Source organism: Devosia epidermidihirudinis (assembly GCF_000971295.1).
GTDB classification, from domain to species: Bacteria; Pseudomonadota; Alphaproteobacteria; order Rhizobiales; family Devosiaceae; genus Devosia; species Devosia epidermidihirudinis.
Genome location: NZ_LANJ01000016.1, coordinates 114,264 through 170,562 on the forward strand (window position 1 = coordinate 114,264; position 56,299 = coordinate 170,562).

The following is a 56,299-nucleotide window of genomic DNA, read 5'->3' on the forward strand; positions in this document are numbered from 1 at the left end:
TTGACATTCTTGTCCATAGCGCCGGGATATCTGGTCCGACCATGCCGACGGCCGACTATCCGCGCGAGGAATGGCGGCGCGTGCTCGACATCAATCTCTATGGCGCGTTTCTGGTCAATCAGGTCGTGGTGCGCCGCATGATCGCCAACAACTATGGCCGGATCGTCAACATCGCCTCCATCGCGGGCAAGGAAGGCAACCCCAATGCCTCGGCCTATTCGGCAGCCAAGGCGGGCCTGATCGGACTGACCAAAAGTCTCGGCAAGGAAACTGCCGCGCTCGACATTTCGGTCAATGTCATCACCCCAGCTGCTGCCAAGACGCGCATCCTTGAGCAGGTGAGCCAGCAGCATATCGACTATATGCTGTCCAAGATTCCGCGTGGTCGGTTCCTGCTGGTCGAGGAAGTCGCCTCTATGGTCTCCTGGCTGGTGTCGGCGGAAAACTCCTTCACCACTGGTGCAGTGTTCGACCTCTCCGGCGGCCGCGCCACTTATTGAGGCTGGTTTTTTGTGGTGTAAGCATTGTGTGTTTGAAGCAGCGGGCCTGCACCACCACCAGTGGCGGTTCGACGCGTTGCCATACCATGAGCGCAGGGAAACGCTGCCGTGTAGATAGCCGCACCCATTCTACAAACCCGGCGTCAACCATAACCTGAGTCACGATAATGATCTCGGTGGAGGCATCAGGCTTTGTCGGAACCTTTTCCCACACCCCGTTGTGAATGTGGTGCGAGCGGACCCGAAAAGCTCAGAGGACGTGTATTTGTAGCACGTCTTCACGATAAAGCATCGCCAGTAGCCCAACCCGGCGCCCCGTGAGATAGCCAGGCGCCGGCAAGAGCATCGCTCAAAATTCCCGTAGCGATGCCCTCACGCCTGCGCGACACCCGCCATAAGCAGAGCCTGCTTGCGGGTGTGCGTTGTGCTGCACCTATGGGAATACGGATCCTTGAGTCGAATCCGGAGTCAAATCGACCGGCACACGGATCTGGAAGGTCCAGGTCGAGCCTTTGCGAACCAGATACTTGGCGCACATGAGGGAGTACTTTCGGGAGTACAACCGCGCATGCCAAAGTCAGCAAAGCCAAGGATATCAAGGGTTTGAATTTATGGCGGAGAGAAAGGGATTCGAACCCTTGAGACGGTTCCCCGCCTACACACTTTCCAGGCGTGCGCCTTCGACCACTCGGCCATCTCTCCGCATCGCCTGTCCTCGGGCTGGAAAACGCCGGAGGGGTCAGCTGGTTGGCCGACGCGAGCGAGGCGCAATATACTTATCGGCGGGGTTAGCGCAAGTGATCACGTCAATGAGATGACGATTGTTTTGCGTTCGTGCCATTCCCATCTTGTGAGCGAGGCCGCGGGCATGGCAAAAAGACTTATGCACGGGGTGAATAGCTGGATCAGCCTTAACTTATCCCCGCCTGGCGCCGGGAAATGGAATGCGGTTGGTCTTTAGAATATTGGGCACCTGGTTGATTGGCCTGGCGGTGGTGTTGATTGTCGTCGACGGGACGAAGTCGCTTGGTGCCAACGCATTGGTCCTGACCACGCTGGATGATTACTGGTCGCAACTTCACGAACCCAGTCTGGCGGCTGTGGAAGATTTTTTCGCCACACGGTTTTTTGCCGACCTGCTGGATGCGGCCTTCAGGGCCGTACTGAATTATCCCGCCTTTGCCGTGATCGGCGTGCCGGGAATTGTGCTAGCCCTGCTGGGACGCGCGCGCCGCCGCGATCGATTCCTGCAGCAGGACCAGATCTGAGGCGCACGCCAAGCGTGCCGCCGCGCCTGAAAGGAAACGTCATGTTCTTCAAAACCAAGCCGACGAATCTGCCGAGTGCCGCCGAGGCCCTGCCGGGTCGCGACACCGAAATGAGCATTGTTGCCAGTCACTTCGTCAACGGCCAGCCGATCAAGGGACCCTATCCCGAGGGTGCAGAGACGATCTATCTGGGCCTTGGGTGCTTCTGGGGCGCGGAGCGCCTGTTCTGGGAGCTGCCCGGCGTGATCGTGACGGCTGTGGGCTATCAGGGCGGCATCACCCCCAACCCGACCTATGAAGAGGCCTGCACGGGCCTCACCGGCCATACCGAGGCGGTCAAGGTTGTGTTCGATCCCAAGATCATCAGCCTCGAGACGGTGCTGAAGAGCTTCTGGGAAGAGCATGACCCCACCCAGGGCATGCGCCAGGGCAATGACGTGGGCACGCAATATCGCTCGGCCATCTACACGACAACGCCGGAGCAGGCCGAGATCGTGGCCAAGAGCCGGGCGTCCTATCAGGCGGCCCTCAGCGCCAAGGGGCTGGGCACCATCACCACCGAGATTTCCCCGGCTGGCCCGTTCTACTATGCCGAGACCTATCACCAGCAATATCTGGCCAAGAACCCGAACGGCTATTGCGGTCTGGCAGGGACGGGCGTGTCGTGCCCGATCGGTCTTGGCGTGACGGCTGCGGCCGAATAATCCCAGACGCTATCCCCGCTTACCGGGGGCATCGAATCAGCTCAAATTGCGCCGATCCGGGTTAACCGGGTCGGCTTTTTGTTCACAGACTGTTAGCAAAACGAGACGGCATGGGTGAACATTATCGGCCGATAATGCGGCGAATTGAATTCGAGCGCTTCGTGCTGACCCTTCAGGGCGCCACGCTGGTGCGGCAATGGCGCGATGACTCGGTCGCCAAGGTCGGCGGCAAGATCTTTGCGCTACTCGACGATGATCCCGGTGAGCTCTGCTTCAAGGCGTCAGACATGGCCTTTGACCTGCTCTGCGACCTTGATGGTATCCGCCCCGCGCCCTATTTCGCCCGTGCGCGCTGGGTGGCAGTTTCAGAGGCCAGCCAGCTCAGCGATGACGAGATCCGGGCCTATATCACCGAAGCCCATCGCCTGATCGCGACCAAACTGACGCGCAAACTGCGCGCCGATCTCGATCTTGAAGATCTTATTGCGGCAGCACCGCAAAGACCTTGAGCGCAGCATCCGGCAGGCTCACGTCTTCGAGCCAGGCGGGCAGGGCGTCCCGGGCATAGAGATTGACGAAGCTGTCTTCGGCGCGGTCGGGCAGACCCTGCATCTCGGCCATACCGGGGCAGATGACGACGAGGCCGATGCCGCGCTCGTCCAGAATGGTGCGGGCTTCGGCAATCGGGTCATTGAAGAAGCGGAAGGCGTCACGCACGCCCTGCTGATTGCGATGATAGGGCGCAGCGACGACCGCGTGCGGCGTATAGAGCAGCATATGGGCGCCCAGATCGATTGGCGTCATCATTCGCTCGGCTGGAATGGCCGCCAGGTCTTCGAAGGCCGACGGCATCATGCAGGGGGACTTGCTGGTGCGCGCCTCGGCCACTTCCTGGGTCCGCGCCGGCAGGGCATAGCCGATGACCAGCGTGAGCAGGGTGCCGGCAAAGATGACCCAGCTGCCCACCAGAGCCAGGGCGGACCAGACACTGGCCTTGGCGAGATAGCGTTGGCGCACCACGACGATCAGCCAGGCGGCGGCCGGCATGGCGGGCATGAGGGCCAGTCGGGCGCCGCGCACCTGCGCGAACATGACCAGCGCTGACAACAGCAGGAACACCAGCAGTGCCGCCCATTCGGCGCGCTCCTCTTGGACGCGCACCAGACGATAGACGATGACGCCCAGCCCGATCAGTGTCGGCAGGCCGACGGCCAGAACCGCGGGTTGCTGCAGCACGACGGTAGTCCACGGCATGGCCTCGTTGATCGAGGCGATCCAATTGGCCTGCAGCCACGGATCGAGCGCGGCATAGGGACCCTTGAGGCATTCCGGATAGAGGGCAACGACGACGGCAAGGCCAGCCAGCGCCAGCGCGCCCAGCCAGAGCAGACGCTGCCAGGCCTGACGCGGCGCAGGCAGGAGCGTCACGATGGTGAAGGCGGCGGCCACAACCAGGGCGACACCAACATAAACCGGCGAGAGCACGTCACAGGCGGCCTCAAACCAGCGGCTGGGCGGGCGATAGAGGGCCAGATGCACAATGGAGCCAATGGCAAAGGTCAGGCCGAACAGGCGGGCAGTGCGGCCACGCGTGGGATCCAAAACCCAGATAAAGCCGAACACCAGCGCGGCGGCAGCAATGGTGGGGATGGATTCGGTGGCGATAGCGATGGCGGTGGCCGAAAGCAGGCCCGCCGCAATGGCATAGCGCGGGCGCTGGATGGCTTCGATGGTCACCCAGGCGATGGCGAGCGTCAGCACAATGATGACATTGTGGTGGTCGACGCGCCCCGGGACGAACTCGCTGATGATGGATGGCGCCAGCAGCGGCAGGATCAGCGCGGGAAAGACACCGGCCGGGCCGACCAGGCGGAGCGCCAGCCGGGCGCTCAGCCACAGCAGCACGGCCAGCAGCGCCAGTGGCCAGACATAGCCGACAGCGATATCGGCACCAGCCAAGCCAAAGAACGGGCGGAACAACAGGGTCAGCGCCGCCAGCGGCAGATCGACCAGCCGCGACCAATGGATTTCGGCGCCCCAGGGTGTGTTGAGGCGCTGCTGGATCAGATCGTACCAACCCTGGCCGTTGATGAAGTCGTGCACCACCACCATTCGCATGGCGTCATCGGTATCGTTGAAGAATGCATCATCATGGGCGCCAATGGCGTTCCGCATGATCAGGATGAACAGGGCCAGAAGAAAAGCGCCGGCGACATACCGCAGATCGGGTTTGGTGGTGGATTGACCGGTCACGGCGAGGTCCTGTGTGCAATGGTGGCCGACAGTGATCCAGCGCGAGTTAATATCGGGTGCAGGCGCCGGGCGCCCGCATAATTAAACAAGCAATTGCTTTTTTAATTATGCGGGTCTATGACGGCTGCAGATTTCTTTTCCGAAAGTACCTTTCATGTCCGCCAATTCTAGCTCTGGCAGCTGGGCCGAAATCTTTGTGCCGCGCTACGCGACCGTCACGCTGATCCTCTGCCTCGGTGTGGCGCTGCTGGCCTTCAACTCCTTCCTTGCCACCATTGCCCTGCCCACCGCCGTCGGCGAGATGGGGGGCGTCGCGCTGATTTCCTGGGCGCTGACGCTGTTTCTTGTGTTCGCCATTGTCGGCGGCTCGGGCGCTGCCCTGTTCAAACAGCGGCTCGGTTCGCGCAACGCCCTGCTCATTTCCTCCAGCGTCTTTCTGATCGGCACCCTGATTGCTGGCACCGCCGGTTCGATGGAACAGGTGCTGGTGGGCCGCGCCTTGCAGGGTCTGGGCGAAGGCATTGTTGCGGCGATCTGCTTTGCGCTGATCCCGGAACTGTTTCCCTCCCGCCTCGTGCCCAAGGTGTTTGGCCTGCAGGCCATGATCTGGGCCATTGCCGCCTTTGGTGGTCCCGCTGTGGCGGGCCTTCTGACCGAGATGGTGTCCTGGCGCGCGGCCTTCCTCGTCAGCGTGCCGCTGGTGTTGATCTTTGCCGTCATGGTGATGTTCGTCGTGCCGGTGAAAAACGCCACCAATGTCGCCAATGCCGGAACCTTCCCCGGCCTGCGTCTGCTGTTTATCGGCGTGGGCATCATGCTGGTCGCGCTGGCCGCGCTGGCTCCACCCCTGCCGGCAACAGCCCTGCTGATTGCTGCTGGCGCGCTACTGGTGGCGGCGGTCTGGCTTGATGGCCGCAGCCGTGACCGGCTGATGCCGCCCGACGCATTCCGTCCGATCTCGGTGGTGGGCACCGGGCTCTGGATGGTGCTGCTGATCAATGTGGCGGCGGCCGGTTCGGCGGTCTACCTCGTGCTGGTGCTGCAGGAAATGTGGCACTACGGCCCGACCCTGGCCGGGGCGATGGCGGCAGTGCTGGCGGTGGCCTGGAGCGCCTCCTCGATCACGGTGGCCAATGTGCGCCAGAAGGAAACCCGCAAGATCCTGATCAAGGCCGGTCCAACCCTGATCGGCACGGGTCTGGCGCTGGTGCTGGTCGGTCTGCAGCTTGATCAGGCGGCCATCGTCGTCATCGGTCAGCTGACCATCGGTTCGGGCTTTGGTATCTGCAACGGCTATCTGAACCTGACCATGATGGAAGCGGCCAGCGACGCCGAGCGCGATCGCACCTCGGCCCTGTTGCCGACGACCCAATCGGCCGGCAATGCCATCGGTGCAGCGCTGGCGGGTGTGGCCGCCAATGCGGCGGGGCTGGCAACGGCGGTGACCGCCGCCGACTACAAGATCGCCGTGGTGCCGATCTATGTGCTGGGCGTGGCAGTGGCCATTGTCGCGGTGCTGGCAGCCTGGCGCATGGTGAGCCTTGTGCGTCCGCAGGACGTCAATTCCAGCTTCGCCGTCGGCTAGGCACAAAAAAGGGCGGCAGGAGTGCTGCCGCCCAGATCGTCAGGGGAGAAACCGCAGTCGCGGCATTAGCCGCGGGGCTGTGGCACAATGCGCAGGTATGGCTTCAGTTCCGTCCAGCCTTCGGGATACTTCACCTTGGCGGCCTCGTTGGACACAGCTGGAACGATGATCACGTCATCGCCATTGTTCCAGTTCACCGGGGTCGCGACCTGATGCTTTGCCGTCAGCTGCAGGCTGTCGATAACGCGGATCACTTCATCGAAGTTACGGCCCGTCGAGGCTGGGTATTCGATCTTGAGCTTGACCTTCTTGTCCGGCCCGATGACGAACACCGACCGCACGGTCAGGGTGTTGTCGGCATTGGGATGGATCATGTCGTACTTGCGGGCGACTTCGCCCTCGGTATCGGCCAGCAGCGGGAAGTTCAGCGCCGTGCCCTGGGTTTCGGCAATATCGGCAGCCCAGCCAGCATGGTCTTCCAGCTTGTCGACCGACAGGCCCAGCACCTTGACGCCGCGCTTCTCAAATTCGGGCTTCAGCTTGGCGGTATAGCCCAGCTCGGTGGTGCAGACCGGGGTGAAATTCTTGGGATGGCTGAACAGCACTGCCCATGACCCATCGATATAGTCATGGAAATGAATCTGACCTTCGGTGGACTCAAGGGTGAAATCGGGGGCGATATCGCCGATCAGAATAGACATGCTCTTGCTTTCCTCGCGCGTCCCTGTGGGGACGGGTAACCTTCGCTCTAGAATATCGTACTGCGGGCACCGCATAGAAGCGCCACCCCGCGAAATCTTTTTATGTTCTAAGGGTCTAGCGCGCCATGTTTTTCCATGGCGTGCCGGATTTTGAGAATGACGGGATTCCAGCCAGAAAAATCGTGCCAAACGGGCCTATTTTGGGCGGGCCGGCGCACCATTGGTCCAGGTCACCTGCTCGGTGTTGAGCGGGATGACGGAAAGGCTCATCTTGGCGCTGCCCTGCTGCAGTTCGCGCGAATGGGCGAGATAGACCAGCGCATTGTTGGCCGCGTCATACATGCGCGTGACGCGCAACGACTTCCAGATCAGCGAACGGCCTTCCTTGAAGATCTCCTCGCCGCCTGAGCGGGTGGAGATATTGCCGATGGTGATGGGGCCGACCACCGAGCAATCCAGTGCCGAATAGGACGGGTCTTCAAACCAGTTGCCCTGGCTCAGCCGATCGAGGAAGGAGCGGTTGAAATAGGCCAGGTGGCAGACAACGCCCTGCACCTGGGGGTCGGCGACGGCGTCGATGGCAATATCATTGCCGGTCCAGTCGACCCCCACTGTGCCAACACCGCGGCTGTCGCCGCAGGCTGCAAGGGTCACGGCGACGACGGCAGTCATGGCGAGGGCGGCGAAGCGGTTCATCGGCGGGCTCTCCTGTGGTTGAGCGATAGATGGGTATCTTTGGCGCTATGGCTAGTGGCGGTGGTCATTGCGCAGACGCTTTTCCAGCAGACGCACCAGCAGCGAGAGCGTGATGGTCATGGTGAGATAGAGGAACGCCACGACATTATAGGTCTCAAAGAACTGGAACGTGCCGGAGGAATAGACCTTGCCCAGCTGGGTGATGTCCTGCACCCCCAGCGCCGAGACCAGCGCGGAATCCTTGATCATCGACACGAAATCATTGGCCAGAGGCGGCAGGATGGTGCGCAGCGCCTGGGGGAAAATGATCAGCCGGAAACACTTCCAGCGGGTGAACCCCAGGGCCCGCGCCGCCTCGATCTGCCCACGATCCACCGACTCGATGCCGGCGCGGAAAATTTCGGCGATGAAGGCCGAGTAGCAGATGGTCAGCGCCAGAATGGCCCGCCAGACGAAGTCGAAGTCGCGAATGGTGATGGCGCTGCCAAAGGGGCCGAGCAGCCAATTGACCCCCGATACCGCCCAGGGCGCACCGACAAAGGCGACGTAAAACAGAAACACCAGCACCGGAATGCCGCGAATGATCTCGACATAAAACGCCGCGATCTCGCGCAAGACCCGATTGCCCGACGTGCGCGCCAACGCGACCAGAAGGCCAATAAAGGTTGCGGCGGCAAAGGCGACGGCGGTGACCCAGAGCGTGGTGACAATGCCGCCCGAGAGCACGCGGAAAATCTGCGCATAGCTGTCGCTGCTGGCAATGCCCCAGACGCCGAGCACGAACAGCAGCCCGATGGCGAGCAGCCACCACGGCATGCGGGACAGAATGGAAGGCGGACGCGGTCTATAGGTCATGGCTGGTTATAAGGGTCCGCAGGCTCGTCGTCGGCACTGGAGGCCGCCTCCCGCTGAGGGGAGATCAGGAGGGATGGGCGCAGATCAGGGTCAATCGACCCACACCCTTGATCCCTCCCCACAAGGGGGAGGGCGATGACTGCAGGGCCCGATTACTGCGCGGAATTGTACTCGTAGAACCACTTCTGCTGCAGCGCATCGATGGTGCCGTCGGCCTTGATCTGGGCGAGGGCGGCGTTGATGGGCTCGACCAGGTCCGAGCCGGGCGTCAGGATGAAGCCGAAATCTTCCGAACCGAGCGGCTCGCCGACGACTTTGAACGCACCGGGATTGGCGCCGATATAGCCATTGGCCGAAGTCTGATCCATCAGCACGGTATCGACGTCGCCCGACTGCAGCGCCTGCACCGAAGCGCCGAAGGTGTCGAACAGCTTGATGCGCGGATTGGCTTCATCGCCGTCGAGCACGTCATAGACAGCGACGTAGAAATTGGTGGTGCCGGCCTGGGCACCCACCAGCAACTTGTCGTCCGGGGCAAAGCTTGCCGCATCCGTGAAGCGGGTTTCGTCAGCGCGCACCAGCATCAGCTGCTGGCTGGTGAGGTAGCTGTCGGAGAACTCGATGAGGTCGGCGCGGTCTTCATTGATGGTGATGCCATCCATGCCGACTTCAAACTGACCGTCGCGCACGGCCTGGATCATCACGTCCCAGCTCGAGAGCTGCCAATCAACCTTGGCGTTGAGGCGCTTGGCGATCTCGTTGAACAGGTCATATTCAAAGCCGACGCTCTCGCCGGTCTTGGGGTCGACGAAGTTCAGCGGCACATAGGCATTTTCGGTGACGGCGACGATGGTGCGGCCCGCCAGATCGGGCAGCGCGACCATGTCGAGAGCCTGAGCAGAACCGAGGCCGAGCGTAACGGTGGCCGCTGCGGCGGCAAGAGTCTTGGCGAAAGGCAACATGAGGCGGCAGTCTCCCGATAAGGTTTTGCCGGGAGACTAAACCAGACCTGTCACGCTTGGAACCAGAATTCCCAAGAGCCGGGCAAGATCAGGATTCGTCGACCACTTCAGCGCCCGGGCCGTTCTTCTTGACCGATTCAATCGCGTTCACCGCGCTGGCCTTGGCCTTGTAGGTCTCGGAGCGAACCATGGTTTCGCCATTGGAAGCCACGAAGCGCACAAAGAATTGGCCATCCTTGGAGCCGGCGATTTCGAAGCGATAGCCGGTGCCGGTCTCGTCCTTGGTCAGGTCCACCGTCTTGGCGTCGGGCGCGTTCTTCTTGAGCGATTCGATGGCGCCCTTGGCGCTCGCCTTGGCCTTGTAGTTCTCGGACCAGACAATGGATTCAGCGTTGTAAACAAAGGCGAATTTGAACTGTTCATTCGCTGCGGCAGTGATCTTGAACTTATGCGCCATTGACGCCGTGCCTCCTCAAAGGAGCGACCGCGACCCGGCCGCTCATCGCAAGTACAGTATCGCTATGACAAAGAAAGAAAAGACCCCTGCCTTTGCTTGCACGGGCGAGCCGGCTATTGCGGGCTGTGTCGATCGATATGGCCAAGACTGCGCTCGGGATCGATATGGTCGCGCACCATCTGCTTGAGCTGTTTGACATCGGGAAAGCCGCCGTTGCGCTTGCGCTCCCAGATCAGCTGTCCATCAAGCGTAATCTCGAAAATCCCGCCCGTTCCCGGCACCAGCGTCACCGCGCCCATTTCCAGACTGAAGGTGGAGAGCACTTCCTGCGCCATCCAGGCCGAGCGCAGCAACCAGTTGCACTGGGTGCAATAGGTGATGGCGAGGCTTGGTTTGGTGTCGGACACGATGGTTGTTCCTAATCGAGTTCAGCCAATGCATTGGCGGTCTGGCGGGCGACGCGCAGGGCGTTGTCCTGTTTGGGGCAGGTGGCGCAGAGCTTGTCGGGATCAATGCGATAATCAAGGCAACAGCCCTTGCGCGCAACGATCAGGATTTCCCGCCCACCTGGCAGAAACACCGATTCCAGATCGCCTTGGCCCGTGAGGCCCAGAACCGCGAGCCACTGATCGGAATAAGCGCGAATGGTGGCGGGGGGCAGATGGCGCTGCCATTGGCCCAGCCGCACCATCAGGCTCAGCATCCGGTCGGCCAGCAGCCGCCGTGCGGGCAAGGGCTTGAGGCGGGCGAAGGCGTTGACCTCCTCTAGCATAGCGGCGGTGATGGTCCCAAGCTCGCTCCCGGCACGCTCGATCATCTCCTCAACGCTCCCCGACCATTGCGCGGCATTGGGCAGGCGGTAGCCATCGACATAGAGCCCGCGCGCCGATTGGGAGAGCCCAGAAAGCGGCGGCACGGCGGCGTGCGCATGAACTGATATCACTGCCAGATAGGCCGGCTGCCAGATCAGATTGGTCCACAGCCGCACTGCCCAAAATGCCGGACCAGCCTTGGGATAGGTGAGACGGAGGTGATCGTAGAGCCCACCCAGAAGCTGGCTATTGTCGGCCCCCGGCACATGCCAGCCGGGTAGCGGCCCGCCGGGCGCTCCCTTCATGAAACCGGTGAGGCTCGCCGCCGTGGCGATCAGGCGGGTGGTGGCGCTGGCCTCGTCATTGGGCGCAAAAAGATAGGAACGAGTGGTCAAGAGCGCGTCCGGAGCCTGCAAAATCGGGTGTTCGAGCGCCAGTTTACCCCGTTGCCCCGCCAGCGGAAACGACAAATCGGGGCCGGACGCAATGGACTATCGCAGGCCGCGACGCCAATAAATCGCATTGCGGCCCGGTGACACTGGGCCGACCATCCCCCATATTCGACCAGGACGAAACAAGCGCAAGGGTGGCCGATGAGCCAAAAGGTCAATCTGAATGCCTATTTCGAGCGAATCGGCTTTGCCGGTTCCATCGCCCCGACCTTGGCGACGCTCGAGCAGCTGCATGCCCTGCATCCAGCTGCCATCGCTTTCGAAGATCTCGACCCGGTCATGGGCCGCCCGGTGCGGCTGGATCAGGCCAGTCTCGAACAGAAGCTGCTGCACAATCAGCGCGGCGGTTATTGCTTCGAACAGAACACGCTGTTCATGAATATCCTGCGCGATCTGGACTTTACGGTACGGGCCTATGGCGCGCGCACGCTTTGGGGCCACCCCGAAGGCGCCGAGCGCATGATCAGCCATATGGTGCTGGTCGTCGATATCGCTGGCACCAGCTATCTCTGCGATGTCGGCTTTGGCACCTTCACCCTGCTGGCGCCGCTCAAGCTGCGCGCCGACAGCGAGCAGACCATCGGCCAGGAAACCTACCGCATCACACGGAATGGCGAGGGTTTCCGGCTCGACGTCAAGCTCAACGAGACCTGGCACGCTGTCTATCAGTTCGATCTCATCGAGCATGATGCGGCAGCGATCGCCGCGCTCAGCACCTATGTCGAAACCGTCTATCACGAGCGCGCCCTGCTGTTCGTGTCGCGTGGCGACAAGGAGGGGCGCTACAATCTCAGCGGCAACCGGTTGACCATTCATCGCCCCGGTGTCGAGCGTGAGCGGCGCTATGCCACCTCGGTCGAGGAGCTCAAGGCGATCCTGAGCGAGACCTTTCGCATTGCCCTGCCACCGGCACAGGAGCTGGACCCGGCTCTGCAGCGGGTGCTGGACGCTCAGCCGGTCGAAGCGAGCTAAGCCATGGCGCCGGTTGTCGTCGATCCCGCCAAGGTCATGGAGTTTGCCACCCAGGCCGCGTTTTACGAGTGGCTGGCGCGCAACCACGACGTGGCCGACGAAATCTGGATCCGCATCTTCAAAAAGGCTTCCGGCACCCAGTCGATCAATGCCGTAGAAGCCATTGACGTGGTGCTGTGCTGGGGCTGGATCGACGCCATCAAGAAGAGCTGGGACGAGGTCTCCTTCGTGCAGCGCTATACGCGCCGCAAGGGTAAGTCCGCGTGGAGCCAGATCAATCGCGACAATGTCGCCAGGCTGATCGCGGACGGGCGAATGACCGAGCATGGCCTGCGCCATGTCGAGGCGGCCAAGGCTGACGGGCGCTGGGACGCTGCCTATTCGACCACCATGGACGCGCCCGAGGACCTGGCATCGGCCATTGCCGCAAACCCGGCTGCCGCCAGGACCTATGCCGGGCTCAGCGCGCAGAACCGCTTCGCGCTGATCTTCCGCACCATCGCGCTCAAGACCCCGACCGGCCGGGCGAAAAAGATCGCCGGCTTTGTCGAGATGCTCGAGCGCGGCGAAACCATCTATCCGCAAAAGTCCAAGCCATGACGCGCTATCTGGCGCTATTGCGCGGCGTTAATCTGGGCAAAAGGCAGGTCAAGAGCGCCGATCTCAAGGCGGCCTTTGAGGCCATGGGCTTTGCCAATGTCAAAACCCTGTTGGCCAGCGGCAATGTCTTGTTCGATGCCGACAAGGCTGATCGCGCCGCGATCGAAGCGGCGCTGGAAGCCCGTTTTGGCTTTGATATCGGCACCGTGCTGCGCACCACAGACGCGCTGCGCGATCTGATTGCGCTCGACCCGTTCAAGGGCCGCGCCGAAGACAGCGACACCAAGCTCTATGTGACGTTTCTTGATGCCGATGCCGCCCACACGCTGCCCATGCCCTGCGCGGTGGAGGGGGATTTCGAAGTGGTGCATGTCACCAGCCGCGAAATCTGCATTCTGGCCTTCCGCATGCCAAATGGCCGTTTCGGAGAAGGCATGGACCAGATATGGAAACATTTCGGCAAGCGGGTGCTCTGGACCTCGCGCAATTTCAACACCGTGCTAAAAGCCGCAGCATAAGCGGCAAGGAGACCCCAGCATGATTACCGTTTTCGGCTCGACCAATCTCGATCAGGTCGGCACTGTCAGCCGCCTGCCCAAGCCGGGCGAGACCGTTGCTGGCGGCACCTTCTCGATGGCTGCAGGCGGCAAGGGCGCCAATCAGGCCCTGGCCGCGCGCCGTGCCGGCGCCGATGTGCGCCATATCTCGGCGGTGGGCGACGACGCCTTTGCCGATCTGGCGCTGGAGCTGCTCAAGGCCGACGGCGTTGATCTCTCCGAGGTCAAGACCACGCCAAACCCCACCGGCATTGCCATGATCTTTGTCGATACCCACGGCGAGAACGTCATTGCCATCCTGCCCGGCGCCAATGGCACGGTGTCGGCCGATCAGGCCGAAGTGGCGCTCAAAAGCCTGAGCAAGGGCTCGGTGTTGTTGCTGCAGCAGGAAGTGCCGCAGGCGGCCACCGTGCGCGCGCTCGATCTGGCCAAGGCGCAGGGCGTGACCTCGATCCTCAATACCGCGCCCTTCATCGAAACGACCAAGGAAGTGGCCCCCAAGGCCGCCATCCTGATCGCCAATGAAACCGAATTTGAACTGCTGACCGGTCGTGGCATTGCCGAGCTGGACGCTGCCATGGCCGACTGGGCCAAGGCGCATAACCAGACCGTTATCGTGACGCTGGGTGCCGATGGCGCCAAGGGTGTCACCAAGGACGGCGAAAAGATTGCCGTGCCCGCCATGAAGGTGAAGCCCGTCGATACCGTTGGCGCGGGCGACACGTTCTGCGGCTATCTGGCCGCCGGGCTCGACCAGGGCCTGAACCTTGAAACCGCCATGCGCCGCGCCGTGGTTGCGGCCAGCCTTGCCTGCCTCAAGGCCGGCGCGCAGCCTGCGATCCCCTATGTTGCCGAAGTTGAAGCCGCGCTGGCATAGTCGTCGCAAAACCCTTCAGCGACCGCATCGATAAACGCACTCACCCGTTTCGGCACCAGATGCCGGGACGGGTAGGTTACCCCCACCTAGCCTCCCCCTGAAAAGGGGGAGGGACCGATCGGGACAAACAAAAAAGGGCAGACCCGCGGGTCTGCCCTTTTTTGATGTCTGCGGTCAGGCGCTTATTTGGGCGCGAGAACCATGACCATCTGGCGGCCTTCCGAGCGCGGCTGGCTTTCCACCTTGGCGATGGCTTCAGTCTGCTCACGAACCTTGAGCAGGAGCTGCATGCCGATATCCTGGTGGGCCATTTCGCGGCCACGGAAACGCATGGTCACCTTGACGCGGTCGCCATCGTCGAGAAAGCGCTGCACGGCCTTCATCTTGGTCTCGTAGTCATGCGTGTCGATATTCGGACGCAGCTGGACTTCCTTGACCTCGATGACCTTCTGCTTCTTGCGCGCCTCGGCAGCTTTTTTCTGCGCGGCGTATTTGAAGCGGCCGAGATCGAGCATCTTGGCAACAGGAGGGACGGCGTTTGGCGATATCAGAACAAGGTCGAGACCCTGTTCCTGTGCCTCTGTGAGAGCCTCACGGGTACGGACGACCCCCCGGTTCTCACCTTCAGCATCGATGAGCTGAACATCGGCGCTGGTGATATCTTCGTTCGAGAGCGGCCCATCTTTCTGGGGCGCGACTGGTCTCATGGGACGGCGAATGGCAAGCGTTCCTTATGCTGTTTAAGCGTGGGGGTGAATTCGTCCACAAAATCGTGTTAGCGGGGGCATAAGTCAACAGGCAAACATGCGGAAAATCCGATGTGTTGCGCCTCAGAAACGCCCTGAATTGCACAAAGCGCTCCTCTGCGCCCATGTCGCCACCATAGCACCGAAAGGCCCAAAGGAACATGCCCAACATCGAGTCGCATCGCCTCGTCGTCGGAACCGGTACGCAAGCCCGCGAAATCGCTATCGAAACCCGCCCGGGCAGTGCCCCCGGCATCTTCTGGCTGGGTGGCTTCCGCTCCGATATGGCGGGCAGCAAGGCGCTGGCGCTCGACGCACTGGGGGCCGAAACCGGGCGGGCCGTCACGCGCTTTGATTATTCCGGTCACGGCATTTCGGGCGGCGATTTCAATGAGGGCACGATCAGCCGCTGGCTCGAAGAGTCGCTGGCGGTGTTTGCAACGACCAAAGGTCCGCAGATCATCGTCGGCTCGTCGATGGGCGGCTGGCTGGCGCTGCTGCTGGTGAAGGCGCTGGCGGCGAAGGGCGAAAAGCGCGCCCATGGCCTGGTGCTGATCGCGCCGGCGGTGGATTTCACCCATGATCTGATGCTGCCCAGCTTCAGCGCCGAGGAAAAGGCTGCGCTGGAGAACCAGGGCTTTTTCGATCAGCCCAGCCAATATTCCGACCAGCCCTACCGCATCAATCAGGCACTGATCGCCGATGGTGAAAACCATCGCCTGTTCGGCGGGGTGATCGAGGCGGGGTGCCCGATCATCATTCTGCAGGGCGGTCAGGACCCCGATGTGCCGCAGGCTCATGCCATCAAGCTGGTGACCCATCTGCTGCATGACCCGGTGACGCTGACGCTGATCCCGGACGGCGATCACCGACTGAGCCGCGACGAAGATCTGGTGAGGTTGCGCGACGCCGTGTTGCGGCTGGCTGAGGGATAGGGACAACGCGCGCTGCGTTTGCGGAGCCATACCCCCACCCTGCTCGATGGACGGACTTAGCGCGCTAAGTCCTATCTCGCTTCCCTCCCCACAAGGGGGAGGGAAAGGCGGAGGGCGGGCAAATTCTGCGTCATTTCAGCCAACTGGCGTTACGCCGCGACCTTCTCCACTTGCCCGCGGGGCGCCAGCACGCCCGCCATGAGGCCGCCCAGGGCCAGGAGCGGCAGCAGCATGCCGAAGGCGACGCGGATGCCGAAGTTTTGCGCGACGGCGCCGATCAACAGGGGCGCGCCAAGGCTGATGATCTGAACGACCAGGGTCATGGCGGCGACGTTTTCGGCGGCGGGGCGGTCACCAGTGCCGGCAGCCGCCGACAGCATCATCGGATAGAGCACGCAGATGCCCAGGCCCACGAGGCCAAAGCCCACAAGGGCCATGCCGGCATTGAGCGAGAACACCACGGCACAGAGCCCGACAAAGGCCATCGCCGACATCACCTGCGCCACCAGCACCGGGCCAAAGCGGTCGATCTGCCGATCCGCCAGCAGCCGTCCGATCGCCATCATGGCCAGCAGGGCGGGCAGCGCCAGCGATTCCAGCCAGGCCGGAATGGAGAAGCTGTCGCGCAGGAAAATGATCGACCAGGAGCGTGATGCGCCCTCGAGCAGTTCACCGCCCAGACCAAAGGCAACCAGCGCCAGCGTCATCAGCGTTGGCCAGGCCAGACGCCGCTTGGCGCTGACTTCGCCGCGGTGGGCGCGCTCGGGCGCGTCCGTCATCGGCAGGACGACAGCCAGAGTCGCCAGAAGGATCAGCGGCGTGACGACGCCAAGATGCAGGAGCGGCGAAATATGGAGGCCGCGAATGGGGGAACCCAACAGCGCCACGGCGAGAAAGCCAATGCTCCAGGCGCCGTGGCAAGTGTTCATGATGCGCCGCCCGCTGGCTGCTTCGATGCGGTCAGCCTCGACATTCATGGCGATATTGGTGACAGCGGCGCCCACACCCATGACCAGCAACAGGAAGAACAGCGTCCAGAAATTGGGGGCGACGGCGATGGCGAGCGCCGCCAGCGTCTGAATGGGCAAAAAGCACAGCACCGTACGGCGGGGCCCGAACAGCTCGATGATGCGGCTGGAAAACAGGAACACCGCCAGCGCCCCGGTAGGCAGGCCCATCAGGGCAAAGCCGAGCTGCGCGTCGTTGAGACCAATCGCCAGCTGCACATCGGGAACGCGGGTCTGGATGGCGCCGATACCGAGCGCCTGCAGCACGAAGACGGCGATGATGCGCCAGCGATTGGAAGGGTTCATTTCGGGCCTGGGTCCATGAGAACGTGAATGCGATCGGCGCCGAGCCGCGCCAGCTTGAGCATCAGCGCCTTGCGGCGCGCGCCGGGCAGAGGCGTATCGGGGCTGTCGCGCAGGATGGCGCCGTCATGCCCGTCCGCCACGATCAGCCCCTCGCTTTCGGGAAAGATCTCGGCATCCAGTTCGGGCGGCTTGGCAAAGAAGAACTTGTCGGAAAACTCGCGATATTCCGGCCATTTCCGATCAACCTGAAAGTCGATCAGGCTGGATTTGATCTCGATGATCCAGATCTCGCCCTTGGGGCCAACGGCGAGCACATCGGCCCGCCGTCCATTGCGCAGGGGCACCTCGGCATAGCAGGCCATGTCGTGCCGCTCGCGCAGCATCCGCATCACACCCCGCTGCACGCGCAGCGCGGTGGCCGATTGGCGGAGATCAACGATGGGCGGCAGATCGCTCATGATCTAGCCGTGCGGGGTGGCCGGTTCGGGCGGCAGGCCGGCAGGCGTCGGGGCCTTGCGCGTGCCCAGCGCCTGACAGGCGATGAGCCCGACAACCATGATGGGCAACACCACCAGATAGGAGGTGCGGATATCCAGGTGTTCGGCGACAAAGCCGAGCAGCGGTGGCGCGAGGAAGAACACTACGAACGTCACCTGCCCGAGCGCGGCGACATTGACCGCCGAGGGACGGTCAGTGCGCTGCGCAGCAGCCGACACGGCCAGCGGATAAACCGCCGAACAACCAATGCCGAGCAGGGCAAAGCCGGTGAGCGCCACCCAGGGGGCGGGAGCAAAGGATACGGCCAACGCGCCAAGGGCGGCGAGAGCCAGCAGGCTCGTGGCGGTGGTGCGAGGGCCGAAGCGGTCAACGATCGGATCGGCAAGAAGGCGCGTCGCGGCCATGCAGCCCGAGAACAGCGTCAGCGCCAGCCCGCCCACGAACGGCTCGACCGGCGTGGTAAAGGCGTCGCGCATATAGATGGTGGACCAATCGATGCCTGCACCCTCGACGAGGAATGCGGCAATACCGATCAGGCACAGCGGCAACAGGCCTATAGTGGGGAACGCAATGCGCGGGGTTTCGCCCTGATGCAGGTTGGCCCGCTTGGGCGCGTTGGTCAGGCCCCACATCATGAAAATGCCGAGCACGAAAACGATGGTGACGACCATGGCCAGGTGCATCTCCATCGAGATGCCGGTCTGGCGCACCGACGCACCCAAAAGAGCCGTGATGAAAAAGCCAAGGCTCCAGCTGCCATGGGCCCGGTTCATGAAGCTCTTGCCGAACTGGCCTTCCAGGCGGTCGGTTTCGACATTGAGATTGATCTCAAGCGCACCAGCCAGCAGCCCGGCAAAGAAGAAGGCGACGAACACCGCTGGCGCCGACGGCAGCCAGGGAATGATGGCATAGAACACGGCGGTGCCCAGCACGGTGACGAAGGCCGTGGTGCGGGCGCCGAGACGGTCGATCAGGGGCGCCGAGAAGGTCAGCGACAGGAGCGAGCCGACGGACATGCCGATAATGGTCATGCCGAGCTGGCCCTCGGTGACCTGCAGATGGGTCTGCAGATCCGGCATGCGGGACAGCAGCGCCCCCAGAGCGAAGGCGAAGAGGAAGAAGCAGGCATAGATACGGTGTTGGGGAGCAATATTCACGGCGTGACAACCTTGGCGCTACGGCGCGGAGCGAGGACCTGTGCAGTGGCGATCCCCAGAATGACGAGCGGCAAGCCAATACCAAAGGTCCACTGAATGCCAAAGTGTTCGGCGACGTAACCGAGCAGCGGCGGTCCCAGCAGGAAGGCGGTGAAGGAGAACTGCGCCAGTGCCGCCACGTTAATGGCTGCAGGGCGATCGGTCTGCTGCGCCGCCGCCGACATGGCCAGCGGGAACAGGGCGCTGGAGCCAACCCCGATCATGGCAAAGCCGAGATAGGCCGACCAGGCAAACGGCGCAAAGAACACCAGCACGACGCCAAGCCCCAGAATGGTGAGGAGGCTGCGCGCCACCAGAACCGGGCTATAGCGATCGACGAACCCGTCGGCAAAGAAGCGGGCAAAGGCCTGCGAGCCGGCAACGGTTGCCACGGCAAGACCGGCCCAGAAGGGTTCGGCGCCAAAGACGTTGCGCATGTAAATGGCCGACCAGTCGATCCCCGCGCCTTCCATCAGCATGGCCGACAGGCACACCGCCACCAGCATCATGATGGTGCGGGTGGGGCGCGCGAAATGCGGCGTCTCATCGGTGCTCGACCCAATGCGGTGCGCGGCGGGCTCGAAACGGCCCAGCAGGACCAGCGTGGCGACCAGGATCAGCGGCACCATCAGCATGAGGTGGATCTGGGGCGGCAGGCCGGTGCGGGCGATGAACGATCCCAGAATGCCGGTGGAGAAAAAGCCAAGGCTCCAGAAGGCATGGGCGCGGCTCATGATGCGGCGGCCAATGGCGTGCTCGACCCGGTCGGCCTCGATATTGATGATGACTTCGATGCAACCAATGGTCAGGCCCACGGGCACCAGCAGCAGGAAGAACGCCAGGGGGTTCTGCGCCAGCAGCGCCACCGCGTAGAGCGCCGAGAGCAGCGGAATGGCCACCAGCAGCACCCGGCGATAGCCGATAGCCTCAATGAAGCGCCCGGCAAAGGTCAGCGAAATCAGCGTGCCCACGGCCGAGCCGATCAGCGCCAGACCGAGCTGGCCCTCGCCAACGCCCATGGCCTGCTGGATTTCGGGCAGGCGGGGAAACATGGAGCCCATGCAGAACGAGTAAATGAAAAATGCCCCGAACACTCTGAATTGGGGGGGCAGGTCTAGGCCGAACTTCATGGGAACTTCACTCGCGGAGTCGAATATTGCGGGCGAGGCTATGCGAAATAGTGAATCGGGGAAATAGGGGGTTGAAACGTTTTCTGAACTTTATTGCAACGTTGCAATTGCGTCACGCCGAGCTTAGCCCTGCTGCTGCACATAGGGTTCGTCGCGCAGCACATTGACCCCATGGGTGGTGTCGCGAACGATCTCGAGACGGCGGAACTGACCGCCCAGCCGCGTCTCGGCCGCACGGGTTGGCGCGGTGACCCGATCGCGTCGATCCGGGCCGAAATAGCTCGCGGTCTCGTAATACAGCAGCGACCTGCCGATCTGGCGCTCGATGCGGCTCGCCACGCGTGCCTCGGTGAAGGGCCGGGTAATGACGTCATCAAAGCCCATATTGATACAGCGGTTGATGGTGACGCGCTGTGGGCTCTCGGAAAAGTAGATCAGCGGGCAAAAGCGGATGCGCCGGCCGGGGCTGAAGCGGATGGCATCGGCAATACCCTGCAGGCTCGCGGGATCGGACACGGGGGCAAACAGGAAAAAGCAGAGCGGGGTGACGCTGGCTTGGAGCTCGGCCTGCGCAATGCCGGCATAGGGCAGCACTTCCACGAATTCGAGCCGCCGCGCCAACTCCATCAAGGCGGCGCCAGCCCCGTCCATCGGCCCAACAATATAGGCGGTGGCGTTCATCCATGCCTCCTGCGTTCCCAAGGGGGAGCCTAGAGGCTGGGTGCTAAAGGATGGCTAAGAAACTGAAGTCTTTGTTGCCAGAGCATCGCGCATTTGTACGGAGCCCTTAACAGAACGGGCCGCCAGATGGTCAGGCGGCCCCGGTCAAAAACGAGTTTGGTACAGCTCAGAGCTGCTCGATGCACACCGATGTGGTGCCGCGATTGCGGAAGCCGAGCTTGGTTGCAGCGGCCTTGCTCAAATCGATGATGCGGCTGCCATGGAACGGCCCGCGATCATTGATGGTCACCTGGATCTGATTGCCAGTGCGCTGGTCGGTCACCATCAGTTTGGTGCCGAAGGGAAGGGAACGATGCGCCGCCGTCATGGCGTTCTCGTTGAAGGTTTCTCCGGATGCGGCTTTCTTCCCGTTAAAGCCGGGACCGTACCAGGAGGCGCCGCCGCATTGGGCATAGGCTGCAGTGGAAAAGGTGAGGAGGGCTGCAGCAATTGCGGCGACTGAAACGGCTTTTCTAATCAAGCTAAGAACTCACAATAGTTAACGTGAGTGGTGCTCTAAATGTCTGGACGGGCCAGAATGTGGGCATATTGGGCGCAACTGGCCTCAGTCGGGCCTGTGTTGCAGCCAAGTCGCAGTTTTGCGTCAGTGCTGCTGACGATACTGGACGTGACTCTGCCCCAATTGGAGGAAATGAATCCGGGATTCGCCGAGTCCCTAGAACGACTCCGAGCCATAAGCGGAAAACCCGGATTCAACTTCCGCACTGTGGCCCATGCGCCACGGTTCCCGCTGAAGTGCCGGAAAACCGGGCTTTTCAGGAATCTGACCCTGTGAATTACGGTCAAAACTCCCCGTCGCCGTCAGATCTGGGCGCAAATGTGGCGGCGATTGTGGCCTTTTGCTTGACGTCGGGACGGCCCAGGCGGAGTTTGGCGCGTCAAACACAGGTGTTCGCCGTGACCACGTCGCTCGTTCTCATCGCTATCGGTCGGGTTTTGATCGGGGCGCTGTTCGTCATTGCTGCCATCCAGAACCTGATCAACCTCAAGCAGCGCGTGACCATTCCCACCAATTACGGGTTTGTGCTGCCCCCGCCGGTAACGGTGCTGGGCTTTGCCGTGCAATTGCTGGGCGGCTTGTCGGTGGTGCTGGGGATTTATCCGGCCTGGGGCGCGGCAGCGCTGATCGTCTTCCTCGTTCTGGCGACGGGCCTGTTCCACAACGCGCTGCTGTTCAAAAAGCCCGAGCGCGACAACCACGTCTATCTGGTCACCGTCAACACGGCGCTGGCCGGTGCCATGCTCCTCATTATCGCCCTGGGCTGAATTCAAAACATCCATGACTGATACGTCCAACCAGCGCCTTCTGGCGCATCTGGCCATGCTGGCCTTCGCCCTGATGATCGCGGGCTCCTTCACTTTCGGCGCCATGGTGGTCGACGATATTGGCCCGGTGCCGCTCAATGCGATCCGCTTTGTCATTGGCGCGGCCATGATGGGGGCCTTTGCCTTTGGGCCGATGCGGCAGAAATTCGTATTCCCGGCCGCGCCGTGGCGCTTTGCCATTCTGGGCCTGCTGATGGCGGTCTATTTCGTCTCGATGTTCATCGCGTTGCAGTTCACCGCGCCGATTGCCACCAGCGCGGTGTTTACTCTGATCCCGCTGATGGCAGCCGGGTTTGGGCTGGTGCTGCTGGGTCAGCGCACCGGGCCGGTGGGGCTGCTCAGCCTGTTGCTGGCCGCGCTTGGGTCGGTCTGGGTGATTTTCCGGGGTGATCTGGCGGTGCTGGCGGCTTTCGATATCGGCAAGGGCGAGCTGATCTATTTCGTCGGCTGCCTGTGCTACGCGATCTATACCCCGCTGCTGCGCAAGTTCAGTCGCGGCGAGCCGGCCGTTGTGGCGAGCTTTTTCACCCTCAGCTGCACCGCGCTCTGGGTCTGCCTTTATGGCGTCCCCTCCATTGCGGCAACCAACTGGCTGGCGCTGCCCAGCCATGTCTGGTGGGTGATCCTCTATCTCGCCATCTTCCCTACGGCGCTGAGCTTTTTCTGCGTGCAGTTTGCCTCCCTGCGCCTGCCCGCCGCAAAGGTCATTGCCTATGGCTATCTGACGCCGGTGTTTGTCATCGGCTTTGAGGGCCTTGTCGGACACGGCTGGGCGAGCCTGTCAGTGCTGGCCGGGGCGGCTGTGGTGGTGCTGGGACTGTTGGTTTTGGCATTGGTGCCGGAGCGAAGCGCGCGCTAGCATCTATACATTTATGAATGGATCGCATCCAGATTTCGCCAATTCGCATCATCAGTGAATGCGTCTAGCTTTGCTCGCAACAGATGAGGATCGCGCCATGACGACAATTGAGCAAACCAGAAATCCCAGCCTATTGGGCAATGTCGTGCTGTTGCAGCGGCTGGAGGGGCTGGCGGCGCTGGGTCTTGGCGTTGCTGCCTATGTCTGGCTCGGCCAGTCCTGGCTGGTGTTCGCGCTGCTGTTCTTCGTGCCCGATCTTTTCATGCTGGGCTATCTGCGTTCGCCGCGCATCGGGGCGATCAGCTATAATCTGGTGCACACTTATACAGCGCCTGCGCTTGTTGCCCTGTCGGGGCTGATGCTGGGCCCGATTGCCTATGGCATCGCCGCCATCTGGACCGCCCATATCGGCGCCGACCGGATGCTGGGTTATGGCCTCAAATTCGAAACCGGGTTCGAGCACACCCATATGGGGCGCATCGGCAAGGCGCGCCGCAAGAGCTAGGCTGGCTTGCCGGGCTGCTTGCGTGGCGTCAGGCCAAACAGGAACAGCTGTTCGAGATAGCGCGCCGCATCTTCAAAGCGCCCTTCGCCGCCCCGTGCTGGTCCCAGCACGGCGCGCACCTGCACGTCGAAATCGGCATAGTGCTGGGTGGTCGCCCAGATCGAGAAGATCAGGTGATAGGGGTCGGTCCGGGCCAGCTTGCCCTCGTCCATCCAGCCCAGCAGCACCTGCGCCTTTTCATCGACGAGATTTTTGAGATCGACCTCGATCATTTCGATGATGCGGGGCGCGCCTTGCAGCATTTCATTGGCGAAGAGGCGACTTTCGCGCGGGAAGTCGCGCGCCATTTCCAGCTTGCGGCGAATATAGGAGCGGATCTCGGGGAAGGGATCGCCCTTGGCGTCCATCTCGCGCAGCGGCGCCAGCCAGGTGACGAGCAGCTCGCTCATCAGGCGGCGATGGATCTCTTCCTTGCGCGGAAAATAGTACAAGAGATTGGGTTTGCTCATCCCCGCAACCTCGGCGATCTGGTCGATCGTCGAGCCGCGAAACCCGTGGACGGAAAACACTTCCAGCGCTGCTTCGAGGATTATGTCCTGCTTCTCCCGCTGAATACGGGTGAGCGGTCGCGCTTTGACGGGCACACCGCTGCCTGCCTTGGCGTCAGCATCTTGCTGGCGCCGCGGCGGAACCGGGGCTTCGTTACTTTTCAGCTTTGAGGGCGGCATTTTCGCCTTGCTAGAAAGTTTGGGAGTGCTAACATTTTTCCAACTGGTCAAAATTCTTGGCAATGGCGTTCCACGTCAAGTGCCAAAAACAGATCCAGCACGAATTCAACGGGAGTGAGGGTTTCGTGTCCAATTCAAGCAGTGTGGTGCCGAACGATCTAAGCGCATTCTGGATGCCCTTCACGGCGAACCGGCAGTTCAAGAAATCCCCGCGCATGTTCGTGGCTGCCAAGGACATGCATTACACCACATCCGATGGCCGCCAGGTGCTCGATGGCACGGCGGGCCTGTGGTGCGTCAATGCGGGCCATGCCCGCCCCAAGATTACCGAAGCGATTGCCAAGCAGGCCGCCGAGCTCGATTACGCCCCGGCCTTCCAGATGGGCCACCCCAAGGCGTTCGAGCTGGCCAATCGGCTGGTCGATATTGCCCCCGAAGGGCTCGACCACGTGCTGTTCACCAATTCGGGCTCTGAATCGGTCGAGACGGCGCTGAAGGTCGCTCTGGCCTATCACCGCGTCAAAGGCGACGGCAGCCGTACCCGCCTGATCGGCCGCGAACGCGCCTATCACGGCGTCAATTTCGGCGGCATCTCGGTGGGTGGCATTGTCACCAACCGCAAGATGTTCGGCACCCTGCTGACCGGCGTCGATCACATGCCGCACACCCATAACCTCGCCAAAAACGCCTTCTCTAAGGGCCTGCCGGAATATGGCGTGGAGCTGGCCGACGAGCTCGAACGCATCGTCACCCTGCACGATGCATCGACCATTGCCGCTGTCATCGTTGAGCCCGTTGCTGGCTCGACCGGTGTGCTGATCCCGCCAGCGGGCTATCTCAAGCGCCTGCGCGAAATCACCAAAAAGCACGGCATTCTCTTGATTTTCGACGAGGTCATCACCGGCTTTGGTCGTCTTGGTACCCCGTTTGGTGCCGACTATTTCGGCGTCGTCCCTGATATCATGGTGACGGCAAAGGGCCTGACCAACGGCATCATCCCGATGGGTGCGGTCATGGTCTCTGCTGAAATCCACGACGCCTTCATGGGCGGGCCGGAACACGTTATCGAATTCTTCCACGGCTATACCTATTCGGGTAACCCCGTGGCCTCGGCGGCGGCTCTTGCCACCCTCGAAACCTATAAGGACGAAGACCTGCTGACGCGCGGCACCGAAATGGGCGTCCATTTCGCCGAGGCGCTGCACTCGCTTCGGGGTGAGCCCCATGTGATTGATATCCGCAATATCGGCATGGTTGGCGCCATCGAGCTTGAGCCGATCGCGGGGTCCCCCACCAAGCGCGCCTTCTCGGCATTCCTCGCTGCCTACGAAGCCGGTTTCCTGATCCGCACCACGGGCGACATCATCGCACTGTCGCCGCCGCTGATCATTTCCAAGGCGCAGATTGCAGAACTGATCGACGGCCTTCGTGCGGTCCTGAGGAGCATCGACTAATGGACATCATCGAAAATGCCGTCGCCGGCAAACGCTATGTCTCGACTGGCCGCCGCGTGCCCGTGTTCAATCCGGCCACCGGCGAAGTCTCGGCCGAACTGCCACTATCGACGCTGAGCGAGCTTAACGACGCCGTCGCCTCCGCCAAAAAGGCGCAGGTCGCCTGGGGCAATACCCCGCCAATGAAGCGCGCCCGCGTCATGTTCAAGTTCAAGGCGCTGCTTGACCAATATGCCGACGATCTGGCCCGCGCCATTTCCAAGGAACACGGCAAGGTGCATGACGATGCTTTGGGCGAAGTGGCCCGTGGCATCGACTGCGTCGACTTTGCCTGCGGTATTCCGCAGCTCCTCAAGGGCGAATTCAGCCGCAATGTCGGCCCGTCGATCGACAGCTATTCCGATCGCCAGCCGCTCGGCGTTGTGGCGGGCATCACCCCGTTCAACTTCCCGGCCATGGTGCCGATGTGGATGTATCCAGCGGCCATCGCCTGCGGCAATGCCTTCATCCTCAAGCCCTCCGAGCGCGATCCCAGTGCCTCGATGCTGAGCTGGAACCTCTTCATGGAAGCCGGGCTTCCCGAGGGGATCCTGAACATCGTCCATGGCGACAAGGAAATGGTCGACGGCATTCTCGATCATCCCGATATCAAGGCGGTGAGCTTTGTCGGCTCGACCCCGATTGCCGAATATGTCTACCAGCGCGGCACCAAGGCCGGTAAGCGCGTGCAGGCCCTCGGCGGCGCCAAGAACCACATGGTCATCCTGCCTGACGCCGATCTCGATCAGGTGGCTGATGCCCTGATGGGCGCGGGCTACGGCTCGGCCGGTGAACGCTGCATGGCGATCTCCGTCGCCGTGCCAGTGGGCAAGGAGACCGCCGATGCGCTGGTTGCCAAGCTCAAGCCGCGCGTTGAAAGCCTCAAGATCGGCCCATCCACCGACAAGGACGCAGAAATGGGTCCTGTCGTCACCAAGATGCATCGCGACAAGATCGTTGGTTACATCGACGCTGGTGTGGAGCAGGGCGCTGAGCTGGTGGTCGATGGCCGTGGCTTCACGCTGCAGGGCTATGAAGGCGGCTATTATGTCGGCGGCACGCTGTTCGACAATGTCACGCCCGAGATGACCATCTACAAGGAAGAGATCTTTGGCCCCGTGCTCTCCGTAGTGCGGACCGAGAGCTATGACGAAGCGGTCAAGCTGATCAACGACCACGAATACGGCAATGGCACCGCCATCTTCACGCGGGACGGTGACGCCGCCCGTGAATTCGCCGACAAGATCGAAGTCGGCATGGTCGGCATCAACGTGCCGATCCCGGTACCGGTGGCCTATCACAGCTTCGGCGGCTGGAAGCGCTCGCTGTTTGGCGATCACTCCATCTACGGACCCGAAGGCGTGCATTTCTACACCCGCCTCAAAACCGTCACCACCCGCTGGCCCGCCGGAATCAAGGGCGGCGCGGAATTCAGCTTCCCGAGTGTGAAGTAGCCCGATGCTCAGTGCTTTCACCAGCATCGCTCCCCTCACCCTGACCCTCTCCCCGGAGGGGCGAGGGGACGTTGGGGGATGGTGCGGTGAAAGCGCCGAGAGTTCAAAGATCGCCGAAGCTATCACCTCGCCCCTTCGGGGAGAGGTCGCCGCGCTGCGGCGGGTGAGGGGACCGCGCGCCCAGCCAGCTCAGATCGAGCGGGCCCGCACCCTGCGCTCAACGATGACCGATGCAGAAAACCGGCTCTGGTATCACCTGCGCGACCGTCGTCTGGCAGGCTTTAAGTTCGTCCGCCAACTGCCCGTCGCCGGTTACTACGCCGACTTTGCCTGTCGCGACGCCATGCTCATCATCGAGGCCGACGGCGGGCAACACGCTAAGCAGCGGGATAGCGTGCGCGACGCTGCCTTACGCCAGGCCGGTTTCACCGTGCTGCGCTTCTGGAACAACGACATTCTCGGCAACACCGAGGGCGTTTTGCAGACCATCCTCCACACATTACAGCCCAACGAGTAAGCCCATGTCCTCTCCCGGTGAAAACCTTCGCATTAATGGTGATCGGCTCTGGGATAGCCTGATGGATATGGCCAAGATTGGCCCCGGGATTGCCGGGGGCAATAATCGCCAGACGCTGACCGATGAGGATGGCGAGGGGCGTCGACTGTTTCAGGCCTGGTGCGAGGATGCCGGGCTGACCATGGCCGTCGACAAGATGGGCACCATGTTCATGACGCGCCCGGGCACCGATCCCGATGCGTTGCCGGTCTATGTCGGCAGTCATCTCGATACCCAGCCGACGGGCGGCAAATATGATGGTGTGCTGGGCGTGCTGGCCGGGCTAGAAGTCGTCAGATCGATGAACGATCTCGGCATCAAGACCAAGCATCCCATTGTGGTCACCAACTGGGCCAATGAAGAAGGCGCGCGTTTTGCTCCGGCCATGCTGGCCTCGGGCGTGTTCGCGGGCGTGCATACGCTCGAATACGCCTACGACCGCCGCGACAGCGACGGCAAGGCCTATGGCGATGAATTGCAGCGCATTGGCTGGGTCGGCGAAGAGCCAGTCGGCGCGCGCAAGATGCATGCCTATTTCGAATATCACATCGAGCAGGGTCCGATCCTCGAGGCTGAAGGCAAGCAGATCGGCGTCGTGACGCACGGTCAGGGCCTGTGGTGGCTCGAGTTTACGCTGACCGGTCGCGAGGCCCATACCGGCTCAACGCCGATGAATATGCGCGTCAATGCCGGGCTGGCCATGGCGCGGATTCTCGAGGCCGTGCAGGGCGTGGCGATGGACCATCAGCCGGGCGCTGTCGGTGGCGTCGGGCAGATGAAGTTTGCCCCCAATTCGCGCAATGTGCTGCCGGGCACGGTGGTGTTCACCGTCGATATCCGCTCGCCCGATCTGGGCAAGCTCACCTCCATGCGCAGCCAGATCGAAGAAAAGGCACAGGCGATCTGCACCGAACTCGGGGTCGGTTACGCCATGGAAGCGGTGGGCCACTTTGATCCGGTGGCGTTTGATCCCGCGCTGGTGGCACGCGTGCGCAAGGCGGCCGTGGATCTCGGCTACAGCCACATGGACATTATCTCTGGCGCCGGACACGACGCGTGCTGGACCAACAAAGTGGCGCCATCGACCATGATCATGTGCCCATGCGTTGATGGGCTGAGCCATAACGAGGCTGAAGAAATCTCCAAGGAATGGTCGACGGCAGGTGCCGACGTGCTGTTCCATGCCGTGGTCGAGACTGCGGAGATTGTCGAATGATGCGGCCCTGAACGGGCTGACCCGGGGGTGATCGTGGCGGGGAGGCCGCGATCATCCGGCGGGGCCGACTGGCACTGAACTTGCAAGATACAATTGCAGGCAGGCCAGGATCGGGCTCGCAACTGGGGCGCAGACGAATTTGTATTTGAGGGAGTGAGCAAATAATGGGCAGCAAGGTCATTAAGAATGGCACCGTCGTCACGGCGGACCTGACCTACAAGGCCGATGTGAAGATCGAGGGCGATATCATCGTCGAGATCGGCACCAACCTTTCCGGCGATGAAGTGCTCGACGCCACTGGCTGTTACATCATGCCGGGCGGCATCGACCCGCACACCCATCTCGAAATGCCGTTCATGGGCACTTATTCCGCAGACGACTTTGAAAGCGGCACGCGGGCGGGTCTGGCAGGCGGCACGACGATGGTGGTGGACTTCTGCCTGCCCAACCCCAACCAGAGCCTGCTTGAGGCCCTGCAAATGTGGGACAATAAAACCGGCAAGGCCTCGGCTGACTATTCCTTCCACATGGCGATCACCTGGTGGAGCGAACAGGTCTGGCGCGAAATGGCCGAAGTGGTCGATCGCGGCATTACCAGCTTCAAGCACTTCATGGCCTATAAGGGCAGCCTGATGGTCAATGACGACGAGATGTTCTCGTCGTTCCAGCGCTGCGCCGATCTCGGCGCGTTGCCATTGGTCCATGCCGAAAACGGTGATGTGGTTGCGGCCATGACGGCCAAGCTTCTGGCCGAGGGCAATAATGGTCCCGAAGGCCACGCCTATTCGCGTCCGCCGGAAGTCGAGGGCGAAGCCACCAACCGCGCCATCATGATCGCCGATATGGCCGGTGTGCCGCTTTATGTGGTGCATGTCAGCTGCGAGCAGGCCCATGAAGCCATCCGCCGCGCCCGCCAAAAGGGCATGCGGGTTTATGGCGAGCCGCTGATCCAGCATCTAACGCTGGACGAGAGCGAATATTTTAATCCCGATTGGGACCATGCCGCGCGCCGCGTCATGTCGCCCCCGTTCCGCACAAAGCAGCATCAAGATTCGCTCTGGGCTGGGCTGCAATCGGGCTCGCTCTCCTGCGTCGCGACCGACCACTGTGCCTTCACCACGGCGCAGAAGCGGACGGGCATCGGCAACTTCTCGAAAATCCCGAACGGCACCGGTGGCCTTGAAGATCGCCTGCCCGTGCTTTGGACCGCTGGCGTCAATACTGGCCGGCTGACCATGAACGAGTTCGTCGCCGTCACCTCGACCAATATCGCCAAGATCCTGGGGCTCTACCCCAAAAAGGGCGCGGTGCTGGTCGGCGCCGATGCCGATCTCGTGGTGTGGGACCCAGCCCGCAAGAAGACCATCACGGCCCAGAGCCAGCAGTCGGTCATCGAATACAATGTGTTTGAAGGGTTCGAACTGACCGGCATGCCACGTTACGTCCTCAGCCGCGGCAAGGTCTCGGTGGTGGAAGCAGAGGTCAAGGCCGAGCCCGGCCATGGCAAGTTCGTTGGCCGCGAGGCAAAAAATCCGGTCAATCGCGCATTGAGCCAGTGGAAAGACATTGTCGCGCCGCGCAAGATCGAGCGGTCCGGCATCCCGGCTTCCGGGGTGTGACGGATAAGGGCCCGACCGCAATGACGGTCGGGCGGGCACTGCCGCAAAAAGCGGCAGCCTGCCCATCCCGCAACAGCGGGAAGGTCTTGGAGGAGGCCTTGAAGACCGCCTTTCCGGCAAAGCCGGATCGGCACGCAAATTGCAACACAAGTTGCGATCGAGAAAAGATGATCGGGCTGGCTTCAGGACCAGCATCTGGCAGATCACGTAGTAGGAGGGGCTGAACTTTGTCCGTGACGACCGAATTATCCAATCCAGCAGGCACCACCACGCAAGATGCGGTGATTTCTGCACGTCATCTGGGTCTGACATTCAAGACCAATGATGGCGATGTCGTCGCGCTGTCTGACGTCAATCTCACCATCAACAAAGGCGAGTTCGTTTCCTTTATCGGCCCATCGGGCTGTGGCAAGACCACGTTTCTGCGCACCATTGCCGATCTCGAACAGCCCACATCGGGCACGCTGACCATCAATGGAATGACGCCCGAACAGGCGCGTCAGAGCCGCGCCTATGGTTATGTGTTCCAGGCGCCTGCGCTCTATCCCTGGCGCACCATCGAAAAGAACATCGCCCTGCCGCTTGAAATCATGGGGCATTCCAAAAGCGAACAGGACGCGCGCATCAAGCGCACCATGGATCTGGTGAACCTGTCCGGGTTTGAAAAGAAATACCCGTGGCAGCTGTCGGGCGGCATGCAGCAGCGCGCCTCGATTGCCCGTGCGCTCTCATTTGATGCCGATCTCCTGTTGATGGACGAGCCCTTTGGCGCGCTCGACGAAATCGTTCGAGACCACCTCAATTCCGAGCTGCTCAAGCTGTGGGCGGCGACGCAGAAAACCATCTGCTTTGTGACGCACTCCATTCCCGAGGCAGTGTATCTCTCCACCAAGATCGTCGTCATGTCCCCGCGCCCCGGCCGGGTGACCGACGTCATCGAAAGCAATCTCCCCAGCGAGCGCCCGCTCGATATCCGCGAAACCCCGGAATTTTTGGAGATCGCCGCACGTGTGCGCGATGGCCTGCGGGCCGGGCACTCGTATGATGGGGATCACGTATGATGGGGGCGGGGTATTGCACCATGCTCACCTCTCCCCTGAGACGAGAGGTCGACCTGAAGGGGCGGGTGAGGGGTTCAGCGTTCGTTGTTGGCGCTGAGGATTTCACCGGCGCTGAACCCCTCACCCCCACCCTCTCCCCTCAGGGGCGAGGGAGTTTGAGCGGTGGGTGGCGGGTATGAAGCGCGTTCTCCCAATCATCGTGGTGCTGATCGCCATCGTGCTCGTGTGGTACGCGGCGGCGATTGGCATGAATGCGCAGTGGCAGAGCGATGTGTATCGCCGCGCCAATGTCACTGATGTGCCCTTCACCCAGTTTGCCATGGACACATGGAACCAGGAAAAGCCGGTGCTGCCGACGGCCCATCAGGTGTTTGGCGAGCTTTACAATTCCACTGTTCTGGTCGCGCCCAACAAGCCGCGCAGCCTGCTGTTTCATGCCTGGGTGACCTTCTCGGCGACGGCGCTTGGCTTTGTCATGGGCTCGCTGCTGGGGATCGGGCTGGCGGTGCTGATTGTCCACAACGAGGCGATGAACCGCTCGCTGATGCCCTGGATCGTGGCCAGCCAGACCATTCCCATTCTGGCACTGGCGCCGCTGATCGTGGTCATCGGCTTCAACATTTTCACCGGCACGCTGGGCATTCCGACCGATCCGGCGCGGCTGATCTCCAAGGCCATCATCTCGGCTTATCTCAGCTTCTTCCCGGTCGCGGTGGGCATGGTCAAAGGCCTGCGCAGCCCCGAAGCCATCCAGCTCGACCTGATGCACACCTATAACGCCTCGGCCAACCAGACCTTCTGGAAGCTGCGCTGGCCAGCGGCCGTGCCCTATCTCTTCACCTCGCTCAAGGTGGGCGTGGCGGCCTCGCTGGTCGGTGCCATTGTCGGCGAAATGCCGACCGGTGCCGTCGCTGGGCTCGGTGCGCGCCTTTTGGCGGGCTCCTATTACAGCCAGACCACGCAGATCTGGGCGGCTTTGTTTGCCGCTTCGATCCTGGCGGCGCTGCTGGTGATCGCGGTGGGCGTGGTCGAAAAATTGGTCAATCGCAGCATGGGGGCGCGTCCGGCATGAGCCAGCTCCAATATTATCTCGCCGTCGTCGCCGGTGGCATCTGTGCCGCAGCCCTGGGGTTCAGCCTGTTGACGCCGCTGGAGAGCGGTCTGTTGCTCAAGGCTTTCCTTGCGGTGGGCACGCTATCGCTGCTGCGTTTTGTGGTGCCGCTGGGCCTGTGGATCGATGGCGCCATCGCCGTGTTCGGCGCCGTGGCGCTGTTGACGACGCTGGGCGTCTACGCGCCGACCCCGGCCTTTTTCTGGCTGGCGCTGGTGGGGGCGTGGCTGTTCTCGTGGCTGTTCGTGGAAAGGCTGAGCCACGCTCTGGCCTGGCGCATTTCCGATAGCGCGGGCCTGGGCCTGTTGATCCCGGTCATGTTCGGGCTGACGATCCTGGTGATCTGGGAAGTGGTGACCCGCGCGGGCAATGTGCCCCAAGTGATCCTGCCGCCGCCCTCGATGATCGGGGCGCGCATCATGGCTTCGCTGCCAACGCTGTGGGCCGATTTCCAGCAGACTTTCCTCAAGGCCGTGCTGATCGGCTATGTGCTGGGCTGCGGTCTGGGCTTTGTGGTGGCGATCCTGATCGACCGCTCGCCTTTCCTTAAGGCAGGCTTGCTGCCTCTCGGCAATTTCGTTTCGGCGCTGCCAATCGTTGGCGTCGCCCCGATCATGGTCATGTGGTTCGGCTTTGACTGGCCCAGCAAGGCGGCTGTCGTCGTCATCATGACCTTCTTCCCCATGCTGGTGAATACGGTCGCGGGGCTCAACGCATCCTCGGTCATCGAACGCGACCTGATGCGCACCTATGCTGCCGGTTACTGGCAAACCCTTATGAAGCTCCGGCTCCCCGCTGCGGGCCCCTTCATATTCAACGCCCTCAAGATCAACTCGACCCTGGCCTTGATCGGCGCAATCGTAGCGGAATTCTTCGGGACACCCATCGTGGGAATGGGCTTCCGGATCTCTACCGAAGTCGGCCGTATGAATGTCGACATGGTATGGGCCGAAATCGCGGTGGCGGCTGTCGCGGGATCGGTCTTTTACGCAGGTGTTGCTCTCATCGAGAGGGGCGTCACTTTCTGGCATCCGTCCGTGCGTGGTGCATAGGACGGAGCAAAACTGAGGGAAAACGGCAATGAAGACACTTCTGATCGGCGCCCTTGCAGGCGCAATGACGATGGCGGCAGTGGGCGGGGCTTGGGCTGAGGACAGCGTTACGCTGCAGCTCAAGTGGGTGACGCAGGGCCAGTTTGCTGGCTATTACGTGGCCCAGGAAAAGGGCTTTTACACCGATGAAGGCCTCAACGTCGAAATCAAGCCAGGTGGCCCCGATATCGCCCCTGAGCAGGTGATTGCCGGCGGTGGCGCTGACGTTATCACCACCTGGATGGCCCCTGGCCTTGCAGCGCGCGAGCGCGGCGTGCCGCTGGTCAATATCGCCCAGCCGTTCAAGCAGTCGGGCCTGCTGCTCACGTGCCTGAAATCGGAAGGCGTTGAAACCACCGCCGATTTCAAGGGCAAGACCCTCGGCGTCTGGTTCTTCGGCAACGAATATCCATTCTACGCCTGGATGGCCAAACTCGGCCTGCCCACCGATGGTGGCGCTGATGGCGTCGAAGTGCTCAAGCAGGCGTTTAACGTCGACCCGCTGATCCAGAAGCAGGCCGCCTGTATCTCCACCATGACCTATAACGAATATGGTCAGGTGCTGAAGGCCGGCATCACGCCCGAAGAACTCACGGTATTCAACTATCGTGACGAAGGCGTCGGCATGCTCGAAGACGGTCTCTATGTCATGGAAGACAAGCTGGCCGACCCAGCCTTCGTCGCCAAGATGACCAAGTTCGTCCGCGCCTCGATGAAGGGCTGGGAATATGCCCGCGCCCATCCAGAAGAAGCCGCACAGATCGTTGTCGATAACGACCAGACCGGCGCGATGTCCGTGGAAGACCAGCTCTATCAGGTCTCCGAGGTCAACAAGCTGACAGAAGGTTCGACCGGCGTTCTGGACGAAGCCGACTACCAGCAGACGGTCGACACGCTGCTCTCGGCCGTGTCGCCAGAAAACCCAGCCATCACCAAGGCCCCCGTCGGTGCCTTCAGCCACGTCGTGACCGACGGGCTGTAAGTGAGGGTTTGATTGATTTGAAAGGCGGGGAGCGATCCCCGCCTTTTTTGTCGGCTAGCGCCGGAAGGTGGCGGCGATTTCGATGTGGGTGGACTGGCTGAACTGGTCCACGGCGATGAGATCGCTCATGGCGTAGCCGCCGCCGATCAGAATGGCGGCATCGCGGGCGAAGGTACGCGCGTCGCAGGCCACCATCACCACGGTCTTGACCTTGGATTTGGCCAGTTCGCGCACCTGCGCCTCGGCCCCCGCGCGGGGTGGATCGAGCACGACGGCGTCGTAATTGAGCTCGAACTGGGTCATCGGATCGCGGAACAGGTCGCGATACCGCGCCGTGACTTCGCGAATGCCCTTGGCAAAACGGCGCGCCTTGTCGAGCGCGGCAATACCGGCGCGATCATTGTCGGCGGCGAACACCGGCCGCTGTTCGGCCAGCCGCAGCGCGAAGGGACCCACGCCGCAGAAGAGATCGGCGACGGATTTGGCCTTGCCCACGGCATTGAGCACGTAGTCGGCCAGCACCTGCTCGGCGGTCGCGGTGGCCTGAAGGAAGCTGGCAATCGGCATTTCGACCTGCGCCTTGCCCATCTCGACGATCGGCGGCTGGGTTTGCAGCACCATTTCGCCATTCAGCGCCAGACGGGCCAGCTTGAACCGGTTGACCAGCGGGGCCAGACGATCGGCGCGCGCGTGCTTTTTCTCGGTGCGCACGGCGACGTCGAGGCCTGTCAGCGTCGCGGTGAAGCTGACGTCGGCTTCACCCACCGATTGGAACACGGCGCGCGCAATGTCGGGGGCCTTGGCGAGGCCGGGCACCAGGATGGGGCAGGTATCGAGATCATGCACCTGATGGCTGCGCAGCCGCATATAGCCGGCGCCCTCCTTGCGGGCATGCATGGTGGCGCGACGACGGCCATCGCCCGCTGCGTCGATAAAGCGGCCGACTTTGACGTCTATCCCCGAGAAATGCAGCGGCGTTTCCACAAGGCCAATCTTGAACGCCTCGTAGCTCGGCCGATCCATATGCTGCAGCTGGCAGCCGCCGCAGGCGCCGAAATGGCTGCAGAACGGCGTCGCGCGGTCTGGCGAGGGGGTGACGATGTCCACCAGCGTACCGCGCTCGCCATCGGCCTCGATAACAACGGTCTCGCCGGGAAGGGTCAACGGCACAAAGACCTTGCGGCCGTCAATTTCTGCAACACCCTCGCCCTTGTGGCCGAGGCTGGTGATGGTCGTGGTGATGGTCATGTTCGTCCGGGGCTTGCTGAAGGCTTCAGTACCCGGTTTGTGGCCGCAGGTCACCCCATGGCGTGGCAGTCGTCTCCCTCCCCACAAGGGGGAGGGAGGTCGACTGATGGTTCAGTGGGTTGTCACGGGCCGGCTGGCCCATTCGAGCAGGCTTGCCAATCCCACAAACGGCACGCCCGCATGTTCGCTCAATCCCGACGCGCAGGTGGAGACGGTGGAGACGCCGAGGGTACACCCGGCCGGGATGTCCTGTTTGGCGAAGCGGGTGGCGTGGGCGTTGAGTTCGGGGACGAACAGGCCCTTGTCGCCGGCATAGCCGCAGCAGGTCACCGAGCTCAGGACCGCGATCTCGTCGGCGCAGGCGCGGGCGATGGCTTCGGTCATGGGTTGTTCGGCGAGGCGCTGGGCCGAGCAATTGTGGTGCACGGCAACGCTGGGCAGTTTCTGCGTCATGGTCAGGCGGGGCAGCACCTGGGCGATGAGGAATTGCGCTGAGTCGAGCACTGGCGCGTCGCCGGGGAACTCCTTGAGATGCTTGGCGCAGGTCGAGGCATCGGTGACGACGCTGAGGCGACCGGCATCGGACAGGGTGGACAGCTCCCGTTTGAGGTCGCTGCCGACGCGGGCCGCTTCCTCGGGAAACCCCTTCGACTGGAACGGCTGGCCACAGCACTGGCCGGTGAGGTGCTCGGGCACGATCACATCGAACCCGGCGCGCTCGAGCAGGGCCACCACGGCGTCAGGCACGGCCAGCAGATCATGCTCGGTCTTGGGCGCGCCAAACATGCGCGTGGCACAGCTGGGGAAATAAACGATCGAGGGGCGCCCGCTCTGGGCGATCGGCACGGGAAAGCCCGTGCTGCGCGGGTCCTGCCGGGTCGGTGTTGGCCTCGGCGCGCCCGAGCCATGGTGCAGGGCGCGCGAGACGCGCGGCACACGCTTGCCGGTGAGGCGGCGGGCCGTTTCGGTGATGGCTTCTACAGCGGGGGCCGGAATGATGGTGCGGGCCATGTCGGCGAGACCGATACCGCCTGCCATTATGGTTTCCACGGCGCCCCGATGGTCGGCGACAAAACCGGCGACGGCGCGCGCGGTGGCGCCCCGGCGCTGGGCACGCTGGCCGATGATCATGGTGCCGGTTTCAATACCGACCGGACAGCGGAGCGAACAGAGATTGCAGGCCGCGCAGGTATCAAGGCCGGGATACTGGAAATCCTCATCCAGCCGCTTGAGGCGGGCGGGGTCTTCGCCCGAGGCGCGCAGGCGTTCGCGTTCGCGGGTGACGGCAATGCGTTGGCGCGGCGACAGGGTCATGTGCTGGCTGGGGCAGGCCGGTTCACAGAACCCGCACTCAATGCAGAGATCCACCAGCTCGTCGGCAGGCGGCATCACCTTGAGATGCTTGATATGGACCAAGGCATCCTTGCTGAGCAGCACGCCCGGATTGAGCAGGTTATCGGGATCAAACAGCGCCTTGATCTGCCACATCAGCCCATAGGCTTTGGAGCCCCACTCCGCCTCGACAAACGGCGCGATGGCGCGGCCCGTGCCATGCTCGGCCTTGAGCGAGCCGCCATATTGAACCGAGACCAGATCGGAGAGGGCGGCCGAGAAGGCGTCAAACTTTTCTGCCGAACCGGGTTCGGCAAAGTTGTCGCTCATCTGGAAGTGCAGATTGCCCGCCAGGGCATGACCAAAAATGATGGCGTCCTGATAGCCGTGTGCGTCGAGCAGGCTGCGCATATCGATGACGAAATCGGCCAGCCGTTCGATGGGCGCGGCCACGTCCTCGGTCAGCATGGCGGTGCCCTTGGGGCGCGCCGCCCCGCCCGAGGCAAAGAAGCCCTTGCGAATATCCCAGAGCGCGTGGCTGCGCGCGTCGTCGGTCGAAAAATCGATATGGGTCGCGCCATTGGAGGCGAGGATTGCCACGGCCTTTTCCACCTGGCGCTCAAGCTCGGCCGCGTCGGGAGCGGTGACGTCGATCAGCACGGCCGGAGAGGTCTCGGTGAGCCAGGGCAGCAGCGGCGCCATGGGGGGCAGGTGTTCCACCGTCGCCAGCGCCCGGCGCTCGATATATTCGGCGGCCGTAATGCCGGTGGTGACCTGCACCCCGCCATTGGCCATTTCAATGATTGCCCGGCCGGCCGATTGCGGATCGGGGAAAGGTACCAGCGCCGTCGATTTGAACGGATGCTCGGGAACGGTGTTGTAAGTGACCTCGGACACAAAGCCGAGCGTGCCTTCCGAGCCGACCATGAGGTGGATCAGGATATCGAGCGGGTCGTGATAATCGACCAGGGCATTGAGCGAATAGCCGACGGTATTCTTGATGCGGTATTTCCTGCGGATCAGCGCCACCAGCTCGGCATCGTCCATCACGCTATGATGCAGGCGATGCAGCCCCTCGAGCATGGCGGCATGGCTGATGCGGAACGCCTCGCAACTCGCCGCATCGCCCGAATCGAGCATGGTGCCATCGGCCAGCACGATGCGCAGCCGCGCCATGGTGTGATAGGTGTTCTGCGCCACCCCGCAGCACATGCCCGACGAGTTGTTATTGACCACGCCACCGATCTTGCAGGTGGCCTGGCTCGCCGGATCGGGCCCGATCTTGCGATCAAAGGGCTTGAGCGCCTTATTGGCGTTAGCCACGATGATGGCGGGCCCCAGCGTGATCTGGTCGGCGCCGGGATGGATGGCGAGCTTGCGCCAGCCGTCGCCCAGAACCGCCAGCACGCCATCGGTGATGGCCTGACCGGAGAGGGAAGTTCCGGCGGCGCGGAAGGTCAGGGGCAGCTGTTCGGCGCGGCAGGCTGCCAGCACCGCGCGCACATCGTCCTCGGTATTGATGAACACCACAGCGGCCGGAACCAGCCGATAGGAGCTGGCATCGCCGCTCCAGGCATAGGTCATCAGCGGATCGGTATACATCTGGCCCGAGACGCGACCCTTGAGGCGCGCCACGAGGCGCTCACCGGCGGCCAGACGGTCGGGCGTGGGCGTGTGGACGAGGGAGGGGATTGTGGCTTGCTGCATGCCCGAAGGCTAACATGTTAGTTCCAAGCTGCAAGCGAGAAGTGGCGCCGACGTTGCCGGGGGCGCCACTGAAGGGTCGGCTTAGATATCGATATCGTCGTCGCCGAGCGCATCAATCTGGGTGGCGGCGTGATTGAGCACGGCGGCGGCTTCGCGCTGTAGTTCTTCGGAACCACGGCGGGCCTTTTTGAGCGCCGCCTTCAGCGCCTTGCGGGCCTCGTTGAGCTCGGGCACCACGTCCTTGAGATCGCGATCGGCAGGGCCTTCATGCTCGTCACCCCAGAAACGGGGGGCACCCCGACCGGGGCCACGACCGGGGCCGCGACCTTCGCCACGCCCCTCGCCACGGTGGGGAGGCTCATTGCCGCCCTCTGGGCCAGCTTCGCCGCGATTGAATGGCCAGTCGGCCTTGGCAAATTCGCGGAACCGCGCCATCTGCTCGCCAGCCTTGGCCAGAAAGTTCAGCGTGGCCTCGATGGCCTCGCGATTGTCGTTGAGATGGGCGCGACCCTCGTCGGTGATGGTATAGAGCTTCTTGTTGCCATCGGCTTCCGAGGTCACGTAGCCGGCTTCCTCAAGGAAGGTCAGCGCGGGATAGACCACGCCGGGGCTGGGCGAATAAAATTCGGCCGACTTTTCCTCGATGGCCTTGATCAGGTCATAGCCGTGGCGTGGCTTCTGCTCGATCAGGTAGAGCGCCACCAGCCGCAGATCGCCCGAGGCCAGCATGCGCCCGATGCGGAAATTGCCGCCCATTTTGCCAAAGCCTTCACCGGCTTCCCCGCCTGCGCCGGCAAAGCGGTCCCAGCTGCGGCGGGCCATGGCTTCCATGCGGCGCCAATTTGGCTCTCCATCTTTCCAATAGGTTCCCATAATGGGTCTCCGATATATCTTTCGTTTCACTGAGACCAAAGATTGGCGCGGATAAAGGCGAATTCAAGATATATCGTAAGATTGTTTTGTTGCGCTGCGACAGGCCAAAACAAAGAACCCCCGGGCGTCTGCCCGAGGGTTCAAAATTCTTGAGACCGCGTCGCTGGTTACGCGGCGGGCGTCTGGTCCAGTACCGGCTGGCGGTCGAACTGGCCATGGCGGCGGAAGCGCCACATATAGGTGGGCAGGATATTGTCCATCGAGGCTGGCGTAATGCCAAAAGCAGCAAAGGTGCGCTTGTCCTTGATGGCGGCGTCCGAAACCACATTGTCCTGGCCGAGCAGCTCGACCTGATCGGCGGTGATCAATGGCGGGAACGGCAGGATGGCGAAGGGCAGCGCCAGGAGCTTGGCAATGCCGCCGGGCAGCGGCAGCAGGAAGCGGTTGCGCTGGGTTTCGCGCTGCACGCGCTCGAGCAGCGCCTTGTGGGTCTCGACGTCTGGCCCACCGAGCTCATAGATGCGGCCGGTCTTGACCTTGCCTTCGGCGGCCTGCGCGATGGCTTCTGCCACGTCCCCCACATAGGCAGGCTGGAAACGCGAGCTGCCACCAATCACCGGCATGATCGGGAACAGGCGCGACAGCGTGCCCATCAGATTGAAATAGCCATCGTCCTGACCAAACAGGATCGAGGGGCGAATAATCACCGCATTGGGGAAGGCGGCAAACACGGCTTCTTCACCAGCCAGCTTGGAGGCGGCGTATTGGCTGGTCTCGGCGGCCTTGTCGACGCCCAGCGCCGACATATGCACCAGCACGCTGGCGCCAGCAGCCTTGGCGGCCTGCGCGACCGTCGCGGCGCCGTCGGTGTTGACGGCGTCAAAGGTCTGCGCGCCACGGCCATAGCCGACGCCCACAAGGTTGATGACGATATCGGCGCCGGCAACGGCACGCTGCACCGAGGCAGCATTGCGCACATTGGCCTGAATGGGCTGGATCTGGCCGACATTGCCCAGTGTGGTGACGTGACCAACCAGATTTGGCCGCCGCACGGCGACGCGGACGCGGTGGCCGAGGCGGGCAATCTGCTGCACCACCTGTGTGCCGACAAAACCACCACCACCAAAGACAGTGACAATTTTCTGGTCGTGACGAGCCATGGAGAACTCCGGCATTGCAGGGCTTTCCCGCTTCTAGCCCATGCGCCGCGCCGCTGTCGAGGCCCGGTGGCGCGAATCGGCTTGACTCTGATGGGTCTATGTTCTTGTTTTGTTCGAAATGTCATGGAGTAAGACGATGCCCGAAATCAAAACCTATTCCGGCCAGTGCCATTGCGGCGCCGTCCGCTACACCGTCGACACCGATCTGTCGGGCATGGGCGACTGCAACTGCTCGCGCTGCCGGCGAATCGGCTGGATCCTGCAATCGGCCCCTGCCAGTGCCTTCAATCTGCTGAGCGGAGAGGACAATCTCACGCTCTACCGGTTCAACACCGAAAAGATCGACCACCTGTTCTGCAAAACCTGCGGCATCGAATCATTCGCGCGCGGTGATGATGGCAAGGGAAATGCCATGGTGATGATCAATGTGAACTGTCTGGAGGGCGTCCCAACGATCGATCGCAGCACGATAAAGCACTGGGATGGGGCTAACTGGTGATGAGACGATAAAAGCGCATTGACATCCTTCGAGGCTCGACCTAGTTAGACCGCGCCTGCCCAGATGGCGGAATTGGTAGACGCGCACGGTTCAGGTCCGTGTACCGCAAGGTGTGGAAGTTCGAGTCTTCTTCTGGGCACCAAGTTTTAAACCCCGGTCATGACGAAAGTCGTGACTGGGGTTTTTGGTTTTCTGGGCTCACGCATTTCCGTTGGCGGGCTAGCGAGCCTTCCCCAGGCATCCAACCCGGCAAAGGTCCTGTCACCCCGGCCTTGAGCCGGGGTCCATCTCCCGACCACGCAGCGCCGCGCGGTGGCTCCGACAGGCATCTCAGGATTGATCCCGGCTCAAGGCCGGGATGACATCGCGGGTGTGGTGAGGGTGGGACTGAATGTGCAGTCGTCTCCCTCCCCGCAAGGGGGAGGGGACCGATCGAGGCTGGTTGAGCTAAGCGAGCGCCGATTCGCGCTATTCGCTTGGGCGTTTGGCGACGGCTTTGATTTCTTCGGGCTCGACGGTGCGGGCTTCATCAAGGCTGAGCAGGGGCACGCCTTTGACGATTGGAAAGGCCAGCCGCGCGGCGACCGACACCAACTCGGACTTGTCCGAGGAGAGCGTCAGCCGCGTCTTGGTGAGCGGGCAGACCAGCATTTCGAGCGTTTTCACGTCAAAGACGTGGCGCGGATCGATGCGGGGCGTCTGCATCAGTTGAGCGGGGAGGCGCCGTTGCCGCCCCGCGCAATTTCGTATTCGGTCATGGCGATCAGCGTTTCAGCGCGCTGCTCGAGCGTTTCGGCTTCCAGCAGCACCTGCTTTTCGGCGGCGCCATAGGGCCCCACCATGCAGCAGAAATTGACGAGATCGGCCGTGCCTGTGCGCTCGATTTCTTCCCAGTTGAGCTCGATCGAGGCGAACTCGGCATAGTCGCGCATCATTTTGACGAATCGCTCGCGATCCACCGCGTCTTCACCGAAGTCGCGGGTGAAATCATTGGTGAAGCCATCGGCCGCAATGACGCCCTGTCGATAGGGCGTCATCACCGTCAGCTCATGGGCGAGGCGGAACCGCGTCACCCCTTCGAGGATTATAAAATAACGCCCCTCGCCGCTTTCCTCAAAATGGGTCAGTCGACCAAGACAGCCGATGGACTGCAGCGGGCTGCGGCCCTTGGGGCTTTCTTCGCTGGTATCCTCGGGCTGGATCAGCCCGATCAACCGGTCTCCCCGCAGGGCTGCGTCCACCATTTCGATGTAGCGCGGCTCAAAAATATTGAGCGGGCGATGGGAAAACGGCAGCAGCAATGCCCCGGTGAGCGGGAACAGCGGAACGGATTTGGGCAGGTCGGCCGGCGAAGCGGGACGCTTGAGCATAAAACCTCCCCTTAGGAGAACAGGGCGGCCGAAAGCATGCGGCGGCCCTTGAGCGTCGCGGGCTCCTTGGGACCCCACGCCTCAAAGAATTCCAGCAGCTTCTTGCGCGCGCCATCTTCGTTCCAGGTGCGGTCGCGCTTGAAGATGGCGACGAGCGCTTCGGCAGCCTCGACGCGCTTTCCCTCGGCATTGAGCGCCAGGGCCAGATCGAATCGCGCCTGATGGTCATCGGGATTGGCCGCAACAGCTGATTCGAGTGCGGCGGTTTCCGACAGATCAGCCGCTTCGCTCAACAGGCGAATCGAATTGATCAGCGTCGTATAGGCCTCGCCCTTGCGCTCTTCTTCGGGGAGCAGGTCCAGTGTTGCCTGCGCCTGCGGTACTTCGCCAGCCGCCAGATAGACCCGCGCCAGCCCGATCAGCGAGGCGGCGTGATCTGGCTGATGCTGCAGCACCATGCCAAACACCTGTGCGGCCTGACCAAGGTCGCCCGCAGCCAGCGCTGCTTCGGCAGCAGCCACGGCCTCGGCGATCTGTGATTCGAGCGAGCCTTCTTCAGGCTGTGGCTCTGGCGCACCGGCAATCACCTTGTCGGCAAAGCGGCGCACTTCGCCCTCGGGCATGGCGCCCATAAAGCCATCCACAGGCCGACCGCCCGAAAAGGCGAACACGGCAGGAATCGACTGGATGCCGAGCTGGCCCGCAATCTGCGGGTTTTCGTCGATATTGATTTTGATCAGGCGAATCTTGCCGGCCTTCTCCGCGATGACTTTTTCAAGCGTTGGCGTGAGCTGGCGGCAGGGTCCGCACCATGGCGCCCAGAAATCGACCAGAATCGGCGTGTCGAGAGAGGCATCGATCACATCAACCTTGAAGGCCTGATCGGTCGAATCCTTGACCAGAGCCCCGGCGGGCACGGTGGACTGGGGAGCGGCGGTAACGCCGTTGAACGGAGTGGACATGGCAAAAAGGCCTTTGCGCTAGGCGGTCTTAGGTGTGTTTGGGGTTTGAGTTGAGCCCGCAAACGATGGTGTGGCAAGTCCCTGCACCCCACGCTGACACGAAGATGTCACTTCGTTGAAATTGTGGGTTGCAATCGGAGTTTCGATTAGGCATATAGGCCCTCGTCGACGCGGTGCCAAGGCAACGGGCTGACAACGGAGCGCGGGTGTAGCTCAGGGGTAGAGCATAACCTTGCCAAGGTTAGGGTCGTGGGTTCGAATCCCATCGCCCGCTCCAATCTTCCTTCCCGCGAAGGAAGACACGATCCAAGGGTCAGACGCAAGTCTGGCCCTTCGTCGTTTCTGGGGCCGCAATCTGAACTGTGGCCACAAATTCCTCTAATCGAATCAATGATGTGGCCGAATCACCACGCGGTGATTCGATTTGACCAATCGCGCTGCATTAGTGATTCGGTGACCACATTCGCCGCGAGAATCAGATTCAGGAACCGGCTCCCTGCAATGGAACGATTTGTTAGTCGGGCTGGCAGAGTTTAGCCGTGTGCGCTGAGTGCCAGGACAGAACAGATGTCGACTGCATTGCCGGAGCTTTCCACCCCCACGCGACGCTCTGCGCTGCAGCTGCGCCATGTGGCGCCACAGGACTGGGATGGCTATCTCGCCCGGATGGATTTCGTCTGTCAGGAGCAGCTCTATGCCTATGCACGCCTGCGTTATAGCAGTCTGACCGCCGAGCCGGTGGTGTTTGAGCGCGATGGTGAAGTTGTCGGCGGCTCACTGGTGCTGGTGCGGCGGCTGCCGCTCAATCTGGGTGGCATCGCCGTGACCAAATGGGGCCCGGTGCTGGCCGATGAAACCGCGCCGGATGCGGCTTTGGTTTACCGGCAGATGGTGGAGGCGCTGAAAGCCGAGTTTGCCGAACGCAGGAACATGCTGCTCTCGGTGATGGCGCGCCCTGCGGTCAATCAGGACGAGTTTGACCAGTTACTGGCGCTTGGCTTTCGGCCCGGTGCGCAATTGCGTGCGCCGGAGCGCTATTTTGTCGATGTGCGCCACGACGATGCAGGCTTGCGGGCTGGCTTTGCCCAGAAATGGCGCAACCGGCTGAACAAGGCTGAGGCCTCAGGCCTGGTGTTCGAGCGGGCCACGGCCGAGCAGGAGCCGGAATTTGCCGCACTATTCCGCACCATGCTGGAGCGCAAGCAATATGTGGATCACTCCGCCTATGAGACGATCCCCGCGCTGCTGAACCACCCGATACCCGCCCTGCGCTATGAGCTGTTTTTTGCCCGGCACGAGGGCAAGGCGGTGGCTGGGGCCGTCGTTGTCAAAGCGGGCCGCACGGCGACCTATCTATATGGCGCGAGCGACGATGCCGCGCTGCCGCTGAGCGCGGGGCACTTCATGCAGTACAATATCATCCGCTGGCTGCGCGATAACACGCGGACCAAATGGTACAATCTGGGCGGTCATGACGACAATGAGGGGCTGCGGACGTTCAAGACCGGGTTGGTCGGCAAGACCGGCGCCGTAATGGCGTTTGCCCCGAGCGCGCAAATTGCCACCCATATCGTGCCGCGGGTGCTGGGGCAGGCAGCGCTAATGGCGCGGCAGACCGTGATCAATGCCAAGCGAGGGCTGGAGGGCTGGCGCAGCAGGCCCAAAAAGGCCGCGCGCTAGCCAAGATAATCCAGCAATTCGCGTGCGGCGGCTGCGCCGGCGCGATTGGCCCCGATGGTGGAGGCCGAAGGGCCATAGCCGACCAGATGAATGCGCGGATCGCGCGCCACCTGCGTTGCCAGCCGTCCCGTCATGGTGATGCCGCCAGAGGGCTCGCGCAATTGCAGCGGCGCCAGATGATCGAGCGCGCTGCGAAAGCCGGTGCACCACAGGATCACGTCGACATCGAGCTCGCGCCCATCATCCCATTTGACGCCCGTGGGCGTGATGGCATCGAACATCGGCTGGCGCTCGAGCACGCCGCGCTGGCGCATCGCTTCGATGGCTGGGGTCATGGGCAGGCCGGTGACCGACACGACCGAGCCGGGCGGCAGGCCCTGTCGCACGCGGGCCTCGACCAGTGCCACCGCATTGTGCCCGGCATCGGCATCAAACGGCCCCTCGCGAAAGCGCGGCGGCGTGCGGGTGACCCATGAGGTGCGGGTCACCCTGGAGATTTCATCGAGCAGCTGGATCGCCGAAATCCCGCCGCCGACCACCAGGACATGCTTGCCGGAAAAGGCGTCGGCAGTTGTGTAGTCGCGGGTATGCAGCTGCTGGCCAGTAAAGCTCGCCGCGCCGGGATAGTCGGGAATGAACGGCTTTTCCCAGGTGCCGGTGGCGTTGATGAGCCCGCGCGCGGAAAACAGGCCTCGATCGCTTTCTATACGCAGCCGATTGCCCCGGTCGCAGACCACATTGACCGTGGCGGGACGCAGGACCCGGAGATCAAAGTGCTCCTCATAGGCGGCGAAGTAATGCGGCACGGCCACGGCGGCCTGCACGCTGTCATCTCCACCCGCCGTATCGGCAAAGCTCATCCCGGGCAGATCATGCACGCGATTGACGGTGGAGAGGGTGAGCGACGGCCAGCGATATTGCCAGGCGCCGCCCGGCTTGGGCGCCTGATCGAGCACCAGAAAATCCTTGCCCGCGACCAGCCCCTGCTTGGCCAGATGATAGGCCGAAGACAGGCCTGCTTGACCGGCGCCGATGACGACAATGTCGAGCTTGAGCGCGACGCGAATGTTAGGATCGGTTTCCGGCACGCTCGCCCCCATCTCGAATGCACAAACATGTAGGCAGGGCCCGTCAGCGAGGCAACCTCCGGCGGTTCTGCGGGTTATGCAGGCACAGGAGCATAAAATGGCCCACGTGACTTACGATGTCGTCGAACACGATGGCGGCTACGCCTATAAGGTCGGGGACGTGTTCTCCGAGACCTTCCCCACCCACAAGGCAGCGCTCGACGCCGCCATCTCCGCCGCCAACCGCCAACAGGTGGCCGGCAAGAGCGAGGCGATCCAGTATCAGGATGGCCAGGGCAAATGGCATGAAGAACAGTCCGACGGCGGCGACCGCCCCGAGACCGAAGTCGAGGACGACCTGATCGAGCCGCCGCTAAAGCGGTAGGATTTGGGCGAGTAGCCCCCCACCCTTGATCCCTCCCGCAAGGGGGAGGGTGTCGACCGATGGGTTGTGCATCACCCACCGCGTCATTCCCGCGAAAGCGGGAATCCCCTTTGGTATTGCGAGCTTTAGATGGGAGATTCCCGCTTTCGCGGGAATGACGAGGTGTATGTGCCTACCCCCGCGCCGCCAGATGCTGGCCGGTGAGCGAGGTTTTGGATTGGGCGAGGTCGGCGGGGACGCCTTCAAAGCCAATCCTGCCGCCATCCTGACCCGCGCCGGGGCCGAGGTCGATGACCCAGTCGGAGCGGGAAATCACATCCAGATTATGTTCGATGACGATGACGGTGGAGCCAGCATCGACTAGCCGATCAAACAGCCCGATCAGCGTATCGACGTCGTTCATGTGGAGGCCCGTTGTTGGCTCGTCCAGCACATAGATATTGCCCTTCTTGCCGAGTTCGGCGGCAAGCTTGAGGCGCTGGCGTTCGCCGCCGGACAGCGTTGAGAGCGGCTGGCCCAGGGTCAGATAACCCAGCCCCACATCGTCGAGCCCCTTGAGGATTTTGGCGACGGCTGGCTCGGTGAAAAAGGCCACCGCGTCGTCGACGCTCATTTCATAGACATCGCTGATCGACTTGCCGCGCAGCTGATGCTCCAGCACTTCGGGCAGGAAGCGTTTGCCCTCGCAAGTTTCGCAAGTGGTGACCATGGGGTCGAGATGGGCGAGGTCGGTATAGATGACACCCAGCCCATTGCAGTCCGGGCACGCGCCCTTGGAATTGGCTGAGAACAGCGACGCCTCGACGCCATTGGCCTTGGCGAAGGCCTTGCGCACCGTGTCGAGAATGCCGGTATAGGTGGCGGTATTGGAGCGGCGCGAGCCACGCGCCAGGTTCTGGTCGATGATGATGGTGTCGGGATAGGCCAGAGGCAGGCAACCCTGGATCAATGACGACTTGCCCGACCCGGCCACGCCCGTCACCGCGGTGAGCACACCCTTTGGAATGGCCACCGAGACATCTTTGAGATTGTTGAGCTTGGCATGTACGATGTTGAGCGCTCCGTCGCTCTTCCGCACATCTTGCTTGATCGGTTGGTGCTTGCGCATGTGCTGGCCCGTCAATGTGCCGGAGGTCAGCAGGCCCGCATAATCGCCCTCATAGACGATCTCGCCGCCCTTGCTGCCGGCGAAGGGGCCCATATCGACGACATGGTCGGCAATGGCGATCATGTCGGGCTTGTGCTCGACGATCAGCACCGTGTTGCCCTTGTCGCGGAGCTGCTGCATCAGCCCGGCGAGGCGGCCGACATCGTGGGGGTGAAGGCCCACAGAGGGCTCGTCAAACACATAGGTGATGTCGGTGAGCGAGCTGCCGAGATGGCGCACCATTTTGACGCGCTGGCTTTCGCCGCCCGACAGGGTCGAGCTTTCCCGGTCGAGGCTGAGATAACCCAGCCCAATGGTCACAAGGTTCTCCAGTCGTAGCACCAGCGCGTTCAGCATCGGCCCGACCGATTGGGCATCGATCTTGCGCACGAGGACGGCAAGGTCGCTGACCTGCATGGCGGAGAGCTCGGCAATGTTGTGGCCGTCGATCTTGCTGGCGAGCGCAGCCGCGTTCAACCGCGCGCCATGGCAGGCAGGGCAGAGGGCGCGGGTGAAGATGCGATCATATTCGAGGCGCACATGCGGCTGCAGGCTCTCGGGGTCCTTGGCGCCCAGCCCCTTTTTGAGCTTGGCAACGACGCCCTCATAGGTCAGCCCGATCTTGCCAACCTTGATTTTGCGACCATCATCGAGATGCAGCAGGTTTTCGCGCTCTTCAGCGGAATATTGGCTGATCGGCTTGTCGAGATCGAACAGGCCCGAATTGGCGTAGATTTCCCAATACCAGCTGTCGACGGCGAAATCCTTGGGCAGCAGCGCGCCAGCCTTGAGGGACTTGGTTTCGTCGAGCACCGCCGACATGTCCATCGCCGCCACCTGCCCGATTCCTTCGCAATCGGGGCACATGCCGCGCGGATCATTATAGGAATAGAGCGAGGGGGAGGCGAGGCGCGGTTCGGCCAGCCGGGAGAACAGCACGCGCAGCATTTGCGCCGCGTCCGTCACCGTGGCGACGGTCGAGCGCGAATTGCCCCCCAACCGCTGCTGATCGACAATGATGGCCGCCGAGATGTTTTCCAGCACATCGGCATCGGGCTGGCCGTAATGCGGCATGAATTGCTGCACGAAGGCCGGATAGGTTTCGTTGATCAGCCGCTGGCTTTCCGCCGCGATAGTGCCGAACACCAAAGAGGATTTGCCCGAGCCCGACACGCCGGTGAAAACCGTGATCTGCCGCTTGGGAATGTCGAGCGAGACGTTTTTGAGATTGTTCTCGCGGGCCCCGCGAATGGTGATCGAACCGTATTCGGGCTGGGTCATCAATTTGTCCTGTGTCACGCCGTGTCGGGCACACTGAAGCGCCGCTGCTGACACGACGCGTCAGCAAGCGGCATTTCGACGTCTGTTCAGGACTATCTGTGCCGCAGGTCAGGCCGCTTGCGCAACCTTGAGGCGGCCGACCAGCGAATTGGTCGAGGTGCCGATGATCTCGACCTGATGGATCGCGCCGATGAGGTCGGTTGAGCCATCCAGATGCACGGCCTGAAGGTAAGGCGAGCGACCGCCGACCTGTCCCGCCATTCGGCCTGGACGTTCGATCAACACGGGCAGGGTCTTGCCGACGCAGGATGCGTGGAAGGCGGTGGTCTGGGTGTTGACCAATTCCTGCAAGCGCCACAGGCGTTCGTTCTTGACCTCTTCGGCCACCTGGTCTCCCAGGTTCGCGCCGGGCGTACCCGGACGGGTCGAATATTTGAACGAATAGGCCGAGGCATAACCGACATCGGCGATAATCCTAAGCGTGTCCTCGAAATCCTGATCGGTCTCGCCGGGGAAGCCGACGATGAAATCGCCCGACAGCGCCATATCAGGGCGCGCCTTTTTGATGCGCTCGATGATGGACATGTATTCGGCGGCGGTGTGGCGACGGTTCATCGCCTTCAGAATGCTGTCCGACCCCGACTGCACCGGCAGGTGCAGATAGGGCATCAGGATATCGAGGTCGCGGTGGGCTTCCATCAGCGCATCATCCATGTCGCGGGGATGGCTGGTGGTGTAGCGCAGGCGCTCAAGGCCGGGGATGTCAGCGAGCAGATAGGCCAGCTCGCCCAGCGTGACGCTGCGACCGGACCCGTCGAGCCCGTGATAAGCGTTGACGTTCTGGCCGAGCAGGGTGATTTCCTTGACACCGGCATCCACCAGCCCGCGCGCTTCGGCAATGACCTGGCTGACCGGGCGGCTCACTTCAGCGCCACGGGTATAAGGCACCACGCAGAAGCTGCAGAACTTGTCGCAGCCTTCCTGAACGGTCAGGAAAGCGGTGAGCCCGCGCTTGATGGTGACTTCTTTTTTGGCCGCCGGCAGGTGTTCGAACTTGTCTTCCTCGGGGAAGTCAGTGTCGATAATGGCCTGCTTCATCGTGGGGTGGACATGGCGCTGCGCTTCGGCGCGCGCCAGCATGTCGGGCAGCTTGTGATAGGCCTGCGGGCCGAACACCATATCGACGACGGGCGCGCGGCGGGCGATTTCCTCGCCTTCGGCCTGCGCGACGCAACCGGCCACGCCAATCATCACATCGCCACCAGCGGCGCGGCGCTCGGTCTGCAATTCCTTGAGGCGCCCCAGTTCGGAGAACACCTTCTCGGAGGCCTTTTCGCGGATATGGCAGGTGTTGAGCAGCACGAGGTCGGCATGGTTGATGTCGAGCGTCGTCTCATAGCCGTGCGGCACCAGCGCATCGCTCATGCGGTCACTGTCATAGACGTTCATCTGACAGCCATAGGTCTTGATGAAAAGCTTTTTGGTATTGGTGCGCATCTCGGTCATGGCCGCTCTTTACCAGAGAGCGCGGCAAGACTCAAAGCCGATGCTGTGCAACCTCGACATGGCTGGCGGGTTGTTCTCCTACACAACAGGAGATCACTCATGGCACAGACCCAGCCGACTAAAAACGACAAGGCCGCCGCGATGAAGGGTGGCAAGAAGCCAGGGCCCAAGGACGCTCCCGTGCAGGTCCGTGGCGCTGGCAAGGATGCCATGGCCGACAAGCCCAAGGATTGGGACAAGCAGGACGATGCGCTGGACGAGAGTTTTCCAGCCAGCGATTCCAGCGCGAAATACTAAGGGTTTTCCGTCCGTTATGCCGATTGCCCGATATCCCGACTTGCTCGATTACGCGCACACCGATTACTGTTGCGCGTAACCGGTGAAATAGGCCGCCGGTTTTCGTTGGTGGCGGGGCATGACGAAAACGGAAACCGAGGCGGCTGGCAAACCGCGTACGCGCTCGATTGTTCAATATCTTGTGGTCATTGCGTTATTGACGCTGCTGCCCAGCTTCGTCTTTGCGGGCGTGTTGCTGCAACGCAATCATGCCGCGCAGGAAGCGGTGCTCGAAACGCTGGTTCTGGCCACCTCCCGCTCGCTGGTGCAGGCGGTCGAGCGCGAGATCAGTGCCAATGAAACCACGCTGCGCGTGCTGGCGACGAGCCCGTCCTTTTATGAAGGTGACTTCAAGGGCTTTTATGACCGTACCGTGATGGCGCTGGCGGGCACGGGAGCCAACCTTTTCGTCATCGACCCTGATTTCACCACGCTGCTCAGCACCCGCTCGCCGTTCGGGCCTTCGGGTTCCAAGACAGCTGATCCGGAGTCAGCGGAAAAGGCCTTTAGCACGGGTCAGACGGTTGTCACCGATCTGGTGTTTGGTGCTGTCTCCAAGGAGTGGGTCTACAACATCCTGATGCCGATCGATCTTGGGCCGTTTGGCAAGAAGATCGTGGCGCTCAATCAGCGCGCCGACAATTTCTCCAATACCCTTTTGGCCAATAAATTCCCCGATGGATGGTCCACGGCGCTGGTCGATAACGACGATCTGATTATCGCGGCGAGCGGCGACGTCGGGCAGACCGGCGAATTGTTCGAGCCGTTCGACGTCAGCGAACTGCCCCTGACCACCGGCTGGCAGCGGATCGATACGCCCGCAGGCGGGATGCGCGTCGTGGTGCAGCGTTCGGCGCTGACCGGCTGGCGCATGGTGACCTGGGCGCCTGAGGGCGTGATTGCCCGGCCCTTGCTGGAAGCGGTGATCTCACTGGTGGTGGGCGGTGTGCTGCTGGGTGCGCTGGTGAGCGTCGGCCTGCTCTGGGTCAGCCGTACCATTGGCAGCTCGGTGCGGGGGCTGGCGCGGGATGCGCGCGCTCTGGGACGCGGCGAGCAGGTCGTGGCGCGCGCCTATCCGGTGGCCGAAATCGCCGAAGTCAACGAGGCGCTTGCGGTTGCCTCCCGCCAGCGTTTGGCGGCGGAGCGCGAAGTGCATTTCCTGATGCGCGAAGTGGCGCATCGCTCGAAAAACCAGATGACGGTCATCTCGGCCATGGCCAAACAGACCGCACGCGGCGCTGATGATGTGGCCAGCTATGTGCAGGGCTTTGAAAAGCGCATCATGGGCCTTGCCCGCTCGACCGATCTGCTGCTGGCCCATGGCCGTGCCGGCGTGCTGCTGCGCGAGCTGGTGGAGCATCAGCTCGAGCCGTTCTGCCCGGAGGATCCGGCCCGCAAGTCCATTTCCGGCCCGGTACAGCGCCTCAATACGCAATCCGCGCAGACGCTGGGCATGGCGCTGCATGAGCTGTCGACCAATGCGGTGAAGTATGGTGCCTTCGGTGGCGACAAGGGGCGTCTCGTGGTTGACTGGACCATTGCTGACGACAAGCTGAACCTGGTCTGGCGCGAAACTGGCGCTCTGGTCCCTCCCACCGGGGATCGTGTCGGGTTTGGCACCACCGTGCTCAAATCCATGGTCGGCCGCTCGCTGCGGGCCGAGGTTGAGCGCATCTGCCACGACGATGGCATTGAATGGCGCTTTTCCATCCCGCTGACCTCAATCGATCCTGATCTGGCGCCGCCACCGGTCGAACCCGAGGATTCTGAATAAGTCTGGCATTCCGGGCTTATTTGCACTATAGAGCCCGCAGTTCTGGCCTTTAGGGCCTGAGCTTTCGCGGCCCCTCCTGGACGACATCCCGGCCGGGGCGACCCAATCCTCTTTATGAAAAGGATCTATCCGATGTCGATCACTGCAGAACGCAAGACCGAACTCATCCAGGAATATGCGATCAAGCCAAACGACACTGGTTCGCCAGAGGTCCAGGTTGCGATCCTGTCCGAGCGTATTGCGAACCTGACCGAGCACTTCAAGGGTCACGGCAAGGATAACCATTCCCGCCGCGGTCTGCTCAAGCTGGTTTCGACCCGCCGCAGCCTTCTCGACTACGTCAAGAAGGTCGACGAGGCCCGTTACAAGACCTTGATCGAAAAGCTCGGCCTGCGTCGCTAAGCGACACGGGACTGAAAGATTGCGGGTGCGGGCGTTTGTCCGCATCCGCCTTCGTCCAGACGTTCGGGCGCATCAGCGCTGAGCTTGGACGATAAAGCGTAGACCGGCGATAAGCCGGAGCATGGCAGGATTATTGGCCGCTCCCTTAGCCTCACGCTCGCAAAATCAGCTCTTGGTTTTGAACACGTGAGGCCCCCGGATTTTTCCAGGAGCTGCTTATTGTCTTGTCCATGTTTCGTGTCTTCGCCCGACGTGAACAGTGCCTGATTTTGAGCCCGGAGCGCACATGGGGTGCGTCGACGGGTGCGGGCACACTGGTTGAGTTCGTGGAGAGAGCTACGCCCTCCGCGTTCCCGCTCAGTCGGCAGAATGGAAAGACGACACATGTCCACGATTAACTTTGATTACCACAAGGTCGAGCTCAACTGGGGCGGTCAGCCTCTGACGCTCGAAACCGGCAAGATCGCCCGTCAGGCCGACGGCGCCGTGCTCGCGACTCTGGGCGAAACCGTGCTGCTGGCCACCGTTGTCAGCGCCAAGTCGCCAAAGCCCGGCATCGACTTCTTCCCGCTCACCGTGAACTACCAGGAAAAGTATTTTGCCGCCGGCAAGATCCCAGGTGGCTACTTCAAGCGTGAAGGCCGTCCGACCGAGAACGAGACGCTGATCAGCCGCCTCATCGACCGTCCGATCCGCCCCCTGTTCCCAGATGGGTACAAGAACGAGACCCAGGTGGTCGTCACCGTTCTGCAGCACGACATGGAAAACAACCCGGACGTGCTGGCCATGGTTGCCGCCTCCGCGGCCCTGACCATTTCGGGCGTTCCCTTCATGGGCCCGATCGGCGCGGCTCGCGTCGGTTACGTCAATGGCGAATACGTGCTGAACCTGCCCGTCGATCGCCGTGCAGACAGCAAGCTCGACCTCGTCATGGCCGGCACTGCCGACGCCGTGCTGATGGTTGAATCGGAAGCCCAGGAACTCAGCGAAGAAGTCATGCTGGGCGCCGTGATGTTTGGTCATGCCGAAAGCCGCAAGGTCATCGACGCCATCATCAAGCTGGCCGAGCTGGCTGCCAAGGATGCGCGCGATTACGAGCCGGAAGACTATTCCGCTCTCGAAGCCGAGATGCTTGCGTTCATCGAAACCGAGCTGCGCGACGCCTACAAGATCACCGCCAAGGAAGCCCGCTACGCAGCCGTTGACGCTGCCAAGGCCAAGGTCAAGGCACAGTTCGCAGCCCAGATCGAAGCCGGCACCTACACCGCCGAAGAAATCGGCGCTGTGTTCAAGCACCTGCAGGCCAAGGTCGTCCGCTGGAACGTGCTCGACACCGGTCTGCGTATCGACGGCCGTGACCTCGTCACCGTTCGTCCGATCGTTTCGGAAGTCGGCGTTCTGCCACGCACCCACGGTTCGGCCATCTTCACCCGCGGCGAGACGCAGGCCCTCGTGGTCGCAACCCTCGGCACCGGTGATGACGAGCAGTACATCGACAGCCTCGAAGGCACCTACAAGCAGAACTTCCTGCTGCACTACAACTTCCCTCCATACTCGGTTGGTGAAGCTGGTCGCATGGGTTCCCCAGGTCGTCGCGAAATCGGCCACGGCAAGCTGGCCTGGCGCGCCATCAACCCGATCCGTCCGTCGGTCGAAGAATTCCCCTACACCATCCGCGTCGTCTCCGAGATCACCGAGTCCAATGGCTCGTCCTCGATGGCAACCGTGTGCGGCACCTCGCTGGCACTGATGGATGCGGGCGTTCCAATGAAGCGTCCAGTGGCCGGTATCGCCATGGGCCTGATCTTGGAAGGCGAAAAGTTCGCCGTCCTTAGCGACATCCTGGGTGACGAAGATCACCTGGGCGACATGGACTTCAAGGTGGCAGGCACCGAAGAAGGCGTGACCTCGCTGCAGATGGACATCAAGATCGCTGGCATCACCGAGCAGATCATGAAGATCGCGCTCGAGCAGGCCAAGGGCGGTCGTATCCACATCCTGGGCGAAATGGCCAAGGCCATCACCGCGTCCCGTTCGGAAGTGGGCGAGTTCGCTCCGCGCATCGAGACCATGAAGATCCCGACCGACAAGATCCGTGAAGTGATCGGCACCGGCGGCAAGGTGATCCGCGAGATCGTCGAAAAGACCGGCGCCAAGATCAACATCGAAGACGATGGCACGATCAAGATCGCCTCGTCCGACGGTAGCCAGATCGAAGCGGCTATCAAGTGGATCCGCTCGATCACCGACGAAGCTGAAGTCGGCGCCATCTATCAGGGCACCGTGGTCAAGACCGCCGATTTCGGCGCGTTCGTGAACTTCTTCGGCGCCAAGGATGGCCTCGTGCACATCTCCCAGCTGGCTGAAGCCCGCGTTGCCAAGACCACCGACGTGGTCAAGGAAGGCGACAAGGTCTGGGTCAAGCTGCTGGGCTTTGACGAGCGCGGCAAGGTTCGCCTGTCCATGAAGGTTGTCGATCAGGCAACCGGCAAGGAAATCGTACAGGGCGAAGCCGCCGAGTAATCGGGCTCCGCTATACTGTTCTTTGAAGGCCCGGAGTAATCCGGGCCTTTTTTATAGTCCTGGTGCCCGCAAAGACTCTGGTGCGAGTTGGTGTTGGCCCTAAACCTGCCCGGGACCGATGTATTTGTGGGGCTTTGCCCGCCCAGAGCGGGCCATAGGCCCCGCTTTTCGCGGCGGGCAAACAAAACAATCAAATTTCTGAGAACTACATGGCCTCAAGCATAACGTTTGATGAG

55 protein-coding genes, 3 tRNA genes and 1 pseudogene (1 of these 59 running past the window's edge) are annotated in these 56,299 nt (G+C 62.1%); 31 read left to right on the plus strand and 28 right to left on the minus strand.

Going from position 1 to position 56,299, the window contains the following annotated elements:
• A protein-coding gene (locus WH87_RS08880; protein WP_046139448.1) for an SDR family NAD(P)-dependent oxidoreductase crosses the window boundary here: on the plus strand, positions 1-500 show its 3' portion. 250 nt of this gene lie to the left of the window's left edge; only the last 500 of its 750 coding nucleotides appear in the window; its start codon lies off the left edge, out of view; its stop codon occupies positions 498-500.
• Between the two features lie 612 nt (positions 501-1,112).
• Here the strand turns inward: WH87_RS08880 and WH87_RS08885 are convergent.
• Positions 1,113-1,202, minus strand: a tRNA-Ser gene (locus WH87_RS08885).
• 263 nt (positions 1,203-1,465) lie between these two features.
• On the opposite strand from WH87_RS08885, the gene WH87_RS08890 reads away from it, so the two are divergent.
• From WH87_RS08890 to WH87_RS08900, 3 genes are all read left to right on the plus strand, one after another.
• A complete protein-coding gene (locus WH87_RS08890) occupies positions 1,466-1,768 on the plus strand; it encodes a hypothetical protein (RefSeq protein ID WP_046139447.1) in 303 nt (100 codons plus the stop codon).
• Positions 1,769-1,809: 41 nt separating this feature from the next.
• The gene (gene msrA, locus WH87_RS08895) at positions 1,810-2,472 is read left to right on the plus strand and encodes a peptide-methionine (S)-S-oxide reductase MsrA (protein ID WP_046139834.1); all 663 of its coding nucleotides are present in this window, start codon (positions 1,810-1,812) and stop codon (positions 2,470-2,472) included.
• A gap of 134 nt (positions 2,473-2,606) precedes the next feature.
• Positions 2,607-2,981 carry an MmcQ/YjbR family DNA-binding protein gene (locus WH87_RS08900; RefSeq protein WP_046139446.1) on the plus strand — a complete coding sequence of 125 codons (375 nt, stop codon included), beginning with the start codon at positions 2,607-2,609 and terminating at the stop codon, positions 2,979-2,981.
• Here the strand turns inward: WH87_RS08900 and WH87_RS08905 are convergent.
• On the minus strand, positions 2,953-4,725 hold the full coding sequence (locus WH87_RS08905; RefSeq protein ID WP_046139445.1) for a hypothetical protein: 1,773 nt from the start codon (positions 4,723-4,725) through the stop codon (positions 2,953-2,955). The genes WH87_RS08900 and WH87_RS08905 overlap by 29 nt on opposite strands.
• 154 nt (positions 4,726-4,879) lie before the next feature.
• On the opposite strand from WH87_RS08905, the gene WH87_RS08910 reads away from it, so the two are divergent.
• Complete coding sequence (locus WH87_RS08910) at positions 4,880-6,310, plus strand: MFS transporter (RefSeq protein ID WP_046139444.1); 1,431 nt, start codon at positions 4,880-4,882, stop codon at positions 6,308-6,310.
• A 65-nt stretch (positions 6,311-6,375) separates the two neighbouring features.
• Here the strand turns inward: WH87_RS08910 and WH87_RS08915 are convergent, their stop codons facing one another.
• From WH87_RS08915 to WH87_RS08945, 8 genes and pseudogenes are all read right to left on the minus strand, one after another.
• Positions 6,376-7,011 (minus strand): peroxiredoxin, encoded by a 636-nt coding sequence (locus tag WH87_RS08915; protein ID WP_046139443.1) that lies wholly within the window; start codon positions 7,009-7,011, stop codon positions 6,376-6,378.
• A 195-nt stretch (positions 7,012-7,206) separates the two neighbouring features.
• A complete protein-coding gene (locus tag WH87_RS08920) occupies positions 7,207-7,707 on the minus strand; it encodes a CreA family protein (protein WP_046139442.1) in 501 nt (166 codons plus the stop codon).
• 51 nt (positions 7,708-7,758) lie between these two features.
• Positions 7,759-8,562: an amino acid ABC transporter permease gene (locus WH87_RS08925; protein WP_046139441.1), complete on the minus strand. Its 804-nt coding sequence runs from the start codon at positions 8,560-8,562 to the stop codon at positions 7,759-7,761.
• A 152-nt stretch (positions 8,563-8,714) separates the two neighbouring features.
• Positions 8,715-9,521, minus strand: a complete 807-nt coding sequence (locus WH87_RS08930; RefSeq protein ID WP_407060035.1) for a transporter substrate-binding domain-containing protein — start codon at positions 9,519-9,521, stop codon at positions 8,715-8,717.
• A gap of 91 nt (positions 9,522-9,612) precedes the next feature.
• Positions 9,613-9,813, minus strand: a complete 201-nt coding sequence (locus WH87_RS20000) for a YegP family protein (protein WP_245622384.1) — start codon at positions 9,811-9,813, stop codon at positions 9,613-9,615.
• 12 nt (positions 9,814-9,825) lie between these two features.
• Positions 9,826-9,981 (minus strand): annotated as a pseudogene (locus WH87_RS20005) (YegP family protein); the annotation flags it as partial.
• A gap of 113 nt (positions 9,982-10,094) precedes the next feature.
• Positions 10,095-10,388 (minus strand): SelT/SelW/SelH family protein, encoded by a 294-nt coding sequence (locus WH87_RS08940; protein ID WP_046139438.1) that lies wholly within the window; start codon positions 10,386-10,388, stop codon positions 10,095-10,097.
• Between the two features lie 11 nt (positions 10,389-10,399).
• Positions 10,400-11,188, minus strand: coding sequence for a siderophore ferric iron reductase (locus tag WH87_RS08945; RefSeq protein WP_046173241.1), 789 nt, complete (start codon positions 11,186-11,188; stop codon positions 10,400-10,402).
• Between the two features lie 198 nt (positions 11,189-11,386).
• Between WH87_RS08945 and WH87_RS08950 the strand changes: the two genes are divergently transcribed.
• The 4 genes from WH87_RS08950 to WH87_RS08965 are packed head-to-tail and all read left to right on the plus strand — an operon-like array spanning position 11,387 to position 14,251.
• On the plus strand, positions 11,387-12,217 hold the full coding sequence (locus WH87_RS08950) for an arylamine N-acetyltransferase family protein (protein ID WP_046139436.1): 831 nt from the start codon (positions 11,387-11,389) through the stop codon (positions 12,215-12,217).
• Positions 12,218-12,220: 3 nt separating this feature from the next.
• Complete coding sequence (locus WH87_RS08955) at positions 12,221-12,817, plus strand: YdeI/OmpD-associated family protein (RefSeq protein WP_046139435.1); 597 nt, start codon at positions 12,221-12,223, stop codon at positions 12,815-12,817.
• Entirely contained in the window at positions 12,814-13,335 is a 522-nt protein-coding gene (locus WH87_RS08960) for a DUF1697 domain-containing protein (protein WP_046139434.1), read from the plus strand. The genes WH87_RS08955 and WH87_RS08960 overlap by 4 nt, the downstream gene beginning before the upstream one ends.
• Before the next feature lie 19 nt (positions 13,336-13,354).
• Positions 13,355-14,251, plus strand: a complete 897-nt coding sequence (locus tag WH87_RS08965; RefSeq protein WP_046139433.1) for a ribokinase — start codon at positions 13,355-13,357, stop codon at positions 14,249-14,251.
• A 182-nt stretch (positions 14,252-14,433) separates the two neighbouring features.
• On the opposite strand, the gene infC is transcribed toward WH87_RS08965, so the two are convergent.
• On the minus strand, positions 14,434-14,970 hold the full coding sequence (gene infC / locus WH87_RS08970) for a translation initiation factor IF-3 (RefSeq protein ID WP_197410790.1): 537 nt from the start codon (positions 14,968-14,970) through the stop codon (positions 14,434-14,436).
• Between the two features lie 188 nt (positions 14,971-15,158).
• Between infC and WH87_RS08975 the strand changes: the two genes are divergently transcribed.
• Positions 15,159-15,932, plus strand: coding sequence for an alpha/beta hydrolase (locus WH87_RS08975; protein ID WP_046139431.1), 774 nt, complete (start codon positions 15,159-15,161; stop codon positions 15,930-15,932).
• A 149-nt stretch (positions 15,933-16,081) separates the two neighbouring features.
• Here the strand turns inward: WH87_RS08975 and WH87_RS08980 are convergent, their stop codons facing one another.
• The 6 genes from WH87_RS08980 to WH87_RS09005 form a co-directional block, all read right to left on the minus strand.
• Positions 16,082-17,245 (minus strand): MFS transporter, encoded by a 1,164-nt coding sequence (locus tag WH87_RS08980; protein ID WP_046139430.1) that lies wholly within the window; start codon positions 17,243-17,245, stop codon positions 16,082-16,084.
• Positions 17,242-17,703, minus strand: a complete 462-nt coding sequence (locus WH87_RS08985) for an MmcB family DNA repair protein (protein WP_046139429.1) — start codon at positions 17,701-17,703, stop codon at positions 17,242-17,244. The genes WH87_RS08980 and WH87_RS08985 overlap by 4 nt, the downstream gene beginning before the upstream one ends.
• Positions 17,704-17,706: 3 nt before the next feature.
• The gene (locus WH87_RS08990) at positions 17,707-18,900 is read right to left on the minus strand and encodes an MFS transporter (protein WP_046139428.1); all 1,194 of its coding nucleotides are present in this window, start codon (positions 18,898-18,900) and stop codon (positions 17,707-17,709) included.
• On the minus strand, positions 18,897-20,069 hold the full coding sequence (locus WH87_RS08995) for an MFS transporter (RefSeq protein ID WP_046139427.1): 1,173 nt from the start codon (positions 20,067-20,069) through the stop codon (positions 18,897-18,899). The genes WH87_RS08990 and WH87_RS08995 overlap by 4 nt, the downstream gene beginning before the upstream one ends.
• Before the next feature lie 123 nt (positions 20,070-20,192).
• A complete protein-coding gene (locus WH87_RS09000) occupies positions 20,193-20,750 on the minus strand; it encodes a response regulator (protein ID WP_046139426.1) in 558 nt (185 codons plus the stop codon).
• Positions 20,751-20,916: 166 nt separating this feature from the next.
• A complete protein-coding gene (locus WH87_RS09005) occupies positions 20,917-21,270 on the minus strand; it encodes a septal ring lytic transglycosylase RlpA family protein (RefSeq protein ID WP_046139425.1) in 354 nt (117 codons plus the stop codon).
• Between the two features lie 437 nt (positions 21,271-21,707).
• Between WH87_RS09005 and WH87_RS19775 the strand changes: the two genes are divergently transcribed.
• The 3 genes from WH87_RS19775 to WH87_RS09020 all read left to right on the plus strand — a co-directional run bounded on the left by WH87_RS19775 (position 21,708) and on the right by WH87_RS09020 (position 23,500).
• Positions 21,708-22,076, plus strand: a complete 369-nt coding sequence (locus WH87_RS19775; protein ID WP_197410766.1) for a DoxX family protein — start codon at positions 21,708-21,710, stop codon at positions 22,074-22,076.
• Positions 22,077-22,089: 13 nt separating this feature from the next.
• Positions 22,090-22,995, plus strand: coding sequence for a DMT family transporter (locus WH87_RS09015; protein ID WP_046139423.1), 906 nt, complete (start codon positions 22,090-22,092; stop codon positions 22,993-22,995).
• A gap of 97 nt (positions 22,996-23,092) precedes the next feature.
• Positions 23,093-23,500: a DUF4260 domain-containing protein gene (locus WH87_RS09020; RefSeq protein WP_046139833.1), complete on the plus strand. Its 408-nt coding sequence runs from the start codon at positions 23,093-23,095 to the stop codon at positions 23,498-23,500.
• On the opposite strand, the gene WH87_RS09025 is transcribed toward WH87_RS09020, so the two are convergent.
• Complete coding sequence (locus WH87_RS09025; protein WP_082092592.1) at positions 23,497-24,228, minus strand: TetR family transcriptional regulator C-terminal domain-containing protein; 732 nt, start codon at positions 24,226-24,228, stop codon at positions 23,497-23,499. The genes WH87_RS09020 and WH87_RS09025 overlap by 4 nt on opposite strands.
• 173 nt (positions 24,229-24,401) lie before the next feature.
• Between WH87_RS09025 and WH87_RS09030 the strand changes: the two genes are divergently transcribed.
• From WH87_RS09030 to WH87_RS09070, 9 genes are all read left to right on the plus strand, one after another.
• Entirely contained in the window at positions 24,402-25,682 is a 1,281-nt protein-coding gene (locus WH87_RS09030) for an aspartate aminotransferase family protein (RefSeq protein ID WP_046139831.1), read from the plus strand.
• Positions 25,682-27,175 (plus strand): CoA-acylating methylmalonate-semialdehyde dehydrogenase, encoded by a 1,494-nt coding sequence (locus WH87_RS09035; RefSeq protein ID WP_046139422.1) that lies wholly within the window; start codon positions 25,682-25,684, stop codon positions 27,173-27,175. Before WH87_RS09030 ends, WH87_RS09035 begins: the two co-directional genes overlap by 1 nt.
• 163 nt (positions 27,176-27,338) lie before the next feature.
• Positions 27,339-27,692, plus strand: coding sequence for an endonuclease domain-containing protein (locus WH87_RS20010; RefSeq protein ID WP_046139830.1), 354 nt, complete (start codon positions 27,339-27,341; stop codon positions 27,690-27,692).
• Between the two features lie 4 nt (positions 27,693-27,696).
• On the plus strand, positions 27,697-28,947 hold the full coding sequence (locus tag WH87_RS09045) for a Zn-dependent hydrolase (protein WP_046139421.1): 1,251 nt from the start codon (positions 27,697-27,699) through the stop codon (positions 28,945-28,947).
• A 164-nt stretch (positions 28,948-29,111) separates the two neighbouring features.
• Complete coding sequence (hydA, locus tag WH87_RS09050; protein WP_046139420.1) at positions 29,112-30,566, plus strand: dihydropyrimidinase; 1,455 nt, start codon at positions 29,112-29,114, stop codon at positions 30,564-30,566.
• Positions 30,567-30,799: 233 nt separating this feature from the next.
• Complete coding sequence (locus WH87_RS09055; RefSeq protein ID WP_046139419.1) at positions 30,800-31,627, plus strand: ABC transporter ATP-binding protein; 828 nt, start codon at positions 30,800-30,802, stop codon at positions 31,625-31,627.
• Between the two features lie 175 nt (positions 31,628-31,802).
• Entirely contained in the window at positions 31,803-32,699 is an 897-nt protein-coding gene (locus WH87_RS09060; protein WP_046139417.1) for an ABC transporter permease, read from the plus strand.
• On the plus strand, positions 32,696-33,790 hold the full coding sequence (locus WH87_RS09065) for an ABC transporter permease (RefSeq protein ID WP_082092594.1): 1,095 nt from the start codon (positions 32,696-32,698) through the stop codon (positions 33,788-33,790). Before WH87_RS09060 ends, WH87_RS09065 begins: the two co-directional genes overlap by 4 nt.
• A gap of 28 nt (positions 33,791-33,818) precedes the next feature.
• Positions 33,819-34,811 (plus strand): ABC transporter substrate-binding protein, encoded by a 993-nt coding sequence (locus WH87_RS09070; protein ID WP_046139416.1) that lies wholly within the window; start codon positions 33,819-33,821, stop codon positions 34,809-34,811.
• A gap of 54 nt (positions 34,812-34,865) precedes the next feature.
• On the opposite strand, the gene WH87_RS09075 is transcribed toward WH87_RS09070, so the two are convergent.
• The 4 genes from WH87_RS09075 to WH87_RS09090 all read right to left on the minus strand — a co-directional run bounded on the left by WH87_RS09075 (position 34,866) and on the right by WH87_RS09090 (position 41,131).
• Positions 34,866-36,059 carry a class I SAM-dependent RNA methyltransferase gene (locus WH87_RS09075; RefSeq protein ID WP_046139415.1) on the minus strand — a complete coding sequence of 398 codons (1,194 nt, stop codon included), beginning with the start codon at positions 36,057-36,059 and terminating at the stop codon, positions 34,866-34,868.
• A gap of 111 nt (positions 36,060-36,170) precedes the next feature.
• The gene (locus WH87_RS09080) at positions 36,171-39,098 is read right to left on the minus strand and encodes an FAD-binding and (Fe-S)-binding domain-containing protein (RefSeq protein WP_052726476.1); all 2,928 of its coding nucleotides are present in this window, start codon (positions 39,096-39,098) and stop codon (positions 36,171-36,173) included.
• 81 nt (positions 39,099-39,179) lie between these two features.
• Positions 39,180-39,971 (minus strand): PadR family transcriptional regulator, encoded by a 792-nt coding sequence (locus WH87_RS19780; protein WP_245622353.1) that lies wholly within the window; start codon positions 39,969-39,971, stop codon positions 39,180-39,182.
• Between the two features lie 167 nt (positions 39,972-40,138).
• On the minus strand, positions 40,139-41,131 hold the full coding sequence (locus tag WH87_RS09090; protein WP_046139413.1) for a complex I NDUFA9 subunit family protein: 993 nt from the start codon (positions 41,129-41,131) through the stop codon (positions 40,139-40,141).
• Between the two features lie 136 nt (positions 41,132-41,267).
• Between WH87_RS09090 and WH87_RS09095 the strand changes: the two genes are divergently transcribed.
• Positions 41,268-41,630, plus strand: a complete 363-nt coding sequence (locus tag WH87_RS09095; RefSeq protein WP_046139412.1) for a GFA family protein — start codon at positions 41,268-41,270, stop codon at positions 41,628-41,630.
• Positions 41,631-41,687: 57 nt separating this feature from the next.
• Positions 41,688-41,772 (plus strand) — tRNA-Leu (locus WH87_RS09100).
• A 326-nt stretch (positions 41,773-42,098) separates the two neighbouring features.
• On the opposite strand, the gene WH87_RS09105 is transcribed toward WH87_RS09100, so the two are convergent.
• The 3 genes from WH87_RS09105 to WH87_RS09115 are packed head-to-tail and all read right to left on the minus strand — an operon-like array spanning position 42,099 to position 43,962.
• Entirely contained in the window at positions 42,099-42,335 is a 237-nt protein-coding gene (locus tag WH87_RS09105) for a Trm112 family protein (RefSeq protein ID WP_046139411.1), read from the minus strand.
• Complete coding sequence (locus tag WH87_RS09110) at positions 42,335-43,000, minus strand: LON peptidase substrate-binding domain-containing protein (protein WP_046139410.1); 666 nt, start codon at positions 42,998-43,000, stop codon at positions 42,335-42,337. Before WH87_RS09110 ends, WH87_RS09105 begins: the two co-directional genes overlap by 1 nt.
• A gap of 11 nt (positions 43,001-43,011) precedes the next feature.
• The gene (locus tag WH87_RS09115) at positions 43,012-43,962 is read right to left on the minus strand and encodes a thioredoxin family protein (protein WP_046139409.1); all 951 of its coding nucleotides are present in this window, start codon (positions 43,960-43,962) and stop codon (positions 43,012-43,014) included.
• A gap of 202 nt (positions 43,963-44,164) precedes the next feature.
• Between WH87_RS09115 and WH87_RS09120 the strand changes: the two genes are divergently transcribed.
• Positions 44,165-44,239: transfer RNA gene (locus tag WH87_RS09120), tRNA-Gly, on the plus strand.
• Between the two features lie 290 nt (positions 44,240-44,529).
• A complete protein-coding gene (locus WH87_RS09125; RefSeq protein WP_046139408.1) occupies positions 44,530-45,642 on the plus strand; it encodes a lipid II:glycine glycyltransferase FemX in 1,113 nt (370 codons plus the stop codon).
• Here WH87_RS09125 and WH87_RS09130 read toward each other — a convergent pair.
• The gene (locus WH87_RS09130; RefSeq protein ID WP_245622355.1) at positions 45,639-46,730 is read right to left on the minus strand and encodes an FAD-dependent oxidoreductase; all 1,092 of its coding nucleotides are present in this window, start codon (positions 46,728-46,730) and stop codon (positions 45,639-45,641) included. The genes WH87_RS09125 and WH87_RS09130 overlap by 4 nt on opposite strands.
• Positions 46,731-46,827: 97 nt before the next feature.
• Here WH87_RS09130 and WH87_RS09135 point away from each other — a divergent pair, with 97 nt between their 5' ends.
• Positions 46,828-47,094, plus strand: coding sequence for a DUF2188 domain-containing protein (locus WH87_RS09135; protein ID WP_046139406.1), 267 nt, complete (start codon positions 46,828-46,830; stop codon positions 47,092-47,094).
• 172 nt (positions 47,095-47,266) lie between these two features.
• On the opposite strand, the gene WH87_RS09140 is transcribed toward WH87_RS09135, so the two are convergent.
• Together WH87_RS09140 and miaB are read right to left on the minus strand one after the other, a co-directional pair.
• The gene (locus tag WH87_RS09140; protein ID WP_046139405.1) at positions 47,267-49,522 is read right to left on the minus strand and encodes an ATP-binding cassette domain-containing protein; all 2,256 of its coding nucleotides are present in this window, start codon (positions 49,520-49,522) and stop codon (positions 47,267-47,269) included.
• 108 nt (positions 49,523-49,630) lie between these two features.
• On the minus strand, positions 49,631-51,028 hold the full coding sequence (miaB, locus tag WH87_RS09145; RefSeq protein WP_046139404.1) for a tRNA (N6-isopentenyl adenosine(37)-C2)-methylthiotransferase MiaB: 1,398 nt from the start codon (positions 51,026-51,028) through the stop codon (positions 49,631-49,633).
• Positions 51,029-51,127: 99 nt separating this feature from the next.
• Here miaB and WH87_RS09150 point away from each other — a divergent pair, with 99 nt between their 5' ends.
• The 4 genes from WH87_RS09150 to pnp all read left to right on the plus strand — a co-directional run bounded on the left by WH87_RS09150 (position 51,128) and on the right by pnp (position 56,063).
• Entirely contained in the window at positions 51,128-51,325 is a 198-nt protein-coding gene (locus WH87_RS09150) for a hypothetical protein (protein WP_046139403.1), read from the plus strand.
• A gap of 118 nt (positions 51,326-51,443) precedes the next feature.
• Positions 51,444-53,138: a sensor histidine kinase gene (locus tag WH87_RS09155; protein WP_046139402.1), complete on the plus strand. Its 1,695-nt coding sequence runs from the start codon at positions 51,444-51,446 to the stop codon at positions 53,136-53,138.
• A gap of 132 nt (positions 53,139-53,270) precedes the next feature.
• The gene (gene rpsO / locus WH87_RS09160) at positions 53,271-53,540 is read left to right on the plus strand and encodes a 30S ribosomal protein S15 (protein WP_046139401.1); all 270 of its coding nucleotides are present in this window, start codon (positions 53,271-53,273) and stop codon (positions 53,538-53,540) included.
• A 384-nt stretch (positions 53,541-53,924) separates the two neighbouring features.
• Positions 53,925-56,063, plus strand: coding sequence for a polyribonucleotide nucleotidyltransferase (gene pnp / locus WH87_RS09165; RefSeq protein ID WP_046139400.1), 2,139 nt, complete (start codon positions 53,925-53,927; stop codon positions 56,061-56,063).
• The last annotated feature ends 236 nt before the right edge of the window (positions 56,064-56,299 follow it).

Excerpts from the sequence above, each read along its gene's own strand:
- msrA (WP_046139834.1), top strand. The coding sequence starts at position 1,810 with ATGTTCTTCAAAACCAAGCCGACGAATCTGCCGAGTGCCGCCGAGGCC.
- WH87_RS08900 (WP_046139446.1), top strand. The coding sequence starts at position 2,607 with ATGCGGCGAATTGAATTCGAGCGCTTCGTGCTGACCCTTCAGGGCGCC.
- WH87_RS08910 (WP_046139444.1), top strand. The coding sequence starts at position 4,880 with ATGTCCGCCAATTCTAGCTCTGGCAGCTGGGCCGAAATCTTTGTGCCG.
- WH87_RS08915 (WP_046139443.1), bottom strand. The coding sequence starts at position 7,011 with ATGTCTATTCTGATCGGCGATATCGCCCCCGATTTCACCCTTGAGTCC.
- WH87_RS08920 (WP_046139442.1), bottom strand. The coding sequence starts at position 7,707 with ATGAACCGCTTCGCCGCCCTCGCCATGACTGCCGTCGTCGCCGTGACC.
- WH87_RS08925 (WP_046139441.1), bottom strand. The coding sequence starts at position 8,562 with ATGACCTATAGACCGCGTCCGCCTTCCATTCTGTCCCGCATGCCGTGG.
- WH87_RS08950 (WP_046139436.1), top strand. The coding sequence starts at position 11,387 with ATGAGCCAAAAGGTCAATCTGAATGCCTATTTCGAGCGAATCGGCTTT.
- WH87_RS08955 (WP_046139435.1), top strand. The coding sequence starts at position 12,221 with ATGGCGCCGGTTGTCGTCGATCCCGCCAAGGTCATGGAGTTTGCCACC.
- WH87_RS08960 (WP_046139434.1), top strand. The coding sequence starts at position 12,814 with ATGACGCGCTATCTGGCGCTATTGCGCGGCGTTAATCTGGGCAAAAGG.
- WH87_RS08965 (WP_046139433.1), top strand. The coding sequence starts at position 13,355 with ATGATTACCGTTTTCGGCTCGACCAATCTCGATCAGGTCGGCACTGTC.
- WH87_RS08975 (WP_046139431.1), top strand. The coding sequence starts at position 15,159 with ATGCCCAACATCGAGTCGCATCGCCTCGTCGTCGGAACCGGTACGCAA.
- WH87_RS08980 (WP_046139430.1), bottom strand. The coding sequence starts at position 17,245 with ATGAACCCTTCCAATCGCTGGCGCATCATCGCCGTCTTCGTGCTGCAG.
- WH87_RS08985 (WP_046139429.1), bottom strand. The coding sequence starts at position 17,703 with ATGAGCGATCTGCCGCCCATCGTTGATCTCCGCCAATCGGCCACCGCG.
- WH87_RS08995 (WP_046139427.1), bottom strand. The coding sequence starts at position 20,069 with ATGAAGTTCGGCCTAGACCTGCCCCCCCAATTCAGAGTGTTCGGGGCA.
- WH87_RS09000 (WP_046139426.1), bottom strand. The coding sequence starts at position 20,750 with ATGAACGCCACCGCCTATATTGTTGGGCCGATGGACGGGGCTGGCGCC.
- WH87_RS09015 (WP_046139423.1), top strand. The coding sequence starts at position 22,090 with ATGACTGATACGTCCAACCAGCGCCTTCTGGCGCATCTGGCCATGCTG.
- WH87_RS09020 (WP_046139833.1), top strand. The coding sequence starts at position 23,093 with ATGACGACAATTGAGCAAACCAGAAATCCCAGCCTATTGGGCAATGTC.
- WH87_RS09025 (WP_082092592.1), bottom strand. The coding sequence starts at position 24,228 with ATGCCGCCCTCAAAGCTGAAAAGTAACGAAGCCCCGGTTCCGCCGCGG.
- WH87_RS09030 (WP_046139831.1), top strand. The coding sequence starts at position 24,402 with ATGCCCTTCACGGCGAACCGGCAGTTCAAGAAATCCCCGCGCATGTTC.
- WH87_RS09035 (WP_046139422.1), top strand. The coding sequence starts at position 25,682 with ATGGACATCATCGAAAATGCCGTCGCCGGCAAACGCTATGTCTCGACT.
- WH87_RS09045 (WP_046139421.1), top strand. The coding sequence starts at position 27,697 with ATGTCCTCTCCCGGTGAAAACCTTCGCATTAATGGTGATCGGCTCTGG.
- hydA (WP_046139420.1), top strand. The coding sequence starts at position 29,112 with ATGGGCAGCAAGGTCATTAAGAATGGCACCGTCGTCACGGCGGACCTG.
- WH87_RS09060 (WP_046139417.1), top strand. The coding sequence starts at position 31,803 with ATGAAGCGCGTTCTCCCAATCATCGTGGTGCTGATCGCCATCGTGCTC.
- WH87_RS09065 (WP_082092594.1), top strand. The coding sequence starts at position 32,696 with ATGAGCCAGCTCCAATATTATCTCGCCGTCGTCGCCGGTGGCATCTGT.
- WH87_RS09070 (WP_046139416.1), top strand. The coding sequence starts at position 33,819 with ATGAAGACACTTCTGATCGGCGCCCTTGCAGGCGCAATGACGATGGCG.
- WH87_RS09075 (WP_046139415.1), bottom strand. The coding sequence starts at position 36,059 with ATGACCATCACCACGACCATCACCAGCCTCGGCCACAAGGGCGAGGGT.
- WH87_RS09080 (WP_052726476.1), bottom strand. The coding sequence starts at position 39,098 with ATGCAGCAAGCCACAATCCCCTCCCTCGTCCACACGCCCACGCCCGAC.
- WH87_RS19780 (WP_245622353.1), bottom strand. The coding sequence starts at position 39,971 with ATGGGAACCTATTGGAAAGATGGAGAGCCAAATTGGCGCCGCATGGAA.
- WH87_RS09090 (WP_046139413.1), bottom strand. The coding sequence starts at position 41,131 with ATGGCTCGTCACGACCAGAAAATTGTCACTGTCTTTGGTGGTGGTGGT.
- WH87_RS09095 (WP_046139412.1), top strand. The coding sequence starts at position 41,268 with ATGCCCGAAATCAAAACCTATTCCGGCCAGTGCCATTGCGGCGCCGTC.
- WH87_RS09105 (WP_046139411.1), bottom strand. The coding sequence starts at position 42,335 with ATGCAGACGCCCCGCATCGATCCGCGCCACGTCTTTGACGTGAAAACG.
- WH87_RS09110 (WP_046139410.1), bottom strand. The coding sequence starts at position 43,000 with ATGCTCAAGCGTCCCGCTTCGCCGGCCGACCTGCCCAAATCCGTTCCG.
- WH87_RS09115 (WP_046139409.1), bottom strand. The coding sequence starts at position 43,962 with ATGTCCACTCCGTTCAACGGCGTTACCGCCGCTCCCCAGTCCACCGTG.
- WH87_RS09125 (WP_046139408.1), top strand. The coding sequence starts at position 44,530 with ATGTCGACTGCATTGCCGGAGCTTTCCACCCCCACGCGACGCTCTGCG.
- WH87_RS09135 (WP_046139406.1), top strand. The coding sequence starts at position 46,828 with ATGGCCCACGTGACTTACGATGTCGTCGAACACGATGGCGGCTACGCC.
- WH87_RS09140 (WP_046139405.1), bottom strand. The coding sequence starts at position 49,522 with ATGACCCAGCCCGAATACGGTTCGATCACCATTCGCGGGGCCCGCGAG.
- miaB (WP_046139404.1), bottom strand. The coding sequence starts at position 51,028 with ATGACCGAGATGCGCACCAATACCAAAAAGCTTTTCATCAAGACCTAT.
- WH87_RS09150 (WP_046139403.1), top strand. The coding sequence starts at position 51,128 with ATGGCACAGACCCAGCCGACTAAAAACGACAAGGCCGCCGCGATGAAG.
- WH87_RS09155 (WP_046139402.1), top strand. The coding sequence starts at position 51,444 with ATGACGAAAACGGAAACCGAGGCGGCTGGCAAACCGCGTACGCGCTCG.
- rpsO (WP_046139401.1), top strand. The coding sequence starts at position 53,271 with ATGTCGATCACTGCAGAACGCAAGACCGAACTCATCCAGGAATATGCG.
- pnp (WP_046139400.1), top strand. The coding sequence starts at position 53,925 with ATGTCCACGATTAACTTTGATTACCACAAGGTCGAGCTCAACTGGGGC.